55 protein-coding genes and 1 pseudogene (2 of these 56 only partly in view) are annotated in these 56,755 nt (G+C 59.6%); 33 read left to right on the forward strand and 23 right to left on the reverse strand.

Features of this window, described 5'->3' with window-relative positions:
- Both fmt and def read right to left on the reverse strand, forming a co-directional pair.
- Positions 1-949: the 5' portion of a methionyl-tRNA formyltransferase gene (gene fmt / locus ASE98_RS05205; protein ID WP_060540296.1), read on the reverse strand. It extends 11 nt beyond the left edge of the window; 949 of the gene's 960 nt are visible here — the first part of the coding sequence; it begins with the start codon at positions 947-949; the stop codon falls past the left edge of the window.
- A gap of 69 nt (positions 950-1,018) precedes the next feature.
- Complete coding sequence (def, locus tag ASE98_RS05210) at positions 1,019-1,525, reverse strand: peptide deformylase (protein WP_060540297.1); 507 nt, start codon at positions 1,523-1,525, stop codon at positions 1,019-1,021.
- A gap of 259 nt (positions 1,526-1,784) precedes the next feature.
- Here def and ASE98_RS05215 point away from each other — a divergent pair.
- From ASE98_RS05215 to ASE98_RS05225, 3 genes and pseudogenes are all read left to right on the forward strand, one after another.
- Positions 1,785-2,531, forward strand: a pseudogene (locus ASE98_RS05215) (LysM peptidoglycan-binding domain-containing protein); the annotation flags it as partial.
- An 80-nt stretch (positions 2,532-2,611) separates the two neighbouring features.
- The gene (gene dprA, locus ASE98_RS05220) at positions 2,612-3,718 is read left to right on the forward strand and encodes a DNA-processing protein DprA (RefSeq protein WP_060540299.1); all 1,107 of its coding nucleotides are present in this window, start codon (positions 2,612-2,614) and stop codon (positions 3,716-3,718) included.
- A 54-nt stretch (positions 3,719-3,772) separates the two neighbouring features.
- Positions 3,773-4,330 (forward strand): L-threonylcarbamoyladenylate synthase, encoded by a 558-nt coding sequence (locus ASE98_RS05225; protein ID WP_060540300.1) that lies wholly within the window; start codon positions 3,773-3,775, stop codon positions 4,328-4,330.
- A gap of 97 nt (positions 4,331-4,427) precedes the next feature.
- Here ASE98_RS05225 and ASE98_RS05230 read toward each other — a convergent pair whose 3' ends face one another.
- On the reverse strand, positions 4,428-5,405 hold the full coding sequence (locus ASE98_RS05230) for an NADPH:quinone reductase (RefSeq protein WP_060540301.1): 978 nt from the start codon (positions 5,403-5,405) through the stop codon (positions 4,428-4,430).
- A 177-nt stretch (positions 5,406-5,582) separates the two neighbouring features.
- Between ASE98_RS05230 and hemF the strand changes: the two genes are divergently transcribed.
- Together hemF and aroE are read left to right on the forward strand one after the other, a co-directional pair.
- Entirely contained in the window at positions 5,583-6,497 is a 915-nt protein-coding gene (gene hemF, locus ASE98_RS05235; RefSeq protein WP_060540302.1) for an oxygen-dependent coproporphyrinogen oxidase, read from the forward strand.
- A gap of 13 nt (positions 6,498-6,510) precedes the next feature.
- Positions 6,511-7,332: a shikimate dehydrogenase gene (aroE, locus tag ASE98_RS05240; RefSeq protein WP_060540303.1), complete on the forward strand. Its 822-nt coding sequence runs from the start codon at positions 6,511-6,513 to the stop codon at positions 7,330-7,332.
- Between the two features lie 187 nt (positions 7,333-7,519).
- Here aroE and ASE98_RS05245 read toward each other — a convergent pair whose 3' ends face one another.
- The 3 genes from ASE98_RS05245 to betC all read right to left on the reverse strand — a co-directional run bounded on the left by ASE98_RS05245 (position 7,520) and on the right by betC (position 12,736).
- Positions 7,520-9,088 (reverse strand): SulP family inorganic anion transporter, encoded by a 1,569-nt coding sequence (locus tag ASE98_RS05245; protein ID WP_060540304.1) that lies wholly within the window; start codon positions 9,086-9,088, stop codon positions 7,520-7,522.
- Between the two features lie 1,196 nt (positions 9,089-10,284).
- On the reverse strand, positions 10,285-11,205 hold the full coding sequence (choX, locus tag ASE98_RS05250) for a choline ABC transporter substrate-binding protein (RefSeq protein ID WP_060540305.1): 921 nt from the start codon (positions 11,203-11,205) through the stop codon (positions 10,285-10,287).
- A 16-nt stretch (positions 11,206-11,221) separates the two neighbouring features.
- Positions 11,222-12,736, reverse strand: coding sequence for a choline-sulfatase (betC, locus tag ASE98_RS05255; RefSeq protein ID WP_060540306.1), 1,515 nt, complete (start codon positions 12,734-12,736; stop codon positions 11,222-11,224).
- A gap of 114 nt (positions 12,737-12,850) precedes the next feature.
- Here betC and ASE98_RS05260 point away from each other — a divergent pair, with 114 nt between their 5' ends.
- On the forward strand, positions 12,851-13,801 hold the full coding sequence (locus ASE98_RS05260) for a choline sulfate utilization transcriptional regulator (RefSeq protein WP_060540307.1): 951 nt from the start codon (positions 12,851-12,853) through the stop codon (positions 13,799-13,801).
- A gap of 7 nt (positions 13,802-13,808) precedes the next feature.
- Here the strand turns inward: ASE98_RS05260 and ASE98_RS05265 are convergent, their stop codons facing one another.
- Positions 13,809-14,474 (reverse strand): NAD(P)H-binding protein, encoded by a 666-nt coding sequence (locus tag ASE98_RS05265; protein WP_060540309.1) that lies wholly within the window; start codon positions 14,472-14,474, stop codon positions 13,809-13,811.
- A gap of 84 nt (positions 14,475-14,558) precedes the next feature.
- On the opposite strand from ASE98_RS05265, the gene ASE98_RS05270 reads away from it, so the two are divergent.
- A complete protein-coding gene (locus tag ASE98_RS05270) occupies positions 14,559-14,885 on the forward strand; it encodes a DOPA 4,5-dioxygenase family protein (protein WP_060540311.1) in 327 nt (108 codons plus the stop codon).
- Here the strand turns inward: ASE98_RS05270 and ASE98_RS05275 are convergent, their stop codons facing one another.
- Entirely contained in the window at positions 14,886-15,287 is a 402-nt protein-coding gene (locus tag ASE98_RS05275) for a GFA family protein (protein WP_060540313.1), read from the reverse strand.
- A gap of 300 nt (positions 15,288-15,587) precedes the next feature.
- Between ASE98_RS05275 and ASE98_RS05280 the strand changes: the two genes are divergently transcribed.
- The 9 genes from ASE98_RS05280 to ASE98_RS05320 all read left to right on the forward strand — a co-directional run bounded on the left by ASE98_RS05280 (position 15,588) and on the right by ASE98_RS05320 (position 26,112).
- On the forward strand, positions 15,588-16,895 hold the full coding sequence (locus ASE98_RS05280; protein WP_060540315.1) for a CitMHS family transporter: 1,308 nt from the start codon (positions 15,588-15,590) through the stop codon (positions 16,893-16,895).
- An 85-nt stretch (positions 16,896-16,980) separates the two neighbouring features.
- Complete coding sequence (locus ASE98_RS05285) at positions 16,981-17,748, forward strand: TerC family protein (protein ID WP_060540317.1); 768 nt, start codon at positions 16,981-16,983, stop codon at positions 17,746-17,748.
- 388 nt (positions 17,749-18,136) lie between these two features.
- The gene (locus ASE98_RS05290; RefSeq protein ID WP_060540319.1) at positions 18,137-19,795 is read left to right on the forward strand and encodes a Na/Pi cotransporter family protein; all 1,659 of its coding nucleotides are present in this window, start codon (positions 18,137-18,139) and stop codon (positions 19,793-19,795) included.
- Positions 19,796-19,908: 113 nt separating this feature from the next.
- A complete protein-coding gene (locus ASE98_RS05295; RefSeq protein WP_060540321.1) occupies positions 19,909-21,285 on the forward strand; it encodes a M16 family metallopeptidase in 1,377 nt (458 codons plus the stop codon).
- 232 nt (positions 21,286-21,517) lie between these two features.
- Positions 21,518-22,546: a DUF5924 family protein gene (locus ASE98_RS05300; protein ID WP_060540323.1), complete on the forward strand. Its 1,029-nt coding sequence runs from the start codon at positions 21,518-21,520 to the stop codon at positions 22,544-22,546.
- Between the two features lie 54 nt (positions 22,547-22,600).
- Positions 22,601-23,749 carry an ABC transporter permease gene (locus ASE98_RS05305; protein ID WP_060540325.1) on the forward strand — a complete coding sequence of 383 codons (1,149 nt, stop codon included), beginning with the start codon at positions 22,601-22,603 and terminating at the stop codon, positions 23,747-23,749.
- The gene (locus tag ASE98_RS05310; protein WP_060540328.1) at positions 23,746-24,549 is read left to right on the forward strand and encodes an ABC transporter ATP-binding protein; all 804 of its coding nucleotides are present in this window, start codon (positions 23,746-23,748) and stop codon (positions 24,547-24,549) included. The genes ASE98_RS05305 and ASE98_RS05310 overlap by 4 nt, the downstream gene beginning before the upstream one ends.
- Position 24,550: 1 nt before the next feature.
- On the forward strand, positions 24,551-25,489 hold the full coding sequence (locus tag ASE98_RS05315; RefSeq protein WP_060540330.1) for an MlaD family protein: 939 nt from the start codon (positions 24,551-24,553) through the stop codon (positions 25,487-25,489).
- The gene (locus ASE98_RS05320) at positions 25,486-26,112 is read left to right on the forward strand and encodes an ABC-type transport auxiliary lipoprotein family protein (RefSeq protein WP_060540332.1); all 627 of its coding nucleotides are present in this window, start codon (positions 25,486-25,488) and stop codon (positions 26,110-26,112) included. The genes ASE98_RS05315 and ASE98_RS05320 overlap by 4 nt, the downstream gene beginning before the upstream one ends.
- Positions 26,113-26,258: 146 nt before the next feature.
- On the opposite strand, the gene ASE98_RS05325 is transcribed toward ASE98_RS05320, so the two are convergent.
- Entirely contained in the window at positions 26,259-26,909 is a 651-nt protein-coding gene (locus ASE98_RS05325) for an HAD family hydrolase (protein ID WP_060540333.1), read from the reverse strand.
- Between the two features lie 28 nt (positions 26,910-26,937).
- The gene (locus tag ASE98_RS05330; protein WP_060540335.1) at positions 26,938-27,483 is read right to left on the reverse strand and encodes a gamma carbonic anhydrase family protein; all 546 of its coding nucleotides are present in this window, start codon (positions 27,481-27,483) and stop codon (positions 26,938-26,940) included.
- A 90-nt stretch (positions 27,484-27,573) separates the two neighbouring features.
- Here ASE98_RS05330 and prlC point away from each other — a divergent pair, with 90 nt between their 5' ends.
- Positions 27,574-29,622 (forward strand): oligopeptidase A, encoded by a 2,049-nt coding sequence (gene prlC / locus ASE98_RS05335; protein WP_162237381.1) that lies wholly within the window; start codon positions 27,574-27,576, stop codon positions 29,620-29,622.
- Complete coding sequence (locus ASE98_RS05340; protein WP_060540339.1) at positions 29,619-29,909, forward strand: YheV family putative zinc ribbon protein; 291 nt, start codon at positions 29,619-29,621, stop codon at positions 29,907-29,909. Before prlC ends, ASE98_RS05340 begins: the two co-directional genes overlap by 4 nt.
- 88 nt (positions 29,910-29,997) lie before the next feature.
- On the opposite strand, the gene ASE98_RS05345 is transcribed toward ASE98_RS05340, so the two are convergent.
- Positions 29,998-30,303, reverse strand: a complete 306-nt coding sequence (locus ASE98_RS05345; RefSeq protein ID WP_060540340.1) for a hypothetical protein — start codon at positions 30,301-30,303, stop codon at positions 29,998-30,000.
- A 193-nt stretch (positions 30,304-30,496) separates the two neighbouring features.
- Positions 30,497-30,796, reverse strand: a complete 300-nt coding sequence (locus ASE98_RS05350) for a hypothetical protein (protein WP_060540341.1) — start codon at positions 30,794-30,796, stop codon at positions 30,497-30,499.
- A 239-nt stretch (positions 30,797-31,035) separates the two neighbouring features.
- On the opposite strand from ASE98_RS05350, the gene ASE98_RS05355 reads away from it, so the two are divergent.
- From ASE98_RS05355 to ASE98_RS05365, 3 genes are all read left to right on the forward strand, one after another.
- Positions 31,036-32,094, forward strand: a complete 1,059-nt coding sequence (locus ASE98_RS05355) for a PA0069 family radical SAM protein (RefSeq protein WP_060540342.1) — start codon at positions 31,036-31,038, stop codon at positions 32,092-32,094.
- Positions 32,095-32,338: 244 nt separating this feature from the next.
- Entirely contained in the window at positions 32,339-33,070 is a 732-nt protein-coding gene (locus ASE98_RS05360) for a carbonic anhydrase (RefSeq protein WP_060540343.1), read from the forward strand.
- A 90-nt stretch (positions 33,071-33,160) separates the two neighbouring features.
- The gene (locus ASE98_RS05365; RefSeq protein WP_060540344.1) at positions 33,161-34,687 is read left to right on the forward strand and encodes a SulP family inorganic anion transporter; all 1,527 of its coding nucleotides are present in this window, start codon (positions 33,161-33,163) and stop codon (positions 34,685-34,687) included.
- A 108-nt stretch (positions 34,688-34,795) separates the two neighbouring features.
- Here the strand turns inward: ASE98_RS05365 and ASE98_RS05370 are convergent, their stop codons facing one another.
- Entirely contained in the window at positions 34,796-35,446 is a 651-nt protein-coding gene (locus ASE98_RS05370; RefSeq protein WP_060540345.1) for a hypothetical protein, read from the reverse strand.
- A 369-nt stretch (positions 35,447-35,815) separates the two neighbouring features.
- On the opposite strand from ASE98_RS05370, the gene coxB reads away from it, so the two are divergent.
- The 4 genes from coxB to ASE98_RS05390 all read left to right on the forward strand — a co-directional run bounded on the left by coxB (position 35,816) and on the right by ASE98_RS05390 (position 40,203).
- The gene (coxB, locus tag ASE98_RS05375; RefSeq protein WP_060540346.1) at positions 35,816-36,943 is read left to right on the forward strand and encodes a cytochrome c oxidase subunit II; all 1,128 of its coding nucleotides are present in this window, start codon (positions 35,816-35,818) and stop codon (positions 36,941-36,943) included.
- Between the two features lie 82 nt (positions 36,944-37,025).
- Positions 37,026-38,612 (forward strand): cytochrome c oxidase subunit I, encoded by a 1,587-nt coding sequence (gene ctaD, locus ASE98_RS05380; protein ID WP_060540347.1) that lies wholly within the window; start codon positions 37,026-37,028, stop codon positions 38,610-38,612.
- Positions 38,613-38,738: 126 nt separating this feature from the next.
- Positions 38,739-39,290 (forward strand): cytochrome c oxidase assembly protein, encoded by a 552-nt coding sequence (locus ASE98_RS05385; RefSeq protein ID WP_060540348.1) that lies wholly within the window; start codon positions 38,739-38,741, stop codon positions 39,288-39,290.
- Between the two features lie 25 nt (positions 39,291-39,315).
- On the forward strand, positions 39,316-40,203 hold the full coding sequence (locus ASE98_RS05390; protein WP_060540349.1) for a cytochrome c oxidase subunit 3: 888 nt from the start codon (positions 39,316-39,318) through the stop codon (positions 40,201-40,203).
- A gap of 60 nt (positions 40,204-40,263) precedes the next feature.
- Here the strand turns inward: ASE98_RS05390 and ASE98_RS05395 are convergent, their stop codons facing one another.
- The gene (locus tag ASE98_RS05395; RefSeq protein WP_060540350.1) at positions 40,264-40,467 is read right to left on the reverse strand and encodes a twin transmembrane helix small protein; all 204 of its coding nucleotides are present in this window, start codon (positions 40,465-40,467) and stop codon (positions 40,264-40,266) included.
- Between the two features lie 71 nt (positions 40,468-40,538).
- Between ASE98_RS05395 and ASE98_RS05400 the strand changes: the two genes are divergently transcribed.
- The 5 genes from ASE98_RS05400 to ASE98_RS05420 are packed head-to-tail and all read left to right on the forward strand — an operon-like array spanning position 40,539 to position 44,441.
- Entirely contained in the window at positions 40,539-41,279 is a 741-nt protein-coding gene (locus tag ASE98_RS05400; protein WP_060540351.1) for an SURF1 family protein, read from the forward strand.
- Positions 41,245-41,838: a hypothetical protein gene (locus ASE98_RS05405; RefSeq protein ID WP_060540352.1), complete on the forward strand. Its 594-nt coding sequence runs from the start codon at positions 41,245-41,247 to the stop codon at positions 41,836-41,838. The genes ASE98_RS05400 and ASE98_RS05405 overlap by 35 nt, the downstream gene beginning before the upstream one ends.
- Before the next feature lie 10 nt (positions 41,839-41,848).
- Positions 41,849-42,922, forward strand: coding sequence for a COX15/CtaA family protein (locus ASE98_RS05410; protein ID WP_060540353.1), 1,074 nt, complete (start codon positions 41,849-41,851; stop codon positions 42,920-42,922).
- The gene (gene cyoE, locus ASE98_RS05415) at positions 42,910-43,809 is read left to right on the forward strand and encodes a heme o synthase (protein ID WP_060540354.1); all 900 of its coding nucleotides are present in this window, start codon (positions 42,910-42,912) and stop codon (positions 43,807-43,809) included. The genes ASE98_RS05410 and cyoE overlap by 13 nt, the downstream gene beginning before the upstream one ends.
- A complete protein-coding gene (locus tag ASE98_RS05420; RefSeq protein WP_060540355.1) occupies positions 43,806-44,441 on the forward strand; it encodes an SCO family protein in 636 nt (211 codons plus the stop codon). The genes cyoE and ASE98_RS05420 overlap by 4 nt, the downstream gene beginning before the upstream one ends.
- Before the next feature lie 194 nt (positions 44,442-44,635).
- On the opposite strand, the gene ASE98_RS05425 is transcribed toward ASE98_RS05420, so the two are convergent.
- The 3 genes from ASE98_RS05425 to ASE98_RS05435 all read right to left on the reverse strand — a co-directional run bounded on the left by ASE98_RS05425 (position 44,636) and on the right by ASE98_RS05435 (position 47,160).
- Positions 44,636-45,406, reverse strand: coding sequence for a MetQ/NlpA family ABC transporter substrate-binding protein (locus ASE98_RS05425; protein ID WP_060540356.1), 771 nt, complete (start codon positions 45,404-45,406; stop codon positions 44,636-44,638).
- 72 nt (positions 45,407-45,478) lie between these two features.
- A complete protein-coding gene (locus ASE98_RS05430) occupies positions 45,479-46,153 on the reverse strand; it encodes a methionine ABC transporter permease (protein ID WP_057712603.1) in 675 nt (224 codons plus the stop codon).
- On the reverse strand, positions 46,153-47,160 hold the full coding sequence (locus ASE98_RS05435) for a methionine ABC transporter ATP-binding protein (protein ID WP_060540357.1): 1,008 nt from the start codon (positions 47,158-47,160) through the stop codon (positions 46,153-46,155). Before ASE98_RS05435 ends, ASE98_RS05430 begins: the two co-directional genes overlap by 1 nt.
- A 210-nt stretch (positions 47,161-47,370) precedes the next feature.
- Here ASE98_RS05435 and katE point away from each other — a divergent pair, with 210 nt between their 5' ends.
- Complete coding sequence (gene katE / locus ASE98_RS05440) at positions 47,371-49,509, forward strand: catalase HPII (protein ID WP_060540358.1); 2,139 nt, start codon at positions 47,371-47,373, stop codon at positions 49,507-49,509.
- Positions 49,510-49,614: 105 nt separating this feature from the next.
- Here the strand turns inward: katE and ASE98_RS05445 are convergent, their stop codons facing one another.
- From ASE98_RS05445 to ASE98_RS05460, 4 genes are read right to left on the reverse strand one after another with little or no spacing between them, the layout of a single operon-like run.
- On the reverse strand, positions 49,615-50,331 hold the full coding sequence (locus ASE98_RS05445; RefSeq protein WP_060540359.1) for a PA5502 family lipoprotein: 717 nt from the start codon (positions 50,329-50,331) through the stop codon (positions 49,615-49,617).
- Between the two features lie 37 nt (positions 50,332-50,368).
- Entirely contained in the window at positions 50,369-51,157 is a 789-nt protein-coding gene (gene znuB, locus ASE98_RS05450; RefSeq protein WP_060540360.1) for a zinc ABC transporter permease subunit ZnuB, read from the reverse strand.
- Positions 51,150-51,935 carry a zinc ABC transporter ATP-binding protein ZnuC gene (znuC, locus tag ASE98_RS05455; RefSeq protein WP_060540361.1) on the reverse strand — a complete coding sequence of 262 codons (786 nt, stop codon included), beginning with the start codon at positions 51,933-51,935 and terminating at the stop codon, positions 51,150-51,152. The genes znuB and znuC overlap by 8 nt, the downstream gene beginning before the upstream one ends.
- Positions 51,935-52,417 carry a Fur family transcriptional regulator gene (locus ASE98_RS05460; RefSeq protein ID WP_060540362.1) on the reverse strand — a complete coding sequence of 161 codons (483 nt, stop codon included), beginning with the start codon at positions 52,415-52,417 and terminating at the stop codon, positions 51,935-51,937. Before ASE98_RS05460 ends, znuC begins: the two co-directional genes overlap by 1 nt.
- Before the next feature lie 66 nt (positions 52,418-52,483).
- On the opposite strand from ASE98_RS05460, the gene znuA reads away from it, so the two are divergent.
- Positions 52,484-53,404, forward strand: coding sequence for a zinc ABC transporter substrate-binding protein ZnuA (gene znuA / locus ASE98_RS05465; protein ID WP_060540363.1), 921 nt, complete (start codon positions 52,484-52,486; stop codon positions 53,402-53,404).
- 275 nt (positions 53,405-53,679) lie between these two features.
- Here the strand turns inward: znuA and ASE98_RS05470 are convergent, their stop codons facing one another.
- Positions 53,680-54,630 carry a homoserine kinase gene (locus ASE98_RS05470; protein ID WP_060540364.1) on the reverse strand — a complete coding sequence of 317 codons (951 nt, stop codon included), beginning with the start codon at positions 54,628-54,630 and terminating at the stop codon, positions 53,680-53,682.
- Positions 54,631-54,687: 57 nt separating this feature from the next.
- Positions 54,688-54,978, reverse strand: coding sequence for a DUF2782 domain-containing protein (locus ASE98_RS05475; protein WP_060540365.1), 291 nt, complete (start codon positions 54,976-54,978; stop codon positions 54,688-54,690).
- 74 nt (positions 54,979-55,052) lie between these two features.
- Between ASE98_RS05475 and polA the strand changes: the two genes are divergently transcribed.
- Positions 55,053-56,755: the 5' portion of a DNA polymerase I gene (polA, locus tag ASE98_RS05480; protein WP_060540366.1), read on the forward strand. It continues 1,069 nt past the right edge of the window; only the first 1,703 of its 2,772 coding nucleotides appear in the window; it begins with the start codon at positions 55,053-55,055; the stop codon falls past the right edge of the window.

A 56,755-nucleotide genomic window follows, 5' to 3' on the forward strand; every position in this document is an offset into this window, starting at 1 on the left:
CCGCCGCTTGACCGAGGACAGTGCCGATGGCGAATTTCTCACGACGGCTGTTGAACAGGTCGCTGAAATTCAGCGCCTTGCCGCCCGGCAATTGCAGGCGGGTCAGACATAGGGCGTGCTCGCCGCAAGCGACAATTAGGCCCTCCTTGCTGGCGCCGAGGACTTCACCCGGCGCGCCTTTGCCTTCAGCGAGATTCGCCGCCAGCACTTTCAGCGCTTCGCCGTTCAGCGTGCTGTGGGTGATCGGCCATGGATTGAAGGCGCGAACCAGGCGCTCAAGTTCAACTGCCGGACGGGTCCAGTCGATGCGCGCTTCGTCTTTGTTCAGTTTGTGCGCGTAGGTGGCCAGGCTATCGTCCTGCACTTCGCCTTCCAGGGTACCGGCGGCGAGTCCGGCAATTGCCTGAACCACGGCCGGTGGGCCCATTTCGGCCAACCGATCGTGCAAGCTGCCGCCAGTGTCGTCGGCGCCGATCGGCGTGGTGACTTTGAGCAGCATCGGCCCGGTGTCGAGACCGGCTTCCATGCGCATCACGGTCACGCCACTTTCGGCGTCACCCGCTTGCACGGCGCGCTGGATCGGCGCGGCACCGCGCCAGCGTGGCAGCAACGAAGCATGGCTGTTGATGCAACCCAGACGCGGAATATCCAGCACCACTTGCGGCAGGATCAGGCCGTAGGCGACCACTACCATCAAATCCGGCTTCAAGGCGGCCAGTTCGGCCTGCGCCTCTTCGTTGCGCAACGTTGGCGGTTGCAGCACGGGGATGTTGTTTTCCAGCGCCAGTTGCTTGACCGGGCTCGGCATCAGTTTTTGCCCACGACCGGCCGGACGATCCGGTTGGGTGTAGACCGCGACGATCTCGTAAGGGCTGGCGAGCAGGGCCTTGAGGTGTTCGGCGGCGAATTCCGGGGTGCCGGCAAAGACGATGCGCAGTGGCTCAGTCATGGAAACTCTCGATTGCAAAGCATCTTGAAAAGAAAAAGGCTTGCCGCAGCAAGCCTTTGAAGGAGGGCATCAAGCGTTTTGGCGATGCTGTTTTTCCAGCTTCTTCTTGATGCGGTCGCGTTTGAGCGTTGACAGGTAATCGACGAACAATTTGCCGTTGAGGTGGTCGCATTCGTGCTGGATGCACACTGCGAGCAGGCCATCGGCGATCAGCTCGTAAGGCTTGCCGTCACGGTCCAGAGCCTTGACCTTGACCCTTTGCGGGCGATCGACGTTTTCATAGAAGCCCGGTACCGAAAGGCAGCCTTCCTGGTATTGCTCCATTTCGTCAGTCAGGGGTTCGAACTCGGGGTTGATGAACACTCGCGGTTCGGTGCGGTCTTCGGAGAGGTCCATCACGACGATACGTTTGTGCACGTTGACCTGGGTAGCGGCGAGGCCGATGCCTGGCGCTTCATACATTGTTTCAAACATATCGTCGACCAACTGACGCACTTCGTCGTCCACTACGGCCACAGGTTTGGCGATAGTGCGCAGGCGCGAGTCGGGGAATTCGAGGATGTCTAAAATGGCCATAAGCTTGATTGATGCACGTGTGAAGTAGGTCGGATCGATGGCCTGGCGGTCCGAAGATGCAGGCTACCTATGTAAAACGTAGCTCCCTTCTTTCCATTAGCAAGCCGGGAGCGAGCCGCCGAGGGCTCTGGCGTTTCACGCGAACGCACATAATAAAGGGATTCACCGCATGAGGAAATCACTACTCGCCCTGCTGCTTCTGGTCCCGGCCGGTTTGGCGTTCGGGCAGGTGCAAATCGGGGGAAGTTCTCCTGCGCCCCAAGGCACCATCAAGCTGTCGCCACAGGTGCGCAGCAGCCCGATGACCGAGGCCATTCCCGGCATTGCGCTGAAATCGATCAACAGTTTTTTACTGAACAACCATATCGTCGACAAGGCCGAGGATTTCGATAAGGCACCTTATATAGTTGCCGGCGATGCCGAGCGTGTGCTGGCCGGCACCGGTGACCGGGTTTTCGCCCGGGGCAAATTCGATCCGGCCAATCATCGATATGACGTCTTTCGCCAGGGCAAGGTCTACACCGATCCGCAGAGCAAGGAATTTTTGGGGATCAACGCCGATGACATTGGCGGCGGCGAAGTGGTGGCCACTGAAGGCGAAGTCGCCACGCTGCTGTTGCAACGCACGACACAGGAAGTGCGCCTGGGCGACCGTTTGTTTCGCAGCGAAGAGCGCTCGATCAACTCGACGTTCATACCCAGCGTGCCCGGTACCGAGGTCAATGGCCTGATCATCGACGTGCCGCGGGGTGTTACGCAGGTTGGTGCGCTGGACGTGGTCACGCTGAACAAGGGGCAACGTGACGGTCTGGTTGCCGGCAATGTGTTGGCGGTGATGAAAACCGGTGAAACCGTACGCGACCGGATCAGCGGCCAACCCCTGAAAATTCCTGATGAGCGTGCGGGACTGCTGATGGTTTTTCGCACCTACGACAAGCTCAGCTACGGGCTGGTACTGAACGCATCACGGTCGTTGGCGGTGATGGACAAGGTGCGAAATCCTTAGCTGGCTTCACAAGTTACCAACAGAGTTATCCACAGCTTGTTCCGCTCTGACTGAGCCCTCACAACGATCAAGGATGATCCATGCCGCCGTCTGCTGCCATACCCGTTTCGCCTGCGGAACTTGAAGCTCGTTTGCGCTTGCATCGTTTGCCGGAGCTAGGTCCGGCACGTTTCAGGAAATTGCTCGAGGCCTTCGGCTCTGCGTCCAAAGCCATCAGCGCACCGGCCAGTGCCTGGCGAGCGCTGGGGTTGCCACTGGCCTGTGCGCAGGCCAGACGCACAGCTGAAGTACGTGACGGTGCCAACTACGCATTGGCCTGGCTGGAGCGTCCGAACCAGCATTTACTGATGTGGGACCAACCTGATTACCCGGCGTTGCTCGCTCAAATCAGCGATGCACCGCCGTTGTTGTTCGTTGCGGGCAATCCGGAAATACTGGAAAAACCGCAACTGGCGATGGTCGGCAGCCGTCGGGCCTCTCGACCCGGCATGGACACCGCTGCTGCGTTTTCCCGCAGTCTGGCCGGTGCCGGTTTTGTCATTACCAGCGGTCTGGCCCTGGGCATTGATGCTGCCGCCCACCAGGCCGCTCTGGATGTTGGCGGGCAAACGGTCGGGGTACTTGGTACCGGTCTTGAAAAGTTTTATCCACAGCGCAATCGAAGGTTGGCGGACGCCATGATCGCGTCCGGCAGCGCGGTAGTTTCGGAGTTTCCGCTGGATGCAGCTCCCAGCGCCGCAAACTTTCCCCGACGCAACCGGATCATCAGCGGCATGTCCCTCGGCGTGCTGGTGGTCGAGGCCAGTGTTGCCAGCGGATCGTTGATCACCGCGAGGCTGGCGGCGGAGCAAGGCCGCGAGGTATTCGCGATTCCCGGATCGATCCATCATCCCGGAGCGCGCGGTTGTCATCAATTGATCCGCGATGGCGCAGCCCTGGTGGAAACCATCGAACATATCCTTGAAGCCTTGCGCGGCTGGCAACAACTGCCCTTCCCCACGGAATCGAGCGTGGTAGCGACCACTCATCCACTTTTGCAGTTGCTGCTTGCCGCACCGCACACCAGTGAAGCGTTGGCCGGAGCGAGCGGCTGGACCCTGCCCAAAGTGCTGGTGGCATTGACTGAGCTGGAAATGGACGGCCGTGCGGTCTGTGAAAGTGGACGCTGGTTTGCACGGGTGAGCTAGGTTTTATAAACAAGATCGGTAAACTGCACAGAGCCTTATTCTGGAGAGTTTTTCATGGTCAACAGTTGGCGTGTGCAACAAGCCGCGCAAGCAATTCGTGCCGGAGCGGTGATTGCCTACCCAACCGAAGCAGTCTGGGGGCTGGGTTGCGACCCGTGGGACGAAGAAGCAGTGGATCGTCTGCTGCTGATCAAGGGCCGGTCTGTGGATAAAGGGCTGATTCTGGTTGCCGACAACATCCGCCAGTTCGACTTCCTGTTCGAGGATTTCCCCGAATTGTGGATGGACCGCATGGCCAGTACCTGGCCCGGTCCCAATACCTGGCTGGTGCCGCATCAGAATATGCTGCCGGAATGGATTACCGGGGTGCACGAAACGGTGGCGTTGCGAGTCAGTGATCACCCGCAAGTGCGGGAGTTGTGTGCGCTGGTTGGGCCGCTGGTGTCAACGTCGGCCAACCCACAGGGCCGTCCGGCAGCACGCACGCGGATTCGCGTGGAGCAGTATTTCCGTGGCCAGGTTGATCTGGTACTCGGCGGCAATCTGGGCGGGCGCAAGAATCCCAGCGTGATCCGCGATCTGGCGACAGGGCAGGTTGTGCGCCCGGATTGATGTGGCGAGGGGGCTTGCCCCCGTTGGACTACGGAGCAGGCCCCAGTTGAGGGCGGGTGCTGCGCACCCGAACGGGGGCGAGCCCCCTCGCCACAGGTTAAGGCAACAACACCACCGACCCTGTTGTACGGCGCGCCGACAACTCGGTCTGCGCCTTCGCCGCATCAGCCAGTGGATAACGCTGGCTGATGTCCACGTGCAGCTTGCCGCTGATAATCATCTCGAACAGTTCGTCGGCCATCCGCTGCAGGTTCTCGGCGTTGTTGGCATAGGTCGCCAGGGTCGGCCGTGTCACGTACAGCGAACCCTTCCCCGCCAGAATTCCCAGGTTGACCCCGTCTACCGCCCCGGATGCATTACCGAAGCTCACCACCAGACCACGCGGCGCGACGCTGTCGAGGGAGGTCAGCCAGGTGTCTTTGCCGACGCCGTCGTAAACTACCGGGACCTTTTGGCCGTCAGTCAACTCCAGCACGCGTTGTGCGACGTTTTCATGGCTGTAGTCGATGGTTGCCCAGGCGCCATTGGCTTTCGCCAGTGCGGCTTTCTCTGCCGAGCTCACCGTGCCGATCAACTTCACACCCAGGGCCTTGGCCCATTGGCACGCCAGCGAACCGACGCCACCGGCCGCGGCGTGAAACAGAATGGTTTCGCCACCCTTGAGTTCATAGGTCTGACGCAGCAGGTACTGCACGGTCAGGCCCTTGAGCATCACGCCAGCCGCCTGTTCGAAGCTGATGGCGTCCGGCAGGTGCACCAGATTGGCTTCGGGCAACACGTGAACCTCGCTGTACGCGCCCAGCGGGCCACTGCCATAGGCCACGCGATCACCGACCTTGAAACGGCTCACTTCACTGCCCACCGCCTCGACCACCCCCGCCCCTTCGGAACCAACGCCCGATGGCAGGGACGGCGGCGGATAGAGGCCGCTGCGGTAATAGGTATCAATGAAGTTCAGGCCGATGGCCTTGTTGCTCACGCGGACCTGCTGCGGGCCGGGTTCGGCGGGCTGGTAATCGACATATTCGAGCACTTCGGGGCCGCCATGGGCGCGGAACTGAATACGCTTTGCCATCTCACTCTCCTTGGGACTCAGCTACTTGAGTTGTAGCGCGAAGCGCCCTATCGAACTCCCAAGCTTGATCTTCGTCAACTGCGGCAGGTGTATCTGCAGTGTTATGCTACGCGCCCATTTGCGCAGGCTGAGCTCCAATGGAGCAGCGCGTAGTTTTGCCCGATACAAGGTGATGACATGACGACCCGCACCGAGGCCGTAAAAGCCTACCTGCTCGACCTGCAAGACCGTATCTGTGCTGCCCTGGAAGCCGAAGACGGCGGTAAGCGCTTCGTTGAAGACGCCTGGACCCGGCCTGCCGGCGGTGGCGGGCGTACCCGGGTGATCGAAAACGGCACGGTGATTGAAAAGGGCGGCGTCAACTTTTCCCATGTGTTCGGCAGCGGTCTGCCACCTTCCGCCAGCGCGCACCGACCGGAACTGGCCGGCCGGGGCTTCGAAGCGCTGGGCGTGTCGCTGGTGATCCATCCGCATAACCCGCATGTGCCGACTTCCCACGCCAACGTACGCTTTTTCATCGCCGAAAAAGAAGGCGAGGAACCGGTCTGGTGGTTCGGCGGCGGCTTCGACCTGACCCCCTACTACGGTAACGTCGATGACTGCGTGCACTGGCACCGCATCGCCGAGCAAGCCTGCGCACCGTTCGGACCGGAGGTTTACCCGCGCTACAAGGCCTGGTGCGACAGCTATTTCCACATCAAGCACCGTCACGAGCCACGAGGCATCGGCGGGTTGTTTTTCGACGACTTGAACGAGTGGGATTTCGACACCAGCTTCGCCTTCATGCGCGCCATTGGCGATGCCTACATCGACGCGTATCTGCCAATCGTGCAGCGCCGCAAGGACGATGCCTTTACTGCCGAGCAACGCGAGTTCCAGGAATTCCGTCGTGGGCGCTACGTTGAATTCAACCTGGTCTACGACCGTGGCACGCTGTTCGGCCTGCAATCGGGCGGGCGCACCGAGTCGATCCTGATGTCCCTGCCGCCGCAGGTGCGCTGGGGTTACGACTGGAAAGCCGAGCCCGGCAGCGAAGAAGCGCGCCTGACCGAGTACTTCCTGCAAGATCGCGATTGGTTGGCCGAGGCCTGAACGAGGATTCCTGATGGACCGTTACGTCGTATTCGGCAACCCGATTGGCCATAGCAAGTCGCCGCTGATCCATCGTCTGTTCGCCGAGCAGACGGCACAGAAGCTGGACTACAGCACCTTGCTGGCGCCACTGGACGACTTTTCCACCTGTGCCCGGACGTTTTTTCTGGAAGGTCGCGGCGCGAATGTGACGGTGCCGTTCAAAGAGGAAGCCTATCGGTTGGCGAACAACCTGACGGCGCGGGCGCAGCGAGCCGGTGCGGTTAATACGTTGAGCAAGCTGGCGGATGGCAGCCTGCTGGGCGACAACACCGACGGTGCCGGACTGGTGCGGGACCTGACGGTCAACGCCGGTTTCAGCCTCAAGGGTAAACGCATCCTGCTGCTGGGTGCCGGTGGTGCGGTGCGTGGTGCGCTGGAGCCCTTGTTGGCCGAGCAACCGGCATCCCTGATCATCGCCAACCGTACCGTGGAAAAAGCCGAGCTGTTGGCCGAATTGTTCTGCGATCTGGGGCCCGTATCGGCCAGTGGGTATGACTGGTTGCAGGAGTCGGTGGACCTGATCATCAATGCGACGTCGGCGAGCCTCTCAGGTGATGTTCCGCCGATTGCCAGCAGCCTCATTGAACCGGGCAAGACGGTTTGCTACGACATGATGTATGGCAAGGAGCCGACCTCGTTCTGCCGCTGGGCCAGCGAACACGGCGCGGCGGTGGCGATGGATGGCTTGGGCATGCTCGCTGAACAGGCGGCGGAAGCGTTTTTCCTGTGGCGCGGTGTGCGGCCGGATACGGCTCCAGTGCTGGCCGAACTTCGCCGCCAACTGGCGCTGTAGTATTTTTTGTGGCGAGGGAGCTTGCTGAGGCGAGAAGGCTTGCTGTGGCGAGGGGGTTTGCTGTGGCGAGGGGGCTTGCCCCCGTTGGACGGCGAAGCCGTCCCCCAAAAAATCCACGACCGCTTCGCGGCCGAACGGGGGCAAGCCCCCTCGCCACAGTTTATGCGTTCGTCATCGCCGTGGTGTTTCAATCCTCAAACCGGATCGGGCATTTCTCCGCGCCTTCCAGCTTTCTCAACTCTTCCACCACCTGCGGCCGTGCCTGGCGCAAGGTCAGGCTGCGATCCTGGCGCAGCAGTCGCCGGGCTTCCTGGTGCAGCATTTCAACGCCGGAATAGTCGATGAAGTTGATCTGCTGTGCTTCGATCACCACGCGTACGCCGTGCATCCGTTGCAGGCGCGTTTGCAGGTAGTGGCTGGCGCCGAAGAAGATTGAGCCGCCGACCCGCAGAATGTCTTCCTCACCGTCCCGCCAATGCTGGACCCGCGGGCGCGAAGTACGTTTGAGATAGAAAAACAACGACGCCAGTACTCCGGCGTAGATGGCAGTCTGCAGTTCCAGAAGCAATGTGGCCAGGCAGGTCAGCGCCATGACTGCGAACTCGGAGTGGCTGACTCGCCACAATGCGCGAACGCCGCGATGGTCTATCAACCCCCAGGCGATCAGGAGAATGCTGCCGGCCATGGCCGGGATCGGGATGTGGGCGATCAGCCCCGCAGCGAAAATGGCGAACAACGCCACCCACATTGCCGAAAAAATCCCCGCCAGAGGCGAACAGGCGCCGGCCTCATAGCTAAGAGCCGAGCGGGTGAAGGAGCCGGCGGACAGTGAACCGGAAAAAAACGCACCGACCATGTTGGATAGACCCTGAGCGCGGACTTCCTGATTGGCGTCGAGCATCTGCTGGGAGCGCGCGGAAATCGAGCGGGCAATCGACAGGCTGGTGACCAGCCCGAGCATACCCACCGCCACCGCACTGGGCAGCAGCCGCAGAATAAGGTCCAGATCCAGCGGTAGTGCGCTGAACGGCGGCAGCCGGCCGACAAATGCACTGACCAACTGTACGTGACCAAACATCGCTGGCCACAACCACACCAACAGGCCGCCCAGTACCAGGGTCATGAGCAGCGTCGGCCAGCGTGGCAACAGCTGTTTGAGCAGCATGCCGACCAGTACGGTGGCCAGGCCCAGCACCAGCGAAGGTTTATCCACAGCCTCCAGATGCTGGAGCAAACTCATCAGGCTGGCCAACGCCGTCGCTTCGCCCGGCAGATCCAGCCCCAGCAGATTCGGCAGTTGGCCGATGGCGATCACCACTGCTGCGCCGAGGGTAAAACCGAGCACCACCGAATGCGAGACGAAGTTCACCAGCGCGCCAAAGCGCAACAGGCCCAAAAGCCATTGGAAAATTCCCGCGAGAAAGGTCAGCAACAGAATCAGGGTGACGTAGTCCTGTGAGGCAGGGACGGCCAGTGGACTGACACTGGCATACAGGACAATGGAGATGGCGGCCGTGGGACCGCAGATCAAATGCCACGACGAACCCCAGAGGCAGGCAATCAGCACCGGGATGATTGCCGCGTACAGGCCATATTCAGGTGGCAGGCCGGCAATCAGTGCATAGGCAATGGATTGCGGCAACGCCAGAATCGCACCACTGAGGCCGACAATCAGGTCACGTCCGACACTTGCCCGGGTTTGCTTGGGCAACCAGGCGAGGAAGGGGAACAGTGAATGGCGACTGGGAAGGGCCATGGATCCTCTCGGGTGGGATTTTGTGCAAGGGTATCAGGGTGAGGTTTTTAAGTGGTGTGTCAGTTGGAACGCCCCCTCACCCTAACCCTCTCCCCAAAGGGGCGAGGGGACTGACCGAGTAGACTATGGAGCTACATCGACCTGAAATACCGAGTTGAACTCAGGACTGAGGCCCGTGAAGATCGGCGTCCATACTCTCTCCCGGCAGGGATGGGGACTGACCGGGTTGCCTATTTAGCTACATCGACCTGAAATACCGAGTTGAACTCAGGACTGAGGCCCGTGAAGATCGGTGTCCATACCCTCTCCCGGCAGGGAGGGGGACTGACCGGGTTGCCTATGTAGCTACATCGACCTGAAATACCGAGTTGAACTCAGGACTGAGGCCCGTGAAGATCGGYGTCCATGTAGACTATGGAGCTACATCGACCTGAAATACCGAGTTGAACTCAGGACTGAGGCCCGTGAAGATCGGTGTCCATACCCTCTCCCGGCAGGGAGGGGGACTGACCGGGTTGCTTATGTAGCTACATCGACCTGAAATACCGAGTTGAACTCAGGACTGAGGCCCGTGAAGATCGGTGTCCATACCCTCTCCCGGCAGGGAGGGGGACTGACCGGGTTGCAAGCTACATCGACCTGAAATACCGAGTTGAACTCAGGACTGAGGCCCGTGAAGATCGGTGTCCATACCCTCTCCCGGCAGGGAGGGGGACTGACCGGGTTGCCTATGTAGCTACATCGACCTGAAATACCGAGTTGAACTCAGGACTGAGGCCCGTGAAGATCGGCGTCCATACTCTCTCCCGGCAGGGATGGGGACTGACCGGGTTAAGCTACATCGACCTGAAATACCGAGTTGAACTCAGGACTGAGGCCCGTGAAGATCGGCGTCCATACTCTCTCCCGGCAGGGATGGGGACTGACCGGGTTGCCTATGTAGCTACATCGACCTGAAATACCGAGTTGAACTCAGGACTGAGGCCCGTGAAGATCGGCGTCCATACCCTCTCCCGGCAGGGATGAGGGGACTGACGGAGTTCCATGGAGTTACATCACCCGGGAATCTCACGTGGAACTCAGGATTTGAAGGACACGAAGATCGGCTCCCTTTCCCCCTCGCCCCCCCGAGGGGGGAGAGGGCTGGGGTGAGGGGGGAAATCTCAAGCCCGCCACTTTCCTCAAAATTCACCCGATCAAAGCTTCGCCTTCACCGCCGGCAACGCATCCTTGCCATCCACGGTCTTCACGCCATCGAGCCATTTATCCAGCACCGCCGGGTTTGCCTTGATCCACGCCCTGGCCGCATCGGCGTTGCTGACTTTCTTGTTCGCCACCTCGGCCATGATGCTGCTCTCCATCTCCTGGGTGAAGCTCAGGTTCGTAAGCAGTTTGCCGACGTTCGGACAGGCCTGTGCATAACCTTTGCGGGTCAGGGTATGCACGCTGCCGGTGTCGCCGAAGTACTTCTCGCCGCCCTTGAGATAATGCATTTTCAGCTGCACGTTCATCGGGTGCGGCGTCCAGCCGAGGAAAGTCACGAATTTCTGTTTCTTCACTGCACGAGACACTTCCGCCAGCATCGCCTGCTCGCTGGACTCGACCAGTTTCCACTGGCCCATGTCGAAATCGTTTTTCTTGATGATCTCTTGCAGGGAGATATTCGCCGGTGCTCCGGAGCCTATGCCGTAGATCTTGTGGTCGAACTTGTCCGCGAATTTGTTCAGGTCGGCAAAATCATGCACACCCGCATCCCACACATAGTCGGGGACGGCGAGGGTGAACTCGGTGCCGTCGAGGTTTTTAGCCAATTGCGTGACATCGCCGGTGGCGACGAACTTGTCGTAGAAGCCTTGCTGCGCCGGCATCCAGTTACCCAGAAAAACATCGACCTGGCCATCCTTGAGCCCGCCAAAGGTAATCGGCACCGCGAGGGTATCGACCTTGGCCTTGTAGCCCATGCCATCGAGCAGGAAACCGGTGATGGCGTTGGTCGCAGCGATGTCGCTCCAGCCAGGGTCGGCCATCCTTACCGTTTCGCAACTCTGATCTGCAAACGTCGATGCACTTCCCAGTGCCATGAGCCCGACCGTCAGTACTGTGGATAACCTTTGCATGGACTTCCCCTTAACATTATTGGTTTTGGCAGGGTTGTGGATAACGTGCTTTGCGTTCCAGATCATCAAGGTCGATGTGGTTGCGCATGTACTGCTGACTGGCATCCACCAGCGGCTGGTGATCCCAGCTCTTCAGCTTGCCGAAGGTCAGGGCCTGGGCGACGAAACGCCGGCGCCGCTGGCTGGCGAGCACCTGTTGGTGAATCGCCGGGACATCCCACTTGGCTCGCGCTTCGGCGATAAAATCGTCGAACAGCTGGCGATGTTGCGGCGAATGGCTGAGATCTTCCAGTTCGAGGGGGTCATTGTGTACATCGAACAGCAGACAAGGGTCGTCTTCGCTGTAAATGAATTTATAAGCGCTGCGGCGAATCATCATCAGCGGGCCGACGGTACCTTCGGCCATGTATTCGCCGAACACCTCGTCGTGACCGCCCAGCCCTTGCAGGTGCGCAACCAGCGAGCGGCCATCCAGCGGCAACCCCGGTTCCAGCGAGCCACCGGCCAATTCAACGAAGGTCGGCAGCAGGTCGGCGGTGGAGACGCTGGCGCTGACCCGCCTGGCACCAAAATGCCCCGGGGCGCTGATCAGCAGCGGCACCCGCGCCGCCATTTCATACCAATGCATTTTGTACCAGAGGCCACGCTCGCCCAGCATGTCGCCATGATCGCCGGAGAAAACGATGATGGTGTCATCGATGAGACCCGTATCCTCGAGTGTTTGCAGGAGTTTGCCGACGTTGCTGTCAATATAGCTGCAGGCTCCGAAATAGGCGCGACGCGCGTCACGGATCTTATCCACAGGCAGCGGCTTGTCCCACAGGTCATAGACCTTGAGCAAGCGTTGGGAGTGCGGATCGAGTTCGTGCTGATCCGGCGTTGCAGGCAGCGGGATGTCGGTATCGTCATACAGATTCCAGAATTGCTTGGGAATCGTGTACGGATCGTGTGGGTGAGTCATCGAAACGGTCAGGCAAAACGGCTGGTCGCCATCCTCACGGATGTGGTCGAACAGATACTGCTGGGCCTTGAACACGACCTCTTCGTCGAAATCCAGTTGATTGGTACGCACGCACGGCCCGGCCTGCAGCACGGACGACATGTTGTGATACCAGGTCGGCCGCACATCCGGCTCGTCCCAGTTCACAGCCCAGCCGTAGTCGGCCGGGTAAATATCGCTGGTCAGGCGTTCTTCGTAGCCGTGCAACTGGTCCGGGCCACAGAAGTGCATCTTGCCCGAGAGTGCGGTGCGGTAGCCGAGGCGACGCAGATAGTGGGCGTAAGTCGGCACATCGGCAGGGAAATCCGCAGCGTTGTCGTAGGCGCCGATCTTGCTCGGCAACTGACCACTGACCAAGGTAAAGCGCGACGGCGCGCAAAGGGGACTGTTGCAATAAGCCGAGTCGAACACCACGCCTTGTGCGGCGAGGCGGCTGAGATGGGGCATCTTGATTGGCGAAGGACCGTAGAACGGCAACATTGGCGCGGCCATTTGATCGGCCATGATGAAAAGAATGTTCTTGCGCTTCATGTGATCGCGGCATTCCATAGTGGATATTTATGCGAGAGTGCTTGGGTCGAGGATGTAACCCATGAACTCTGCGGTAAAGCCCACGTGCGGCAATGACTAGGATAAGCACATCTTATGTATGAGTCTCTTGGTGACCTGTCTCTGGATTTACTCCGCACCTTCGAAACGGCAGCCCGTCAACGCAGCTTCACCGCCGCTGCCGTGGAGCTTGGCACCACACAACCGGCCATCAGCCAGCAAATCAAGCGTTTAGAAGAGCAACTGGCGGTTCGACTGTTCGACCGTATTTATCGAGGCATCGAGCTGACGGAGGCGGGAACGCTGCTTTTTCAGCAAGTTCAGCTCGGTTTGCAGCATATCGACGCAGGATTGGGCGCAATCAGTGCGCAACAGCAGCATGAGGTGCTGCAAGTCGCTACGGATTTTGCCTTCGCCGCTTATTGGCTGATGCCGCGTCTGCACAGGTTTCATGCGGCCAATCCGCAGGTGGATGTCAGCCTTGTCACCAGTGAGCGCAGCCACAACATGCTGCGTACCGATATCGACGTGGCAGTGCTGTTCGGTGACGGGCGTTTCAAACAAGGTGAAAGCCATTGGCTGTTCAGCGAAGAAGTGTTCCCGGTGTGCAGCCCGCAGTTGCTCAACGACCGCCCACTGCCTTTACCGGCCAAGGCTCTCCTGGAGTTTCCGCTACTGCACCTGCGCGGCGAAAACAGTAGCAACTGGTTCGACTGGAGCGGTGTATTCCGTGAATTGGGGATTACATCACCTCCGGCGCCGGGTCAGGTGCGCTTCGACAATTACACTTTACTGATTCAGGCGGCGATTGGCGGTCAGGGCGTAGCCATCGGCTGGCGCCACCTTGTGGATAACTTGCTGGCGCAGGGTTTGTTGTGTCGACCGATCGCCGAAACAGTGATGTCCCGGCTCGGTTATTACGTGGTACTGCCCCAACGCAAACGACGCGGGGTGTTGATTCAGCAATTTGTCGACTGGTTGATGGCCGAGCAGTCCAGCAGCGCGCAATCATTGTCTGGCTTGGCGTTGCCTTCGATTGCGGTGTGAAGATCTTTTACGGGTTTGAAGCAGCAACGAAATTCACATGTTCACCCACATGCAAATTCAGCCGCATCTCATCGGCAATACCGGTTGCCACTCGGGTCAATCGTTCCAGGCTCTCACCCAGCCCGGGTTCCAGACTACTGCTGACCTGGCTGAAATGCTCGATGGTGAGCCCCGCCACCGCCCTTGGTGCATTCACCATCGTCCAGTGCAAGGGGCAGCTTTGCAGCGCTTCGCGGATTTCTTCAGCGGCATGCAGTTGAAGGCGGTCCGCGATGTCCGGTTCGTCCAGGACGTCGAAATCACCCACGAGAAACAAGCGGCTTATGCCTGCCCCTTGCAGACCTTCTATCAGCGCATCCACCGCCAGCACCTGTTCGACCGGGCCCGGCACGATGGTTTTTTCCACGTGATCACTATTGAATGGCAGCCCTGGTGCGTCCAGTAGACAGATGACCGTCGAGCTCCCCGCCACACTTTGTTTGACCCGCTCGGCTTCGAACAGGTCGCCGCTCTTGGTGCGCAACCCCGGGCGCGGCGCGAGCGCCGTAAGGTCATCCAGTATCGCGATCACTTCATGCTGACGCCGCAGCATTTCAGCCATCAGCGCACTGCCCAGGCTACTCATGGCACCATAAAGCACCACTTTCACGACGGGGGTTTCGGCATTTTTCATGGCTGGATTCTCTGTTTTCCTGTCTATATGGCGTGTGACCCGCAGGAAACGGTGAGGGTTCGAACAGCTTTCAGAGGGATTCAAATGCAGCAGATCAAGGGTTATCACGCCCACGTCTATTTCGATGCCACAACCATTGATCAGGCGCGGGCCCTGTGTGAGCACGCAGCACAGTTATTTCCACTGAAAATGGGTCGCGTGCATGAGCGCCCGGTCGGCCCGCACCCGGACTGGAGCTGCCAGCTGGCCTTCGGACCTGAATTGATCGGCGACCTGCTGCCGTGGCTGGCGCTCAATCGCAAGGGCTTGGTGGTATTCCTGCACCCGGACACGGGCAACGATTTATTGGACCACACCGACCATGCGATCTGGATGGGCGCAATCCGTCCGCTGGATCTGTCTAATTTTTGATCAGATGCTTTCTTCGGCCTCGCCGGGCAGCTGTTCGTCCAGGTGCAACCACGGTAAACGGCTGCTGGTCCAGATGTGACGCTCGGCGGGTGCCTGTTCGGGATGATCGAGGGTGGCAGTGGTCACATCGATGGTTTGCGGGCTCAGGTGCGTCACCAGCGCCAGGTGTGCACCACAGTGGCCGCAGAAATATCGTGCGCAGGTTGATGAGGAGTCGTACCGCGCCGGCGTTCCTGCCAGCCATCGAAACGCTGACGCGGGCACGGTGATCCAAGTGGTCACAATGCCACCGCTGACCTTTCGGCAAATCGAGCAGTGGCAGTGGGCAATATCGTGAAGCGGCCCGCTGAATTGGTAACGCAATTGCCCGCAGTGGCAGCCGCCGTTGTGAAATTCACTCATGACATTTCCTCTGTGTCCCGTCCGACGACCGGTTGCACAACCGCTCAATGCTTTCATTCTCGAAAGCTGGCTGAAAGCTTCCCCGATTAGGATCGCCGTCACTACCGGCAAAAGACCGGTTGGCCAATGCGAGTGTTCAAGTGCTCGCCAGGTCCATTTAACAACAACAATGGTGATTCTGATGTCCTCTCCTACCCGCCGCTTCGCTGTCACTCCGCCCGTACGCCTCGTGCTTCCCGTTCTGCGCTGATCCCGCCCGATCCGCCCATTCACTAGCCGCGCTATGCCTGGAGTATTCCCATGCTGACTTTCCTTGGCTTCGCCATGGTCATCACGTTCATGTTCCTGATCATGACCAAGCGCCTGTCCGCGCTGATCGCCCTGATCATCATTCCGATCGTCTTCGCCCTGTTCGGCGGTTTTGCGCCGAAGATCGGCCCGATGATGCTCGAAGGCATCACCAAGCTTGCGCCGACCGGCGTGATGCTGATGTTTGCCATTTTGTACTTCGCCCTGATGATCGACTCCGGCCTGTTCGACCCGGCCGTGCGCAAGATCCTCAAACTGGTCAAGGGCGACCCGTTGAAGGTTTCAGTCGGCACTGCCGTCCTGGCGCTGGTCGTTTCCCTCGATGGTGACGGCGCGACCACCTACATGATCTGCGTGGCCGCCATGCTGCCGCTCTACAGCCGTATCGGCATGAGTCCGCGGATCATGGCCGGCTTGATCATCCTTGCCGGTGGCGTGATGAACATGACCCCATGGGGTGGCCCGACCGCCCGTGCGGCCAGTGCGCTTCACGTCGACCCGTCCGACATCTTTGTGCCGATGATCCCGGCGATGGCGGCCGGTGTGGTGGCGATCCTGTTGATTGCCTACTTCTACGGCAAGCGTGAGCGTGCGCGTCTGGGTGAGTTGCACCTGGTGGGCGATGAAATCGACCACAGTGAAATCAGCGTTTCGCAGTTCCCGGATGCCCGTCGTCCCAAGCTGATCTGGTTCAACGGTGCCCTGACCCTGGGCCTGATGTGCACCCTGATTGCCGGTCTGCTGCCGTTGCCTGTGCTGTTCATGGTGGCGTTCAGTATTGCGATGATCGTCAACTACCCTTGTCTGCAAATGCAGAAGGATCGCGTCGCGGCCCACGCCGGCAGCGTGCTGGCGGTGGTCGGTTTGATCTTCGCGGCAGGTATTTTCACCGGTATCCTGTCGGGCACCGGTATGGTCGATGCCATGTCAAAAAGCCTGCTGGCGGTGATTCCGGACTTCCTCGGCCCGTATCTGGCGGTGATTACTGCGCTGGTGAGCATGCCGTTCACGTTTTTCATGTCGAACGATGCATTTTATTACGGCGTGTTACCGGTACTTGCCGAAGCCGCTAGTCATTACGGTATAACCGCGGTGGAAATGGCACGTGCCTCGATCGTAGGTCAGCCCGTCCACTTGTTGAGCCCGCTGGTGCCATCGACTTACTTGTTGGTAGCTCTGGCCGGTATCGACTTCGGTGATCATCAGCGTTTCACGCTGAAGTGGGCTGTATTGGTTTGTATCTGCATACTGGTTGCTGCACTGGTGCTGGGGACTTTTCCGATGTTCAGCACTCTATAAGCCCAAGACTCACCACTTCGGGTCCAGGCTTCGTTGTTTGAAGCCCGGGCCCTTCGTGGTTTAACGCATCCTCAAAGGAATACACATGGAATGGCTGACCAACCCTGAAATCTGGGTTGCCTTCTTTACCCTGACCGCTCTGGAAATCGTCCTGGGCATCGATAACATCATCATGATCTCGATCCTGGTCAGCCGCATGCCCAAGCACTTGCAGGCGCGCACCCGGATTTTCGGTCTGGCACTGGCCATGATCACGCGAATCCTGTTGCTGCTGTCGATCACCTGGGTCATGCGTCTCACCACCGATCTGTTCGAAGTGTTTGGCCAAGGCATTTCCGGGCGCGATCTGATCCTGTTCTTCGGTGGTCTGTTCCTGCTGTGGAAGAGCTCGCAAGAGATGTACCACGCGCTGGAAGGCGAAGACGAAACCAACGAGGAACCCAAGGGCGCTGGCGGCAGTTTCATCTACACCATCATCCAGATCGCGATCATCGACATTGTGTTCTCGCTGGACTCGGTAATTACCGCTGTCGGCATGGTCTCCCACGTACCGGTCATGGTTGCGGCGATCATCGTTGCAGTGCTGGTGATGATGCTGGCCTCGGGCAAAATCAGCGAATTCATCGACAAGCACCCGTCGCTGAAGATGCTGGCGCTGTCGTTCCTGTTGATCGTCGGTACCGTGCTGATTGCCGAATCCCTGGACGTGCACGTACCAAAAGGCTACGTCTACTTCGCCATGGCCTTCTCGCTGGCGGTGGAAGCGATCAATATCAAGATGCGCACTGCTATTGCGAAGAAGCGCAAGCAGCAGGATCCGGTGAAGCTGCGCAAGGACATTCCGGGCCAGTAACCCGGATGTAGTGACAACGCAAAAACCTGTGGGAGCAAGCCTTTGTGGTGAGGGGGCTTGTTGTGGCGAGGGGGCTTGCCCCCGTTCGGCTGCGTAGCAGTCGCAAAACCATTGCATGCGGCGTACTTGGTACACCGCGATAGCAGGTTTTGGGGCCGCTGCGCGACCCGACGGGGGCAAGCCCCCTCGCCACAAAAGCCCGCTCCCACATTGTTTTTGTGGGATTGTCTGAATTTGTGTTCATGACAGTTTTGTTTCAATCACTTCTTTAGCTATGCGATGCTGGCGCTCAGACCGTTAGCCAACTACAGCTTAAGTATCAGAACGTAGAACGTCGCGCGGCACCGTCAACTTGCTCCTTTGGAGCGCTGCACCACAGGGGGTCTGTATGCTCACCCTGCTCAATTTGCTCTCCGCCGTGGCCCTGCTGATCTGGGGCACGCACATCGTCCGTACCGGCATCCTGCGGGTCTACGGCTCCAATCTGCGCCATGTCATCGGCCGGAACATGTCCAAGCGCGGGCTGGCTTTCGTCGCCGGGATCGTCGTGACGGCCATGGTCCAGAGCAGCAACGCCACCGCCATGCTCGTCACTTCCTTTGTCGGCCAGGGCCTGATGGCGCTGACCCCGGCGCTGTCGACCATGCTCGGTGCCGATGTCGGTACGGCGCTGATGGCGCGAGTGCTGACCCTCGATTTGTCGTGGTTGTCGCCGCTGCTGATCTTTATCGGGGTGATCTTCTTCCTGTCGCGCAAGCAGACACGGGTGGGGCAGATGGGCCGCGTCGCTATCGGACTGGGGCTGATCATTCTGGCGTTGCAACTGATTGTCGAGGCGGCGGCGCCGATCACCCACGCCCAAGGGGTCAAGGTGATATTCGCCTCGCTGACCGGCGACATTCTCCTGGACGCCTTGATTGGCGCGCTGTTCGCGATGATTTCCTACTCCAGCCTGGCGGCTGTGCTGCTCACGGCAACCCTGGCCGGCGCCAATGTGATCAGCCTGCCGGTGGCCATCGGCCTGGTCATCGGCGCCAATATCGGCAGCGGCATTCTTGCGTTCCTCAGCACCAGTATGCAGAACGCCGCCGGACGGCAGGTGGCGTTGGGCAGCCTGTTGTACAAACTGATCGGCCTGATGCTGATGATTCCGGTGCTCGACCCGTTGGTGCACTGGCTGGACAGCCTGGATTTCAGCCCGCAGGAGATGGTCATCAGCTTCCACCTGCTCTACAACACCACGCGCTGCCTGATATTGCTGCCGAGCGTCGGGCCGATGGCGCGTTTTTGTGCCTGGGTACTGCCCGAACGCCTGCAAGCCAACGGTACAGCCAAACCCCGGCATCTGGACCTCACAGCATTGGCCACCCCCGGCCTGGCGCTGGCCAACGCAGCCCGGGAAACCCTGCGCATAGGCGATCTGATCGACAGCATGCTTGAAGCCATGCTCGACGTATTGCGCGGCCAACATACCGCGGTGACTCAGGAAATGCGCCGCCTGACCGATGATGTGGAAGCCCTGTACAGCGCGATCAAGCTGTATCTGGCGCAGATGCCCCGCGAGGATCTCAGCGATCAGGACAGCCGGCGCTGGGCGGAAATCATCGAGTTGGCGATCAACCTGAAACTTGCCAGCGACCTCATCGAACGCATGCTGCGCAAGGTGCAGCAGCAGAAAACCTCACAGCGTCGGTCATTTTCCGACGTGGGGCTGGATGAACTGGCCGGGCTTCACAGTCAGTTGATTTCCAACCTGCGCCTGGGGATGTCGGTGTTTCTCAGTGCCGACCCGGAAAGCGCCCGGCAACTGGTGCGTGAGAAACGTCGTTTTCGTGCACAGGAACGCCGCCTGGCCCATGCACATGTCAGCCGGCTACAACGTAAGATCGTGCAGAGTATCGAAACCAGTTCGTTGCACCTGGAGCTGATCGCCGACATGAAACGTTTGAACTCGCTGTTTTGCAGCAGTGCCTATGTGGTGCTGGAAACTTCCGACACAGGTGCTCTGGTGGTCGACGATTTGGCTGACACCACACATTCACCTTGAACGTATGGCATGGTGATCAGTCAGTAGTATTGATTCAGTCTTGAGGCCGCTTTCGCGGGCAAGTCGGCATGACTGACGACACGGATCTCCAATCAGCCGCCTGGAAGCTTTTTATGCGTTGTCTGCTACTCGCCTGCCTGTTGCTTGGCTCATTCCCCACGCTTGCCCTGGATCGTTTCCAGGTCGAGGGTTATACGCTGCGCAACGGTTTGCAGTTGCTGCTCAAGCCCGGCACCGAGCGCGGGCATGTGGCGATTCGCCTGGTGATCGGGGTTGGCCTGGATGATTTCAGCTGCGAAGAAAAAGAACTGCCGCATCTGCTCGAACACTTGCTGTTCAGCGGTATCGACGCCAGTGGCGAAGGCGGCCTGGAGGAGCGCATGCAGGCCTTGGGGGGTGAGTGGAATGCGTTCACCAGCAACGCCGATACCACGTTCGTCATCGAGGCCCCGGCGAAAAACCAGCGCAAGGTGCTCGACCTGCTGCTGGCGCTGCTGACCCAGACCCGGTTCGACGACAATGCCATCAACGCTGCCAAGCAAGTGGTCGAGCGCGAAGATGGCGGGCATTACTCACATCTGCAACGCTGGCTGGATCGCCAGGACCTGGGCCACACCGCCAGCAGTCAACTGGCGGTGGAATTAGGCCTCAAATGCCCCGAGCGGGCGCAAGTCGACAGTCTGACCCGCGAACAACTGGAGCGCGTGCGCAACGGCTGGTATGCGCCGAACAACATGACCCTGATCGTGGTCGGTGACCTGGACAAGTTGCTGCCGGCCTATCTGGAGCGGGCGTATGGCGCGCTTGAAGCGATCAACCCCAGCGAACATCCACCGCTGCCGCAAATCCAGGCCAGTGCCGCCCATGAGCGCAGCCTGATCCGCGGTTTTGTCGGCGACGGGGCCAAGCTGCACTGGCTGGTGCCGGAGCCGGTGCTGGAGGACCAGCACGACCAAACCTTCGACCTGCTCAAGGACTATCTGGACTGGGCGTTGTATCGCCAGCTGCGACTGGCCCACAGTTTGTCCTATGGCCCGTGGGCGGAGCGCGAGGTGTTCGGCGGTGTAGGTTTCATGAGCCTCAATGCCGACCTCGAGCGCGGCGATGTTGCCGAAGCTGAGCAGGTGCTGGAAGAGTTGAAGGCCGAGTTGCTCAAGGACGGCCTCAATGCCGACACCTTCAACCGCCTCAAACAGGCTGCCATCGCCCGCCAGGCCTGGGCCGTGCAAGGTAACAGTGCACTGGCCGATTACTACTGGAGCGCCATTGGCGATTACGAGGATGGCCGCTTCGTCAATCCGGCCCGGGAGCTGCAAGCGGTGTCTCTGGAAGAGGCGAACAAGGCCATGCGCGAGTTGCTTCTGCAGCCTGGTTATCTGCGGATCGAAAAGCCATTGGTGAGTGACGACCAATTGGTGTGGGGGATTGCCGGGATCATGGGGTTGATCGTGCTTGGGTTGTTGGGGTGGCGCATCAGCCGCAGAAATTAACCACGCGCTGTGGCACAGGCTTTTGTGGCGAGGGGGCTTGGCGGACCGCGGCACCGCCCCGTTGGGTCGCGAAGCGGCCCCAAATTAACGATCACGGTCAATTCAGATAATCGCTCTACGACTGCTTGGCCGCCGAACGGCGGTGCGGCGTTCCGACGAGCCCCCTCGCCACACCGCCGTCCCAGCGGTACCCTGTCGAGGATTTTTCCTACTACTACTGTGAAAAGCCCGAATGCCGAACCTGACCCTTTTCGTTCAGCGCATCCTTGAATTGATCAAGCGCTATCCCGGGGTCATCGCGGCTGGTGGTTTTATCTCCGGGGTGGGCAGTTTCATCCTGGTTGATCGTCAGCAAGGCCTGGCGAGCTGGATCACCACCATCATGCTGATCAGCTGGATCTGGCTGATGCTGGAAAACAGTCTGACCAAGCTGTTCGCGCGCATTTTCAAGCGCGAGATTCCGCAACCTTTGTTGCGTTACGCGACGCAGATGATTCACCAGGAAAGCCTTTTCTTCGTCCTGCCGTTCTTTTTCATCACCACGACCTGGAACAGCGGCCAGTTGTTTTTCACCGGGCTACTGAGCATCGCGGCGCTGATATCCATCGTCGATCCGCTCTACTACAAATGGCTGGCGCCACGGCGCTGGGCGTTTCTGGCGTTGCATACCCTGACGCTGTTCGCGGCCCTGCTCACGGCACTGCCGGTGATCATGCACCTGACCACTTCGCAGAGCTTCAAGTGGGCGCTGGGCATTGCGGTGCTGCTGTCGTTCCCGAGCCTGGCATCGATCTTCCCGATCCGCACCCTGCGCAACGCGCTGGCAATCCTGAGCATCACCCTGGGAATCGGCGCGGTCGGCTGGGAACTGCGCTCATGGGTACCGCCCGCGACACTGTGGATGACCGATGTGGCCATCAGCACGCAAATGCAGGACCGCACTCCGGGTGCCAGCCTCGACGAGGTCAGCACCGAGCAGATTCGCGGTGGCGGCCTCTATGCCTATACGGCGATCAACGCCCCGCGGGGTCTGGACGAGCGGATTTATCACGTCTGGCAGTTCAACGGCAAAGAGGTCGACCGCATCCCGCTGGATATTCACGGCGGCCGCAAGGAAGGCTATCGCGCCTGGACCCATAAACAGAATTTCCCCGGCAATCCGGCTGGCAAGTGGCAAGTCCGGGTGCTGACCGAAGACGGACAGCTCATCGGGGTGCTGCGCTTCGTCGTCAGGGACAGCACAGCGGTTCAAGAAAAGTAATCCGGTTCGTGCTATTACGAAGGATTGCGTAACCAGCAGACAAGCACGGAGCTTATGATCAGCAGCGCGATGGCCGGCAATGCCCAATTAGATACTTCGCTGACCCCCGCGCAGTTGCGGGTGACGGGCGACTGGACGCTTGCCCACTACGCCGACCTCAAGCTACTGAGTGAAACGCTCCTCGGTCAGTACGACGCTGATACCGCCATCGACCTCAATGGCCTCGGCGCACTCGACACCGCCGGTGCGTCGTTATTGGTCGAGCTGCTGGGCTCTGAACGTCTCGGCCAGTCCGCCGAGCACCCCGACTGCACCATCAGCGCCGCCGATCGCGCCTTGCTGCAAACGGTCTACCGCTCTTTGACCGATTTCTGTGTGCCGATCAAAGAGCCGGAGGTCAGCGTCAGCATTCAACTGCTGACCCGTATTGGCCGGGCGGTGGACACCGTCTGGCAGGATACCCTGCAATTGCTGGGCTTTGTCGGGCTGATCCTGGAAACCATCGCCCGTGGCATTTTCCGCCCAAAGCGCTGGCGCATCACGCCAATGGTGGCGCACATCGAACAGACTGGCCTTGATGCCGCCCCCATCGTCGCTCTGCTGACCTTTCTGGTGGGCGCGGTGGTGGCGTTTCTCGGGGCGACGGTGCTGGCCACTTTCGGCGCCAGTGTCTTCACTGTGGATCTGGTCGGGTTTGCCTTCCTGCGTGAGTTCGGTGTGTTGCTGACCGCGATCCTGATGGCCGGGCGCACGGCCAGCGCGTTCACCGCGCAGATCGGCTCGATGAAGGCCAATGAAGAAATCGATGCCATTCGCACCTTGGGCCTCGACCCCATGGAGCTGCTGGTAGTGCCACGGGTCCTTGCCCTGTTGATCGCATTGCCGATGCTGACCTTCCTGGCGATGCTGTCGGGGATTATCGGCGGTGCCGTGGTCTGTGCGGTGTCGCTGGATATCTCGCCGGCGATGTTCCTGTCGCTGCTGCAATCGGACATCGGCGTTCAGCATTTTCTGGTGGGCATCGTCAAAGCACCGATTTTCGCTTTCCTGATCGCCGCGATCGGTTGCCTCGAAGGCTTCAAGGTCAGCGGCAGTGCCGAGTCTGTCGGCGCTCATACTACGTCCAGTGTGGTGCAGTCGATTTTTGTAGTGATCGTGCTCGACGCGGTGGCCGCGCTGTTTTTCATGGAGATGGGCTGGTGAGTCGTTTACCCAGGGCGCCCGCCGAGGCGGTGATAGAGGTGCGTGGCCTGTGCAATCGCTTCGGTCGCCAGAGCGTGCACGAGAACCTTGACCTGGATTTGTATAAAGGCGAAATCCTTGCCGTGGTCGGTGGTTCTGGCAGTGGCAAGTCGGTATTGCTGCGCAGCATTATCGGGCTGCGCCAACCGAGCGAAGGCGTGGTGAAGGTTTTCGGCCAAAACCTGCCGACCCTGGCCGAGCACGAGCGCTCACTGATTGAACGGCGCTTCGGCGTGCTGTTCCAGAAAGGTGCGCTGTTCTCGTCGCTGACGGTGACCGAGAATGTCGCCCTACCGCTGATCGAGCACGCCGGCCTGAGCCGCAACGACGCCGAACACCTGGCGGCGGTGAAAATGGCCTTGGCCGGGTTGCCGTTGTCGGCGGCAGACAAATACCCAGCGTCACTGTCCGGTGGCATGATCAAGCGCGCCGCGCTGGCCCGGGCGCTGGCCCTGGACCCGGACATACTGTTTCTCGACGAGCCCACCGCCGGTCTCGACCCGATTGGCGCTGCCGCGTTTGATCAATTGATTCTGACCCTGCGTGACGCCTTGGGCCTGAGTGTTTTTCTGGTGACCCACGACCTCGACACGCTCTACACCATTACCGACCGGGTTGCGGTACTGGCGCAGAAAAAAGTGCTGGTGGCGGACGCGATCGACAAGGTTTCGGAAACCGACGACCCATGGATTCACGAATACTTCCACGGCCCTCGCGGCCGCGCGGCGCTGACAGCCGCCCAACAGCTCAACGAGGTCTGACATGGAAACCCGCGCCCATCATGTGTTGATCGGCCTGCTCAGCGTCATTGTGGTGACGGCCGCGCTGTTGTTCGGTCTCTGGCTGGCCAAGTCCAGCGTCGACACCGAATTCAAGGATTACGAGGTCGTGTTCAACGAGGCGGTCAGTGGTTTGTCCAAGGGCAGTTCCGTGCAGTACAGCGGGATCAAGGTCGGCGATGTGGTGTCGCTACGCCTCGATCCGAAAGATCCGCGCCGAGTGCTGGCACGGATTCGCCTGGGCGGTGAAACCCCGGTCAAGGAAGACACCGAGGCCAAACTGGCGCTGACCGGTGTCACCGGCACCTCGATCATCCAGCTCAGCGGCGGTACACCCCAGAGCCCGACGCTCAAGGGCAAGGATGGCAAGCTGCCAACCATCATTGCAGCGCCCTCGCCCATCGCTCGACTGCTCAATGACAGCAACGACCTGATGGCCGGGGTGAACGCGCTGATGCAAAACGCGAACTCGATGTTTTCAACGGCAAACATCGAGCGCATCAGCAAGATCCTGGAGCACCTGGAACAGACCACCGGGACCATTGCCGAGCAGCGTGGCGATATCCGTCAGGCCATGCAGCAGTTGGCCTCGGTCGGCAAGCAGGCCAATAACATGCTGGAGCAGACCACGGCGTTGATGCGCAATGCCAACGGCCTGCTCAACGATCATGGCAAGCAGGCACTGGGCAGTGCCGAGCAGGCGATGAAATCCCTGGAACAGAGCACTGCCACCATCAACACGTTGCTGGTGAGCAATCAGGATTCGCTGAACAACGGTATGCAAGGCCTCAATGGCCTGGCCCCGGCGGTGCGGGAGCTGCGCGAAACCCTGACTTCGTTGCGGGCCATTTCTCAACGCCTGGAGGCCAACCCCAGCGGTTACCTGCTGGGCAGCGACAAGAACAAGGAGTTCACCCCATGAAGCTGATTCGTACTGCCCTGCTCGCCGGCTTCACGCTGATCAGTGCGTGCTCGATCCTGCCCAAGCCGGAACCTTTCGATGTCTATCGCCTGCCTTCGGCCCAAAGTGCTGGGCCTGCCAGCCGTGGCACAGCGCAGCACTGGTCGTTGCGCCTGACCAAACTGCAAACCAGCGAGGCGTTGAACAGCCCGAACATTGCGGTGGTTCCCCAGGGCGATGTGATCAGCAGCTACAAAGGTGCGCGCTGGAGCGACCCGGCGCCGGTGCTGCTGCGCAATCGGCTGCTGGACGGCTTCCAGCGCGACGGCCGGGTGCCGCTGCTGAGCACCGATGACAGTCTTTTCCAGACCGACCTGGAGCTGGGCGGCACGCTGCAGGCGTTCCAGACTGAATACCAAGGCGCCAGTGCGAGCGTTGTCGTGCGCCTGGATGCGTTGCTGGTGCGCAGTTATGACCAGCGCATCCTCGCCAGCCGGCGCTTTGAAGTGCGCCAGCCGTTGAGCGATGTGCAGGTGCCGGCGGTGGTCGCCGGGTTTGGGCGGGCGAATGACCAGTTGACGGTGCAGGTGGTGAATTGGACGGTTGAGCAGGGGCAGAGGCTAGCGCCGTCGCCACGGCCTTGAGTCCGATCAGATTCCTTGCAGCCAACCAGGGCTCAAAGTGGGAGCGGGCTTGCTCGCGAAGGCAGTGTGTCACTCGACATCAATGGTGACTGACACACCGCCTTCGCGAGCAAGCCCGCTCCCACATTTTGATCGAGTTGATTCAATTAACGCTGCAAGAACGCCTGATGCATCTGCTCCAGCGTTTCAAAGTGATACGCCGGCGCTTCGGCACTCAGCTCTTCGTAACTGCCAAACCCGTAACCCACCGCTGCCGCGTCCAGCCCATTGCTGCGTGCGCCGATCAGGTCGTGCTTGCGGTCGCCGATCATCAAGGTGGTGGCCGGGTCCAGTTTCTCTTCAGCCACCAGATGGGCGATCAACTCGACCTTGTTGGTTCGGGTACCGTCCAGTTCGCTGCCGTAAATCACCTTGAAGTGTTTGGCGAAGTCGAAGTGCCGGGCGATTTCCCGGGCGAACACCCAGGGTTTCGACGTGGCGATGTACAGCTGTCGTCCTTGTCCGCCGAGGGTTTCCAGCAGTGGCGTGACGCCGTCGAACACGCGGTTTTCGTACAGGCCGGTGACCTTGAAACGTTCCCGGTAGAAATTCACCGCCTCCCAGGCCCTGGCCTCGTCGAAGTCGTAGAACTGCATGAACGCCTGGAGCAGCGGCGGGCCGATGAAGTGCTCGAGCTTGCTCAGGTCGGGCTCATCGATGCCCAGTTTGCTCAAGGCGAACTGGATCGATCGGGTGATACCCTCGCGCGGGTCGGTCAGGGTGCCATCAAGGTCGAACAAAACGGTCTGGTAATGCATGAAATTTCCTGGGCTATAGCATGACGGTTTACAGCTGATCGTAGCCTTCGGCCAGATGCAGGTCCTTGAGCTTCACGTAGTTCGCCGCGCTGTAGGTGAAAAAGGCACGCTCCTTGTCGGTCAGAGGGCGGATCTGCTTCACCGGACTGCCGACGTACAGGAAACCGCTTTGCAGATGCTTGCCCGGTGGCACCAGGCTGCCGGCACCAATGATCACGTCATCGTCGATCACGGCACCGTCCATGACGATGCTGCCCATGCCGATCAGCACCCGGCTGCCTACCGAGCAGCCATGCAGCATGACTTTGTGGGCGATGGTCACGTCATCGCCGATCAGCAGCGCAAAACCATCGGGGTTGAACGGGCCGGCGTGGGTGATGTGCAGCACGCAGCCGTCTTGCACGCTGGTGCGCGCACCGATACGGATGCGGTGCATGTCGCCACGGATCACCGTCAACGGCCAGACGGAACTGTCCGGGCCGATTTCAACGTCGCCGATCACTACCGCCGAGCCGTCGACAAAAGCGCCTTTGCCGAGCAGCGGCGTATGGTTCTGATACTTGCGAAGGGACACGATAGGTTCTCTCTCTGTCGCTGATAGCTGCGGTGAGTGTCGATTGTAATTAAGATGGCTGCATGTTTCTTCCAGCCAAGGTGTCAAACCGTGAGCGTGAACCCTCTTTTACAGCCGTACGACCTGCCGCCGTTCTCCACAATCCGTGCCGAACACGTACAACCGGCCATTGAACAGATACTGGCTGACAACCGTGCCGCCATCGTCGAGATCCTCAAGACCCAGGGCACACAACCGACCTGGGCCGGTCTGGTGCTGGCGATGGACGAACTCAATGATCGTCTCGGCGCAGCCTGGAGCCCGGTCAGCCACCTGAATGCCGTGTGCAACAGCGCCGAACTGCGCGAAGCCTACGAGGCTTGTCTGCCTGCCCTGAGCGCCTATTCCACTGAATTGGGCCAGAACCGCGAACTGTTCCAGGCCTTCGAGGCCTTGGCCAACAGCCCGGAAGCGGCCGGCTTTGACGTGGCGCAGAAAACTATTCTGGAACACTCCCTGCGTGACTTCCGTCTGTCGGGTATCGACCTGCCGGAAGCCGAGCAGAAACGCTATGCCGAAGTGCAGAGCAAACTGTCCGAGCTGGGCAGTCGCTTTTCCAACCAGCTGCTCGACGCCACCCAGGCCTGGACCAAGCACATCACCGACGAGTCGGCGCTGGCCGGCCTGACCGATTCGGCCAAGGCACAAATGGCCGCCGCCGCTCAGGCTAAAGGCCTTGATGGCTGGCTGATTACTCTGGAATTCCCGAGCTACTACGCGGTGATGACCTACGCCCAGGACCGCGCCCTGCGCGAAGAAGTCTATGCGGCCTACTGCACCCGCGCGTCGGATCAGGGCCCGAACGCCGGTCAGAACGATAACGGACCGGTCATGGAAGAGATCCTCGACCTGCGCCAGGAGCTGGCCAGACTGTTGGGCTTCGCCAGTTTCTCCGAGCTGAGCCTGGCCACCAAGATGGCCGAGTCCAGCGATCAGGTGCTGGGTTTCCTGCGTGACCTGGCCAAGCGCAGCAAGCCATTCGCTGCCCAGGACCTTGAGCAGCTCAAGGCCTACGCCGCTGAACAAGGCTGCGCCGACCTGCAGAGCTGGGACAGTGGTTTCTACGGCGAAAAACTCCGTGAACAACGCTACAGCGTGGCCCAGGAAACCCTGCGCGCCTACTTCCCGATCGACAAGGTGCTGGGCGGCCTGTTCGCCATCGTCCAGCGCCTGTACGGCATCGAGATCGCCGAACTCAAAGGTTTCGATACCTGGCACCCGGACGTGCGCCTGTTTGAAATCAAGGAAAACGGCCAGCACGTCGGTCGCTTCTTCTTCGACCTGTATGCCCGCGCCAACAAGCGCGGCGGTGCCTGGATGGACGGTGCCCGTGACCGTCGACGTACTGCTGGCGACGTGTTGCAAAGCCCGGTGGCCAACCTGGTGTGCAACTTTACTCCGGCTGACAGCGGCAAGCCTGCGCTGTTGACCCATGATGAAGTCACCACCCTGTTCCACGAATTCGGTCACGGTTTGCATCACTTGCTGACCCGCGTGGAGCACGCTGGCGTATCCGGTATCAACGGCGTGGCTTGGGATGCGGTCGAACTGCCGAGTCAGTTCATGGAAAACTGGTGCTGGGAGCCGGAAGGCCTGGCATTGATCTCCGGTCACTATGAAACCGGCGAACCGCTGCCGCAGGACCTGCTCGAAAAAATGCTCGCGGCGAAAAACTTCCAGTCCGGCCTGATGATGGTCCGCCAGTTGGAGTTCTCGCTGTTCGACTTCGAACTGCACGCCACCCATGGTGACGGTCGCAGCGTGGCACAGGTGCTCGAAGGCGTGCGCGACGAGGTTTCGGTCATGCGACCACCTGCCTATAACCGTTTCCCCAACAGTTTTGCGCACATTTTTGCCGGCGGTTATGCGGCTGGTTACTACAGCTACAAATGGGCTGAAGTTCTCTCGGCCGATGCCTTCTCGAAATTCGAGGAAGAAGGCGTGCTGAATGCCGAAACCGGTCGCGCGTTCCGGGAAGCGATCCTGGCGCGCGGCGGATCCCAGGAGCCAATGGTGCTGTTCGTCGACTTCCGTGGTCGTGAGCCGTCGATTGACGCACTCTTGCGCCATAGCGGCCTGAGTGAGGGCGCGGCAGCATGAGTGAGGGACCTGTGATTACTAAAAAACGCTTTATCGCCGGGGCGGTCTGCCCGGCATGCAGCGAGCCGGACAAGTTGATGATGTGGAACGAGGACCAGGTCCCGCACCGTGAGTGCGTGGCCTGCGGTTACTCCGACACACTCAACGAACAAGGGCTGTCGGTGCCCAAGGAGTTGGGTACACGGGTCAACACCAGCGCACTCAAGCCTGCGCCGGACAAGACCGTGCAGGCGGTACAGTTTTTTCCGAATCCGAAACTGCAGAAAAAGCCTGACGAGCAACACTGATTCGGTGCCGATCTCTTTGTTGTAGCTCCAGTGACTGCCGTGGATTGACCAGGCGAGTCACTGGAGGTTACATGCCAGTCTTTATCAATCAGAGCTCAATAGGTGGTAATACGATTCGATCAAAACTTTTTATTGCTGCATAGGCTTTCGCTAAGGCCAAAAGTTGTGCGTTTTCTTCATCATTGGCGTATCCATCGACGAGTCCACCGGTTTTACTGAGGCTGTAAGTTTTACCGCCATCATAAGAAGATGCAGTCATGATCTTAGAGTCCAGCGCTACGCTTCCATCATCCTCTTTGGATGCAAAGCGTATCGAAACAATTACTTCGTTCGGCTTGACAGAGCCTGGTACGTGTTTATGCAAAAAAATGCCATGATCATTCAAAAGTGACATAGATAAATTCCTTTTTAGTATCAATAATTGAAGTTGCAGCGAGAAAAATATTAGTCGCATTTCCTGAGTGGTCGCCAGGCTTTGTTTGTTTCTCTTGGTTGCCTTGCGCGCACTTGAAATAATAAGCATAAAGGTGCCGAACGGCGCTGGCCGTTGACAGCAACAATATTCCAGCTTGAGCGCCAGTTATCCATTATGGGTTAACGATACTCGCATAGGCCTTGGCCAGCGCCAGTAATTTTTCTTTGTCAGCATGATCGATGTCGCCATCTCCATCCACGTCTCTGGCGTTGTTTAGTTTGAACGTCTGGCCGCCATCGTAAGACGACGCAATGAACTCACTGGAATCCAAAAGCTTGTCGGTGGGTGCTCCATGTTCATCATGATCCGTTTCTTTCAACGCGAACTGCATGGAAACAAGTACCTCGCGCGGATCAACAATGGTGGGGCCCAGTTTTTGAAGAAATATTCCACGACGATTGAAATACGACATTACCAAATCCTTTTTAAGTAAATTCGAAGTTGTATTTGCTGCGAACAAAATATACTGAGCGTTTTAGTTATTATTCCATTATTTTTGTGTGACATTCGATGATCCCTGCTACGCGCATCACTTCGTTGTTTGTTCAACCAAGCGCACTCAGGTGGTCATGAAGATCAAGGCGCCAAACGGCACTGGGCAGTGAATCAATTCCCCTATACTGTATGTATATACAGCTTGGAGAATTGATCATGAGCACGCCCTTGCCACCCCGCGGTCGCGGCACCGCCACCAACCCGCATAACCGTTTTGCGCCAAATCGTTCGGTGGGCGAGGATGACGGCTGGTATCAGGAAGTGCCGGTAACCCAAGGTACCGAGGTGCGCATTGAAACCGCGAAAACCATCATCACCCGCAATACCTCGCCGGACCTGCCATTCGATCGCTCGATCAATCCCTATCGTGGCTGCGAGCACGGTTGCATCTATTGTTACGCAAGACCGAGCCACGCCTATTGGGACATGTCACCGGGGCTGGATTTCGAAACCCGGCTGATCGCAAAAACCAATGCAGCGGACGTCCTTGAGGAGCAGTTGTCCAAACGTGGCTATCAGTGCGCGCCGATCAACCTCGGCTCCAACACCGACCCTTACCAGCCGATCGAGCGCGAATACCAGATCACCCGCAAGACCCTCGAAGTGCTGCTGCGCTACCGGCATCCGGTGACTATCGTCACCAAGGGCTCGCTGATTCTTCGCGACCTGGACCTGTTGGCCGAGCTCGCCGGGCAGCGGCTGGTAGCGGTGATGATCAGCCTGACCACCCTGGACGACGAACTCAAACGCATCCTCGAACCCCGCGCTGCGGCGCCCAAGGCGCGATTGCGGGCCATCCGGGTGATGCGTGAAGCAGGTATCCCGGTCGGCGTCCTGTGTTCACCGATGATTCCGATGATCAACGACAGCGAACTCGAAAGCTTGCTCACCGAGGCCCATGCGGCTGGGGCGCAGAGCGCGGCCTATATGATGTTGCGCCTGCCGCTGGAGGTGGCACCGCTGTTCGAAGAGTGGTTGGCTGCCCACTATCCGCAGCGCGCCGCGCATGTGTTGAGCCTGATTCGCCAGAGTCGAGGTGGCGAGTTGTACGACAGCCGTTTTGGCGCCCGTATGCGGGGTGAAGGTCCGTTTGCCGACCTGCTGGCGCAACGCTTTGCCAAGACCATCAAACGGTTGGGGCTCAATCACCGGGAGGGTTTTAACCTGGACTGCGAAGCCTTTTGTCCGCCGGGTCGCCAAATGTCATTGATTTGAGGACAATTGGCCTATGGTTGAGACTGGTAAACGCTCACGGACATTAGGCGGGTCACGTTTTTTGTGACCTGGAACACGCGTTCTAGAGCGCTTGATTCAGTTTGAGTTAAGATTCGGCGGCTACCTTGTTCATCGAGTGACTGACCGGTCGAGATTTTCGATCTGGATGTTTTTTAACCAGCCACTGGCTTCACGCCGGACAAAACGGGAAGATTCCCTGGCTCCGTCAAATGAGGATGAATTCATGAGTGACAAGGATAAACAGCCGTTGGCTGCGTCGGCTTCCGCCCAGCCCGAGGCCGAAACCGCCGATGCAGCGTTGCAGCATATCGTTGACGGCTTTTTGCATTTTCATCATGAGGTCTTTCCCCAGCAGGAAGAACTCTTCAAGAAACTCGCCACGGCCCAGCGGCCACGAGCGATGTTTATCGCCTGCGCCGATTCACGCATCGTTCCCGAACTGATCACCCAAAGCTCCCCCGGCGACCTCTTCGTAACCCGTAACGTCGGTAACGTCGTGCCGCCCTACGGACAAATGAACGGTGGTGTTTCCACTGCCATCGAGTACGCGGTGCTGGCCCTCGGCGTGCATCACATCATCATTTGCGGGCACTCCGATTGTGGCGCCATGCGCGCGGTACTCAACCCGCAAAGCCTGGAAAAAATGCCGACGGTCAAAGCCTGGTTGCGCCATGCCGAAGTGGCAAAAACCATGGTGCAGGAAAACTGCAACTGCTCCAATGAAAGCGAAAGCATGCACATCCTCACCGAGGAAAACGTGATTGCCCAGTTGCAGCATTTGCGCACCCATCCATCGGTGGCCTCGCGCATGGCCAATGGTCAGCTGTTTATCCACGGTTGGGTCTACAACATCGAGACCAGCCAGATCAAAGCCTACGATGCTGATCAAGGCTGTTTCCTGCCGCTCGATGGCAGCCATCCGATTCCGGTGGCAACGCCCAAAGCGCGCTTCTAAACACTCCTAAATCCCGGTGTGGTTCAGCCGAGGCTGCCGATCAGGCAGCCTGGCTTTGCCATGCCTGAAGAAAAGCTCGGGAGAGACCTCATGCGTGCTGCGCAACTCAAAACTGTTCTGCCACGGGAGCTGCTGGCTTCAGTGGTGGTGTTTCTGGTCGCCCTGCCCTTGTGCATGGGCATTGCCATCGCTTCAGGGCTGCCGCCCGCCAAAGGCTTGATCACCGGTATCATCGGCGGGCTGGTAGTCGGCTGGCTGGCCGGTTCGCCGCTGCAAGTCAGCGGTCCAGCGGCGGGGCTGGCTGTTCTGGTATTTGAATTGGTACGCCAACACGGCGTCGTCATGCTCGGGCCGATCCTGTTGCTGGCGGGATTTCTACAATTGCTGGCCGGGCGTTTGAAACTGGGCTGCTGGTTTCGGGTGACGGCACCGGCGGTGGTTTACGGCATGCTGGCCGGGATCGGTGTACTGATCGTGCTTTCCCAGGTGCATGTGATGCTCGATGCCGTGCCCAAGCCTTCGGGGCTGGATAATCTGGCAGCCTTCCCGGGCGCGTTGGTTCAAGCGATGCCGACCTTCGGCTGGCAGGCCGGTTTGCTCGGGCTGTCGACGATTGCCGTCATGTGGCTTTGGGAAAAATTGCGCCCGCAATCCCTGCGCTTTATTCCTGGTGCGTTGCTCGGAGTCGGGCTGGCCACCTTCGCCAGCCTGGCGCTGGCGTTGCAGGTCAAGCGGGTAGAGGTGCCAGCCAACCTGAGTGAGGCGATCGACTGGCTCAAGCCTGCGGACCTGCTCAACCTGGCTGATCCGGCACTGCTGATTGCCGCGTTTGCCGTGGCCTTTATCGCCAGCGCCGAAACCTTGCTCTCGGCCGCGGCGGTCGACCGCATGCACAGCGGTCAGCGATCCGATTTCGACCGGGAATTGTCCGCCCAAGGGGTCGGTAACATGCTTTGTGGCCTGCTCGGAGCGCTGCCAATGACCGGGGTGATCGTGCGCAGTTCGGCCAACGTCCAGGCAGGCGCAACCACACGTTTCTCGAGCATTTTCCATGGCCTGTGGCTATTGGGTTTTGTCTTGCTGTTGTCCAGTGTCCTGCAAAGCATTCCGGTGGCGAGTCTGGCGGGTGTGCTGGTCTACACAGGTTTCAAACTGGTCGACCTCAAGGCTTTTCGCGGTTTGGGCCGATATGGCCGGATGCCGATGTTTACCTACGCGGCGACGGCCTTGGCCATTGTCTTCACGGACCTGCTGACCGGCGTGCTGATCGGTTTCGGCCTGACCCTGGTGAAGCTGGCGCTGAAAGCTTCGCGCTTGAAAATCAGCCTGATCGATTTACCGCAGGAAGGGGAAATGGAGTTGCGCCTGGTGGGCGCGGCGACGTTCCTCAAAGTGCCGGCACTGACCCGGGTACTGGGTAGCATTGCACCGGACACGACGCTGCATGTACCGCTCAATAATCTGACCTATATCGATCATTCGTGTCTGGAGTTGCTGGAAGAATGGGGCCGGGCGAACGCCACCAAGGGCGCGAAGCTGCTTATCGAGTCGCGCGGCTTGAAACGCAGGCTCGAAGGCAGGGTTCGTACCAACACGGGCATAGGTGCGGCTGGCTGAGTGTCCTTGTGCGAGCGGGCTTGCTCGCCAAAGCGGTGTATCAGTCGATATCAACGTTGAATGATTGACCGCATTCGCGAGTAAGCCCGATCCCACAGGTATTGAGGATCAGGCTGCAGGCTGATCCAGCTCCAGGCCTACACCCAGACGGCGGGACATGCACGGCCAGCGTTTCCAGGCGGCACCGGTGTCCGGGCTATTGAGCTTGTCGCGGTAGGCTTCCACCGATTCCAGGGCGAAGCTTTCGTCGTTCAGCATCTCGTCGATGGTGTGATGCACCACTTCATCCAGTTGGTTGGCGAACGACTCACCGATCAATTGGTGAGCAATCAGGTTGGCAACAGTCATGTCCAGGGGGATCAGCGGCTGGCCAAAATGCTTGATGTACAGGTCATTGACCTCTTCTACGAAACGGTGCGCCAGATAGGCTTCGTCCAGCAGGCTGTCGAGCCCGACGTGCCCGGCCATGATCGCCGGCGGCTGGAGGAAATACTGCTCGGCGATTTTCAGCACCGGTTTGATCTGCGACTCAATGCCCGCTTCCCTGGCGACTTCATTGGCTGCGTCCAGCAGGTCAGGCACTTCTTCGATGTAGGTGGTAACGAAACGCGCCAGCACGCCGTTGGCATCGGCCTCGGGTAGCTGGATGGCAGGGTGCAGGTGAGGCAGTTGGGTTTGCAGCTGACGTGTCAGCAGGCCGGTCTCTTTCTCGTGTTGTTGGGCTTTTTGGATCTGCTCGCGCAATGCGGCGGTGTTCATGAAAACTCCAGGAAACAAGGCAATGAAATAGGGAAGACATAACTTAGCTGGCTTACGAAAAATGCTAAGACGCATTTGTCATAATTATTTCATCCTTGAGACGCCTCCGTTATATCCATTTGCCACCACTCGTCCACATCCTTCTCCATTCGTGACCTGCAATGCAAGTGAATGCTGTTTCAGATCATTTACGCCTTCACATTGCGAGGTGAGAGTCGCTGTCTATACTCGGGGTGGAATGGAGTTAGCTGATGACGCCCGACTGCATATGCAGCAAGGCCCGGTGCTCAAGTTCGTAGTCTGATGCAGCCGCTCCCTTGCCGCAGGTGAAAGCCGGCGGGATAACAAGAACGATAAGGGGAACCCGCAATGATGCGACATCCACATGTCTGGATGGGCCTCCTGTTGTGGTCGATTTTCGGTCAGGCACAAGCAGCCTGGACTGTGAATATGGCGCCTGGAGCGACTGAGATCAGTCACGCAGTATTCGACCTGCACATGACCATTTTCTGGATATGTGTGGTGATAGGCATCATCGTCTTTGGTGCCATGTTCTGGTCGATGATTCTCCACCGCCGCTCGACCGGGCAGGTGGCTGCTAAATTTCATGAAAGCACCACCGTTGAAATCCTCTGGACCATCGTGCCCTTCCTGATCCTGGTGGCGATGGCGATTCCCGCTACCGCGACCCTGATCAAGATGTACGACGCCAGTGAGCCGGAGATCGATATCCAGGTCACCGGGTACCAGTGGAAGTGGCACTACAAATACCTGGGTCAGGATGTCGAGTTCTTCAGCAACCTGGCCACTCCCGCCGATCAGATCCACAACAAGGAAGCCAAGGGCGAGCATTATCTGCTCGAGGTCGACAAGCCATTGGTCTTGCCGGTCGGTGCCAAGGTGCGCTTCCTGGTGACCTCCGCCGACGTTATCCACTCCTGGTGGGTGCCGGCCTTCGCAGTCAAGCGCGATGCGATCCCGGGGTTCGTCAACGAAGCCTGGACCCGCGTCGACAAGCCCGGCATCTACCGTGGCCAGTGCGCCGAACTGTGCGGCAAGGATCACGGCTTCATGCCGACCGTGGTCGAGGTCAAGGAGAAAGCCGACTACGAGAAGTGGCTGGCCGAGCGCAAGGCCGAGGCTGCGCAGCTCAAAGAACTGACCAGCAAGGAATGGACCCTCGACGAGCTCAAGGAGCGCGGCGACAAGGTCTATCACACCGCTTGCGTGGCCTGCCACCAGGCCGAAGGCCAGGGCTTGCCGCCGATGTTCCCGGCGCTCAAGGGCTCGAAAATTGCCACCGGACCGATCAAGGATCACTTGGGCATAGTCTTCCACGGCAAGCCCGGCACCGCCATGGCGGCGTTCGGCAAGCAACTGTCGGAAGTCGATATCGCAGCGGTCGTGACCTACGAACGCAATGCCTGGGGCAACAACAAAGGCGACATGGTCACGCCAAAAGAAGTGCTGGAGCTGAAACAGGCGGAAAGCAAATGACCCGGTCTATTGCGCATGTACGGAACCGGTCGGGGCAGCACGCCCCGGCCATCCCAGCCCATCTGCTTGCAGGAGACAAACCATGAGCGCCGTCATTGATGACCATGGTCACGCCGACCACGCCCACGGCCCCGCCAAAGGCCTGATGCGCTGGGTGCTGACCACCAACCACAAGGATATCGGCACGCTGTACCTGTGGTTTGCATTCTCCATGTTCCTGCTTGGCGGCTCGTTCGCGATGGTGATTCGCGCCGAGCTGTTCCAGCCGGGCCTGCAAATCGTCCAGCCGGAATTCTTCAACCAGATGACCACCATGCATGGCCTGGTGATGGTCTTCGGCGCGGTGATGCCAGCCTTCGTCGGCCTCGCCAACTGGATGATCCCGCTGATGATCGGCGCGCCGGACATGGCGCTGCCGCGGATGAACAACTTCAGCTTCTGGCTGTTGCCGGCGGCGTTCATCCTGCTGGTATCGACCCTGTTCACGCCGGGAGGCGGACCGAACTTCGGCTGGACGTTCTACGCCCCGCTGTCGACGACCTATGCGCCGGAAAGCGTGACCTTCTTCATTTTCGCCATCCACCTGATGGGCATCAGTTCGATCATGGGCGCGATCAACGTGATCGCCACCATCCTTAACCTGCGTGCCCCCGGCATGACCTTGATGAAAATGCCGTTGTTCGTCTGGACCTGGCTGATCACCGCATTCCTGCTAATCGCGGTGATGCCGGTACTGGCCGGGTGCGTGACGATGATGCTGATGGATATCCACTTCGGCACCAGCTTCTTCAGTGCCGCCGGTGGCGGTGACCCTGTTCTGTTCCAGCATGTGTTCTGGTTCTTCGGTCACCCCGAGGTGTACATCATGATCCTGCCGGCCTTCGGTGCCGTCAGCTCGATCATCCCGACCTTCTCGCGCAAGCCGCTGTTCGGCTATACCTCGATGGTCTACGCCACGGCGAGCATCGCGTTCCTTTCATTCATCGTCTGGGCCCACCACATGTTCGTGGTCGGCATTCCGCTGGTGGGCGAATTGTTCTTCATGTACGCCACGCTGCTGATTGCCGTACCCACCGGAGTGAAAGTGTTCAACTGGGCCAGCACCATGTGGCAGGGCTCGCTGACCTTCGAGACGCCGATGCTGTTTGCCGTGGCCTTTGTGATCCTGTTTTCCATTGGCGGTTTCTCCGGGTTGATGCTGGCCATCGCCCCGGCGGACTTCCAGTACCAGGACACCTATTTCGTGGTCGCGCACTTCCACTATGTGCTGGTGCCGGGGGCGATCTTCGGGATCTTCGCTTCGGCCTATTACTGGTTGCCGAAATGGACCGGCCACATGTACGACGAGACCCTCGGCAAGCTGCATTTCTGGCTGTCGTTCATCGGCATGAACATGGCCTTCTTCCCCATGCACTTCGTAGGGCTGGCGGGCATGCCGCGGCGGATTCCGGACTACAACCTGCAATTCGCCGACTTCAACATGGTGTCGTCGATCGGCGCATTCATGTTTGGCGCCACGCAGATTTTCTTCCTGTTCATCGTGATCAAGACCATTCGCGGCGGTGCACCGGCACCGGCCAAGCCGTGGGATGGTGCTGAAGGCCTGGAGTGGAGCATTCCGTCACCGGCGCCGTATCACACCTTTACCACGCCGCCGGAAGTGAAATGAACACGCAACCCTATGTGGGAGCGGGCTTGCTCGCGAAGAACGATAACGCAGTTTATCTGACGGACTGCGGCGTCTGCTTCGCGAGCAAGCCCGCTCCCACAGGGTTCTCGGTGGGGGCTGGAAACCATGGCTGACTCGATTTCCATGAAGAAACTGGTCACCCGCCTGTTACTGGTGGTGGTAGCAATGTTTGTGTTCGGGTTCGCCCTGGTGCCGATCTACGACGTGATGTGCAAGGCCTTCGGCATCAACGGCAAGACCGCCGGGCAATACGAGGGAGAACAGACGGTCGACACCTCGCGGCAGGTCCGCGTGCAGTTCCTGTCGACCAACACCGCCGACATGCCTTGGGATTTCTATCCCAAGGGCGCAGAACTGGTAGCCAATCCGGGGGCTGTGAACGAGATGATCTTCATCGCCCACAACCCCACCGACCGGCCCATGAGCGCCCAGGCCGTGCCGAGCATTGCGCCGAGCACGGCGGCGGCCTATTTCCACAAGACCGAATGTTTCTGCTTTACCCAGCAAGTGCTGCAGCCCGGTCAGCGGATCGAGATGCCGGTACGTTTCATCGTTGACCGTGACATGCCCAAGGATGTGAAGCACCTGACGCTGTCCTACACGCTGTTCGATATCACCGCCCGACATCCACCGGTAGCTGTAAACACTGGCGGCTGAGCGTGCCCGATAAGGAGAACAATAAATGCCAACTCATGAACACTATTACGTACCGGCCCAGAGCAAGTGGCCGATCATTGCCACGGTCGGTATGTTCGTTACGGTATTGGGCCTGGCCACCTGGTTTAACGACCTGAAGGCCGCGCGCCCGGAATCCCACGGGCCGCTGATCTTTTTCGTCGGGGGCCTGCTGCTGGCCTACATGTTGTTCGGCTGGTTCGGCACGGTGATCAAGGAAAGCCGCGGCGGCCTGTACAGCGCGCAAATGGATCGTTCGTTTCGCTGGGGCATGAGCTGGTTCATTTTCTCGGAAGTGATGTTCTTCATCGCTTTTTTCGGCGCGCTGTTTTATGTGCGCCATGTGTCCGGCCCGGCGCTTGGCGGTGACGGTGCGAAAGGCATCGCGCACATGCTGTGGCCGAACTTCCAGTTCACCTGGCCGCTGCTGAACAATCCGGATTCTAAACTTTTCCCGCCACCCAAGGACGTCATCAGCCCCTGGGGCCTGCCGCTGCTCAACACCGTGCTGCTGGTGAGTTCCAGCGTCACCGTGACCATCGCCCACCATGCCCTGAAAAAAGGCCATCGCGGCGCGTTGAAACTCTGGCTGGCAATTACCGTGCTTCTCGGTTGCGCATTCCTCGGCTTTCAGGCTGAAGAGTACATACACGCCTATCGTGAACTGGGTCTGACCCTCGGTTCGGGCATTTATGGCGCCACGTTCTTCATGCTCACCGGTTTTCACGGTGCTCACGTGACCATCGGCACCATCATCCTGTTCGTGATGCTGATGCGGGTCATGCGTGGGCATTTCGACAACGAGCATCAGTTCGGCTTTGAAGCGGCGAGCTGGTACTGGCACTTCGTTGATGTGGTGTGGATCGGGTTGTTTGTTTTCGTCTATGTGCTGTAGGTGCGAGCCTGCTCGCGATGGTGTGTCAGGCAACGCTTGCCTCGCTGACACACCACCCAACTACCAGGGAGCATGAGACACCAACTGGCCGCTGAAAAAACCCCAAGCGATCAAAGCCACGGTAATGGCGGCCAGAGCAACACGAACACTCAAGGCAATGACGAGGCGGTTAGAGCTGCTGTCGTCCTTGACCAGAAAAAACAGGCCGCTGAACAGGCTGACAACCGTGGCAATCAGCATCAGGACGATGGCTGCTTTGAGCATGGTGAGACTCCGGGGGAACAAGCGATGCATTTGAGTATAGCTATCGCGATGACCGACTTTCTGGCGATGCCATGAAGCGTTTTCGGCCGGGTATCGTGCCAACACTGGTGGTCGCGCTGTTGCTGCCGCTGCTGGTATACCTGGGGTTCTGGCAATTGAGCCGGGGCGCGGAGAAAAGCGCGCTGCTGCAAAGCTACGCCGAGCGCCGGGCAGCCGAGCCGATGGCCAGTACCGAGCTGCCACATACCGAAGATCCAGCCTTTCGCCGGGTTCGTCTGCAGGGCGAGTTCGATGCCGAGCACAGCCTGCTGCTGGATAACCGACAGCATGACGGCAAGGTCGGGGTCGAGCTACTGCAGCCATTCCAGGACCGGGCCAGTGGACTCTGGCTGCTGGTCAATCGCGGCTGGTTGCCATGGCCGGACCGCCGTACTGCGCCGCAATTCACCACTCCCACTCAAACCTTGAGCTTCGATGCCTGGGTGTATGTCTCGCCCGGCGCCACTTTCCAGTTGCACGCCGACCCGGACAGCACCACCTGGCCGCAAGTGGTGACGGCGGTTGACCCGAACAAACTCTGGGCTGCGCTCAATCGTGAAGGGTTCGCCTACCAATTGCGCGCCGAAAACGGCCCGGCGATCTATCGGGCCGATTGGCCGGTGGTGGCCATGGGGCCGGAAAAACACATCGCTTATGCCGTTCAGTGGTTCGCCATGGCGCTCGCTCTGTTCGGTCTTTATCTCTACCTCGGTTGGCATAACGCAAAGGAGAAACACCATGGGAGCGGCCATGAATCCACCCAGCATGTCTGAAGCGAAACCGTCGGCAAGCCGGCGCAAGGGGCGCTTGCAGCTGCTGCTGATTCTGCTTGGGGTGATCGGTCCGATGATCCTCGCCACCGGCATGTACAAGCTGAATTTCTGGGTGCCCGAGGGCCGCAGTTATCACGGTGAACTGATAGGCAACGGCCAGACCCGCGCCGATATCGGCGTGCAGGCTCAGGAAGATCGCTGGCAGCTGCTGGTGACGGCGCCCAGCGACTGCGCGGTGGACTGCCAGCAATTGGTGTACCTGGTGCGACAAATCCAGATCGGTCTGGGTCGTGATGCGTCCCGCGCCAGCCACGCCCTGGCCGCTGCGCAACCCTTGAACGCCGATTACGACGCCAAGCTGCAACGCGAATATCCGCAGTTGCAACGTTATCCCCTGGACCTGACCATCTTTAGCCGAACCACCGGCGACAAGACCGCACCGCAGCTGTGGATCATCGACCCCCACGGCAATCTGGTGCTGCGCTACGACCCGTCGGTGAAAGGCAAGGACCTGCTGAACGATCTGCGCCACCTGTTGAAACTGTCGAACATCGGATAAGGGCATCGTCATGGCCAAACCTGGATTTCGCCTCGCGCTGTTTGCCACACTGCTGGCACTGATTGTGGTGTTGCTCGGGGCCTACACCCGCCTGACTCATGCCGGCCTCGGCTGCCCGGACTGGCCTGGCTGCTATGGGTTCATCAGCGTGCCGAAAAGCGAAGCCCAGCTGGCCCATGCCGAATTGCACTTTCCGGAAGCGCCGGTCGAGGCCCACAAGGGCTGGAACGAAATGATCCACCGTTACTTCGCCGGCACGTTGGGGATGTTGATCGCGGTGCTGGCCGGCCGTGCCTGGGTGCATCGTCGTCATCCCGGACAACCGGTGAAGCTGCCGTTGTTTTTGTTGGCGGTGGTCGTCGCCCAAGCCGCGTTCGGCATGTGGACGGTTACGCTCAAGCTCTGGCCGCAGGTGGTCACCGGGCATCTGCTCGGCGGTTTTGCGACGTTGAGCCTTCTTTTTCTGCTGACCTTGCGCCTGTCCGGCGTACTGCCGGCGCTGACGGTGCCACGACGTCTGCAGTATTGGGCGACTGCGGGGCTGTTGCTGGTGATCGGGCAAATCGCCCTTGGTGGCTGGGTCAGCTCCAACTATGCCGCTGTCGCCTGTATCGACTTCCCTACCTGCCACGGCCAGTGGTTGCCGGCGGCTGACTTCGCCAATGGCTTCCACCTGACCCAGCACATCGGCCCGAACTACCTCGGCGGACAACTGGACAGCGATGCCCGCACGGCGATTCACCTGACCCACCGTATCGGTGCCTTGCTGGTGACCCTGGTGCTGCTGGGCCTGGCCTGGCAATTGAAAAGAGTCGGCATGACACGTCTGGCAGGCCTGGTGCTGGTCGCCCTCGCCGCTCAAATCACCCTGGGCATCAGCAATGTGCTTTTTCACCTGCCGTTGCCGGTAGCCGTCGCCCATAACGCAGGGGGCGCGGCACTGTTGCTGACAATGGTGCTGGTCAATTACCACGCCCGGACCAGTCTGGTCCGGGTCAAGCAGCCGTCACGCTGGCGCTTCAGCCTGCGTAAACATTCAGCCGGACCCATAACAATAAAAGGAGAGATGCCATGGCGACTTTGATCGGCGCACATCCTGGACAGGCGCTTTGGCGTGACTACCTGGAGCTGACCAAGCCAAAAGTGGTGGTGCTGATGCTCATCACTTCACTGGTCGGGATGTTCCTCGCGACCCGCGCCGGGGTGCCATGGACCGTGCTGGTGTTCGGCAATTTGGGGATCGCCCTGTGCGCGGGTGGCGCGGCGGTGGTCAACCATGTGGTGGACCGGCGTATTGACGCGATCATGGCGCGCACCCGCAAGCGGCCATTGGCTGAAGGCCGGGTCTCACCGACCGCAGCGCTGACCTTCGCCCTGATCCTGGCGGCCCTCGGACAAGCCTTGCTGCTGGCCTTTACCAACCCGCTCACCGCTTGGCTGACCCTTGCCTCCCTGCTCGGCTACGCGGTGGTTTATACCGGCTTCCTCAAACGCGCGACGCCGCAGAACATTGTGATCGGTGGCCTGGCTGGTGCTGCGCCGCCACTGCTCGGCTGGACTGCGGCCACCGGTCACGTCAGCGCCGAACCATTGCTACTGGTGCTGATCATCTTCGCCTGGACCCCTCCGCATTTCTGGGCGCTGGCGATTCACCGCAAAGAGGAGTACGCCAAGGCCGACATCCCGATGCTGCCGGTGACCCACGGCGAGCATTACACCAAGATTCACATCCTGCTCTACACCTTCGCGTTGCTGGCCGTCAGCCTGTTGCCCTATGTGATCCACATGAGCGGCACGCTCTACCTGGTTTGCGCTCTCGGCCTGGGCGCGCGATTTCTGCAATGGGCCGTGGTGTTGTACCGTGGCACTCGACCGCACGCCGCGATCAACACCTTCAAGTACTCTATCTACTACTTGTTCCTGTTGTTTATCGCGCTCCTCGTTGACCATTACTTGTTGTTGAACCTATGACCCGAACCCAGAAAACCGTCTTCATCCTCGTCGCCCTGATAGCGCTGGTATTGGGCCTGACCATCAACAAAGTGCTCTCCGGCAAGGGCCAGGGCGATCCGACGGCACTGATCGACGCCGGTATCATTTTGCTGCCGCAAAGCCGCAACCTGCCGGACGTGAAAATGACCAACCAGGATGGCCAGCCGGTCACGATCAACGAGTTGAAAGGCAAGTGGAGCCTGCTGTTCTTCGGCTACACCTTCTGCCCGGACATCTGCCCAACCACCCTCGCCCAGCTGCGGCAGATCAAGAGCGAGTTGCCCAAGGATGTCGTGGACAAGCTGCAGATCGTTTTGGTCAGCGTCGACCCGCACCGAGACACCCCGCAGCAGCTGAAGCAGTACCTGGGTTACTTCGACCCGCAATTCATAGGCTTGACCCCGGCCTCGACAGACGAGCTGGAGAAAGTCGCCAACGCGGTGAGCATTCCGTTCATCCCGGCTGACACCAGCAAGCCCAACTACACCGTCGACCACAGCGGCAACCTCGCGGTGATCGGGCCGGACGGGACCCAGCGTGGGTTTATCCGGGCGCCGTTGAACAATGTGAAGCTGGTGGCGCAGTTGCCGGTGATGCTCAAACGCAAATAACACCGCAAACCCCTTGTAGGAGCCGGCTTGCTGGCGATGGCGATCTCACGTACGCCATCGCCAGCAAGCCGGCTCCTACAAGGGGTGGTGTTTCAGGCATAAAAAATGGGGCGCATTCAATGCGCCCCATTTTTTGATCCTTCCCACACTCTGCGTGGGAATGCAGTCAGGGACGCTCTGCGTCCCCGTTAAAGTCAGAACGCCGGCACGACCGCGCCTTTGTACTTCTCGAGGATGAAGGCCTTCACTTCCGGGCTGTGCAATGCAGCAACCAGCTTCTGCATCGCGGCGCTGTCCTTGTCGTCTGGACGGGCGACCAGGATGTTCACGTATGGCGAGTCGCTGCCTTCGATGAACAGCGCGTCCTTGGCCGGATCGAGCTTGGCTTCCAGCGCGTAGTTGGTGTTGATCAACGCCAGGTCGACCTGGGTCAGCACGCGTGGGATGGTGGCGGCTTCCAGTTCGCGGATTTTCAGGTCTTTGGTGTTTTCGGTGATGTCCTTCACGGTCGACAGGATGTTGTTGGAATCCTTCAACTTGATCAGGCCTGCCTTGGCCATCAGCAACAGCGCGCGGCCGCCGTTGGTGGCGTCGTTAGGGATCACCACGTTGGCGCCGCCCGGCAGTTCGGCGACGGTCTTGTACTTGCTGGAGTATGCGCCCAAGGGTTCCAGGTGCACGCCTGCCACGGACACCAGGTTGGTGCCTTTGGCCTTGTTGAATTCATTCAGGTACGGCTGGTGCTGGAAGAAGTTGGCGTCCAGACGTTTTTCCGCAACCTGTACGTTTGGCTGGATGTAGTCGGTGAAGACCTTGACCTTCAGGTCCACGCCTTCCTTGGCCAGGGCCGGTTTGACGAATTCGAGGATTTCCGCGTGCGGGACCGGGCTGGCCGCGACGGTCAGGGTATCGGCATGGGCGGAAAAGGCTGCAACGGCAGCGAAGGCGACGAGTAGTTTTTTCATTCAGCTAACTCCTTGTGGGTGCCCGCTTGCGGCGCCCGTTCGGCGCCTGCCAGCGAATGGCCTGCTCATGTCTTATTTACGGGAAAAGTGGACAACCAGTTTGTCGCCGACGGTCTGTAGCACCTGCACCAGCACCAGCAGCAACACCACCGTCACAACCATCACGTCCGTCTGGAAACGCTGGTAACCGAAACGGATCGCCAGGTCACCCAGGCCACCGGCGCCGACCACACCGGCCATCGCCGTGTAGGAAACCAGTGTAATAGCCGTCACGGTAATTGCCGCGAAGATGCCCGGGCGGGCTTCCGGCAGCAGCGCATTGGTGATGATCTGGCGCGTGGTTGCGCCCATGGCCTGGGTCGCTTCGATGATGCCGCGATCGACTTCGCGCAAGGCGGTTTCCACCAGTCGCGCGAAGAACGGCGTGGCACCTACCACCAGCGGCGGAATTGCACCGGCGACACCGAGGGAGGTACCGGTGATCAACACGGTGAACGGAATCATGACGATCAGCAGGATGATGAACGGCAGCGAACGCAGGATGTTCACCACCAGCGACAGCATCGCGTAGATGCCTTTGGCTTCCAGCAACTGGCGCGGGCTGCACAGGAACAGCAGTACACCCAGCGGCAGACCGAGCAATACGGTGAACAGCAGCGAACCACCCAGCATCAGCAGGGTGTCGCCGGTGGCCAGCCAGATTTCGAACCAGTCGATATTGGCGAAGAAACTAGTCAGGGCTTCCATCAGCGCAGGACCTCCATGTGGACGTCGGCCGCGGTGAAGCGGGCGAAGGCTGCTTCCATGTCACCGCCGGTCACGGCCAGGGTCAGTTGCCCGTAGGGGATATCTTTGATGCGGTCGATACGACCGGCCAGGATGCTGTAGTCCACACCGGTTTCCCGGGCGACGGTACCCAGCAACGGCGCGTAGGTCGCGTCGCCCTGGAAGGTCAGACGCACGATGCGGCCTGGCACGTGGGCGAAATCGTCACGCTGCTCGCTTTCATCGATCTGCTCGTCTTCCTGCACGAAGCGCTTGGTAGTCGGATGTTTCGGATGCAGGAAGACTTCGGCCACCGAGCCTTGTTCGACGATCACGCCGGCGTCCATCACCGCCACCTGATCGCAGACCCGACGGATCACGTCCATCTCGTGAGTGATCAGGACGATGGTCAGCTTCAACTCGCGATTGATCTCGGCCAGCAATTGCAGGACCGATGCCGTGGTCTGCGGGTCGAGGGCGCTGGTGGCTTCATCGCAAAGCAGGATTTTTGGCTTGGTCGCCAAGGCGCGGGCAATGCCCACACGCTGCTTTTGCCCGCCAGACAGTTGCGCCGGGTATTTTTTCGCATGGTCGGACAAGCCAACCCGGGCGAGCAACTCGGCTACGCGCGAGTCGATCTCGCTGCGCGACAGTTCGCCGGCCAGGGTCAGCGGCAGCGCGACGTTGTCGGCCACGGTCTTGGAGGCCAGCAGGTTGAAGTGCTGGAAGATCATCCCGACCTGCTGGCGGAAGCGCCGCAGGCCATTGGCGTCGAGGGCGGTGACTTCTTCACCGTCGACGGTGATCTTGCCGCCACTGGCGTTTTCCAGGCGATTGATCAGACGCAGCAGGGTACTTTTTCCTGCGCCGGAATGACCAATCAAGCCGAAAACCTGACCGTTCTCAATCGTCAGACTGGTCGGATGCAGGGCGGGGATTTCCTTACCGGCGACGCGGTAGGTTTTGTGGACGTTTTGAAACTCGATCACGTAGCGAACCTTGTGGGGCGCGTTGAAAAAGGATCAGCGGTTAGCCGGGCGCGCATTTTAGCCTGTCCGTATAGAGGTTCTTAGCATTTATTTCGCATTTGTCCTGTCTTTTGGCAATAACGCGATCAAAGGTTAGAAAAAAGGAACGGCCAAAGAGGCTCATCAGTCACTACTTAAGTAACTCGAAACCGCCCAAGGAGTTCATGCCTGATGAGTATCAAGAAGCCTAATACCACCAAGAGCACGATGGCCGGGACCGATACCCCGGACCGCAGTAACACCAATGCCAAGCTCGACAGCCTGGAAACCTTCCGCTCCGACGCCACTGCACAGGCCTTGCGCACTAATCAGGGCGTGAAAGTGGCGGACAACCAGAACACCCTCAAAGCCGGGGCCCGCGGCCCATCGTTACTGGAAGATTTCATCATGCGTGAAAAAATCACGCATTTTGACCATGAGCGCATTCCCGAGCGCATCGTGCATGCTCGCGGGACCGGTGCCCACGGCTATTTCCAGAGCTACGAAAATCACTCGGTGCTGACCAAGGCCGGCTTCCTTCAGGACCCGGCGAAAAAAACCCCGGTATTCGTGCGCTTTTCCACGGTGCAAGGACCGCGTGGTTCGGGTGATACCGTGCGCGACGTTAGGGGTTTCGCCGTGAAGTTTTTCACCGACGAAGGCAATTTCGACCTGGTCGGCAACAACATGCCGGTGTTCTTCATCCAGGATGCGATCAAGTTCCCCGACTTTGTGCACGCGGTAAAACCCGAGCCGCACAATGAGATCCCAACGGGCGGTTCGGCCCACGACACCTTCTGGGACTTTGTCTCGCTGGTACCGGAGTCGGCGCACATGGTGATGTGGGCGATGTCCGACCGGGCGATCCCGAAAAGCCTGCGCAGCATGCAGGGTTTTGGCGTGCACACCTTTCGCCTGATCAATGCCGAGGGCAAATCGCGCTTCGTCAAATTCCACTGGCGCCCAACGGCAGGTACTTGCTCGCTGGTGTGGGATGAGGCACAGAAGCTTGCGGGAAAAGACACCGACTACCACCGCCGTGATCTGTGGGAGTCGATCGAGACCGGCGACTATCCTGAGTGGGAATTCGGCGTGCAGGTCGTGGAAGAAGAAAACGAACACGACTTCGATTTCGACATTCTCGACCCGACCAAAATCATTCCCGAAGAAATCGTGCCCATCACGCCGCTGGGCAAAATGGTGTTGAACCGTAACCCGGACAACTTTTTCGCCGAAACCGAGCAGGTCGCTTTCTGCCCGGGGCATATCGTGCCGGGGATCGATTTTTCCAATGACCCCCTGCTCCAGGGGCGGTTGTTTTCTTACACCGATACACAAATCAGCCGACTCGGTGGGCCGAATTTTCACGAAATCCCGATCAATCGTCCGGTAGCGCCGTTCCACAACGGTCAGCGGGACGCCCTGCACCGCACGACTATCGATAAGGGCCGGGCTTCCTACGAGCCGAATTCCATCGATGGCGGCTGGCCCAAAGAAACTCCACCGGCAGCACAGGATGGTGGTTTCGAGAGCTACCCGGAGCGAATCGACGCCAACAAGATCCGCCAGCGCAGCGAGTCGTTCAGCGATCACTTCTCCCAGGCGCGGCTGTTTTTCCACAGCATGAGCAAGCACGAGCAGGAGCACATCATCTCGGCCTACAGCTTTGAGCTGGGTAAGGTCGAGCGTGAGGCCATACGCGCTCGTGAAGTGAATGAGATCCTCGCCAATATTGATCTGGAACTGGCCAAGCGTGTGGCGCAGAACCTCGGCTTGCCTGCGCCCAAGGCCGGGACGGTCGAAGTACGTAAAACCTCACTGGATCGCTCGCCAGCCTTGAGCCAGGCCAATTTGCTGCCGGCCGATATCAAGACCCGCAAGGTGGCGATACTGGCAGCCAATGGTGTGGATGGCGCAGCGATTGATGCAATGAAGAAGGCGTTGGCGGCAGAAGGGGCGCATGCCAAGTTGCTGGGTCCGACTTCCGCTCCGGTGACGAGCGCCGATGGCAAGGCATTGCCCGTGGACGCATCGATGGAAGGCATGCCTTCGGTGGCGTTCGATGCGGTGTTCGTGCCTGGCGGGGCGGCTTCGATCAAGGCGCTGAGCGCTGACGGCGTGGCGTTGCATTACTTGCTGGAGGCCTACAAGCATCTGAAAGCCATTGCCTTGCACGGTGAGGCGAAGCAGTTGCTGGATGTATTGAAGCTGGAGGTAGATGCAGGGTTGGTCGTTGGGGTTGATACCAAACTGATCAAGCCGTTTTTTGCCGCGATCGGGCAGCATCGGGTTTGGGATAGGGAGGCGAAGGCCAAGGCGATTCCGGCCTGAGGATCTTGGTTGAGAGGTAGGGCGCCTTCGCGGGCAAGCCCGCTCCCACACAGGTTCTGTGAACGATGCAGTTCCAATGCAGGAGCGGGCTTGCCCGCGATGCTTTTAAGGTTTGCGAGGGGTCAGAACCATCTGCGCGGGAACACTGCGCAGAATCTGTCGCTCCAGTTTCAGATCGAAATCAGGATCGAGTTTCGTCACCCGCTTGGTCAGCAGGTTCGCCAGCCACGGATAGTCATCGGTTCTCGGCGCCTGAATGCTCACGTCGCACTGATAATTCACCACATCGGCGGCAATGGCATCCAGTTGGCGACGCAGTTTGCCCATATCGCTGATATTCAGCGCCACTGTGGTGCTTTCAGCTGAGGGGTCGATAACTTTTGCCTTGGGCATGGCTTCCGCAGCCTTGAGGGCGGCCTCAGCCTTGTCCAGCTCGGCCTTGCGAGCCTCGGCAATGGCGCCATTGACTCCACCAGTCAGGGCCGGAGCCTTGGGCATCAGGACGCGGGCCCTGCTGAGGGCGGTAGCGGCGGCGTTGACGTCACCTTTTTGCAGCACTATCTGGCTGCGGCGCAGATAGGCTTCGGCCAGTTGACGCTGGTATTGCTCCAGGGACTGATCATTGGGCGATTCGGCTTGCAGTGCCGCCAATTGACCTTCGGCCGTAGCCAGTTCATCGCTGGCCAGGCTTTGTTCAAGCTGTGTGATGGCCGTGGCCCGCGCATCGATGGCCTGGGTGGCCGCCGGTGGCGTGCTTTGGCAGGCGCCCAGCAGCAAGGAAAATGCAACCAGGAGCAGATAACGGGAAGCGGACGACTTCATTCCTGCGACTCTCTATTTGCGCAAAAAACGAGCAAGTCTACACCCCTCGACGGGGCAGAACAAAACTCAGCAGAAACAGCGCAGCGGCCGCCACCACAATCGAGGGGCCGGCAGGGGTGTCCTTGAACCAGGACAACGCCAGCCCGCCACACACGGCGAGTATGCCCAGCAGGCTCGCGCCCAGTGCCATCTGCTCCGGTGAGCGAGCATGACGCTGTGCCGCAGCCGCCGGAATGATCAGCAACGAAGTGATCAGCAGCACACCGACGATTTTCATCGCCACTGCAATGACTACTGCAATCAACAGCATCAGGGCCAGGCGCAATGCCGCGACCGGCAAACCTTCGACCCTGGCCAGCTCTTCGTGCACCGTAATCGCCAGCAATGGCCGCCACAAGGTAACCAGCAACGCCAGAACGGCTGCGCTGCCGCCGAGAATCCAGGCCAGGTCAGTCGGACTGATCGCCAGCAAATCGCCGAACAGGTAGGCCATCAGGTCGATCCGCACTTCGTGCATGAAGCTTAGTACCACCAGGCCCAAAGAGAGCGTGCTGGGTGCGAGAATTCCCAAGAGCGTGTCGGACGCCAGCGGTTGACGCTGTTGCAGGGTCACCAGCAAGACGGCCAGCAGCAGGCAGCCTACGGTGACCGCGACGGTCGGGCTGACATCCAGCAGGAAACCCAGTGCCACACCGAGCAGCGCGGCATGGGACAGTGTATCGCCGAAATAGGCCATGCGTCGCCAGACCACAAAGGAACCCAGGGGACCTGCGACAACCGCCAGAGCCAGGCCTGCAAGCAGGGCGTACAGCAGAAAATCAGCCATGCTTGCAGCTATCTCCGTGAACATGGGTATGGCCCGACGCGGGCGCCTTGACCACCGAGCCGTGCAGGTCGTGGGCGTGGTCGTGGTGGTGGTGATAGATCGCCAGGCTTTGCGCGTTCTTGCCGAACAGCTCGACGAAAGCCGGGTCACCGCTGACTTGCTCGGGATGCCCGGAGCAGCAGACGTGACGATTCAGGCACACCACCTGGTCTGTGGTGCTCATGACCAGGTGCAGGTCATGGGAAACCATCAACACACCGCAACCGTGACGGTCTCGAAGACGGGTGATCAGGCTGTACAGCTCGGCCTGCCCTGCAACGTCGACACCTTGTACCGGCTCGTCGAGCACCAGCAGTTGCGGCTCGCGCAACAAGGCGCGGGCCAGCAACACCCGCTGCATTTCGCCACCGGAGACGCTCTGCACCGGGCTGTCGATGACCTGCTCGGCGCCGACCTCGTTGAGTGCCGCCAGGGCCATTGCTCGGTCCACGCCGGGTACCAGGCGCAGGAAGCGCAGTACAGACAGTGGCAGGGTCGGATCGACGTGGAGTTTTTGCGGCATGTAGCCAACCCGCAGTTTCGGCTTGCGCCAGACACTGCCACTGTCGGGTTTCAGCAGGCCGAGCACGGCGCGCACCAGGGTGGTCTTGCCGGCGCCATTGGGGCCGATCAGGGTCACGATCTGCCCTGGCTCGACACTCAGCTCGATGTTGTCCAGCACATTTTGCCCGGCGAACGTGACAGTAACCTGCTCAAGGCGGATCAAAGTGTTGCTCATCAAACCCCCTGGCAACCCGAGCAGAGCCCGACCACTTCGACGGTCTGGCGTTCGACGATGAACCCGACATCCTGGGCGCTGATGATGATCGTGTCGCTGATCGACTTCTGTTCGAGCTCGATAGCGGCATGGCATTCGCGGCAAATCAGGAACTGGCCCTGATGGGCGTGTCCCGGGTGATTGCAGCCGACGAAAGCGTTAAGTGAGGAAATCCGGTGCACAAGGCCGTTCTCCAGGAGGAAATCCAGAGCTCGATACACCGTCGGCGGCGCGGCGCGACGACCATCTTGCTCGCTGAGGACTGCGAGAATGTCGTACGCCCCCAAGGGCTTGTGGCTCTGCCACACGAGCTCCAGCACCCGCCGACGCAAGGCAGTCAGACGCAACCCTTGCCGTAAGCACAGGGCATCGGCCTCGGACAAAGCGCTGTGAACGCAATGAGAGTGGTCGTGGGGACGGCTGGCAATCGGTGTTTTAGGCATGAGCGGCGACGGGATTTGTGAGAGACGTTATTATGTTACTCGTTCTCGCCTCATCGAGTGGTCATCGTGTCCCGACTTTTTTCAGTTTTTGTCGCATTTATCGCCAGTTTTCTGTTGATCGGCACGGTCCAGGCCGAAGTCAAAGTGCTCACCAGCATCAAACCCCTGCAATTGATTGCAGCAGCGGTGCAGGACGGAGTGGTCACTCCGGAAGTATTGCTGCCGCCCGGTGCTTCGCCGCATAACTATGCCTTGCGCCCTTCCGACGTACGCAAAGTGCAGTCGGTGGATCTGTTGTACTGGATCGGTCCGGACATGGAAGGTTTCCTGCCCCGTGTACTTAATGGTCGAACCTTGCCCAGCGTCGCCGTGCAGGACCTGCCGGGCCTGCAATTGCGCCATTTCACCGAAGATAACCACTCCCATGCCGAAGAAGCCGATGAACATGATCACGATCATCGCCCGGGCAGTCTGGATGCGCATTTGTGGTTGTCACCAACCAACGCCAGGGTCATCGCTGCCAAAATGGCTGCGGACCTGAGTGCCGCCGATCCTGACAACGCCGGGCGTTATCAAAGCAACCTGAAGGCATTCGACGAGCGCCTCGATGCCCTGGATCAGCGCTTGAAGAAGCGTCTGGCACGTATTCAAGGCAAGCCCTACTTCGTCTTCCACGAAGCCTTCGATTACTTCGAAGATGCCTATGGCCTCAAGCACGCGGGCGTATTCAGCGTTGCAGCGGAAGTGCAGCCCGGCGCCCAACATGTCGCGGCGATGCGCACGCGATTGCAGGAAGTCGGCAAAACCTGCGTGTTCAGCGAACCGCCGCTGCGCCCACGCCTGGCGCAAACCCTGGTGGCGGGGTTGCCGGTAAAACTGGCGGAACTGGATGCGTTGGGTGGGTACACACCGGCGACTGCTCAGGGCTATGAGCAGGTGCTGGAGAAGCTGGGGAATGATTTGGCGGGGTGCCTGGAGTCGTTGTAACTGGCTCAATACCTGTGGCAAGGGGGTTGCCTGTGGCCAAGGCGCATGCCTGTGGCGAGGCGGGCTTGCCTGTGGCTAGGGGGCTTGCCTGTGGCGAGGGGGCTTGCCCCCCGTTGGAGTGCGAAGCGCTCCCCATGCGATGTACCTGACTGGTAAATTGGGGGGGCTGCTGCGCAGCCCAACGGGGGCAAGCCCCCTCGCCACAGATGAACTTTGGCACAAATGAACTTGGCACAGGCAAGCCCCTCACCACAGGCAGCCCCCCTCGCTTCAATCTAGAGGGCGAACGGCAACGGAGTGTTAACTGTCTGCCGCTGCGCCAACCGCAGCTGAAACTCCATCGGATCGTGAATCAGCACGTCCTGGCCGGCAAAAGACTCCGCTGCGATCAGCCGTGACAACCAGAACCGCACGCAAGCCACCCGCAACATCGTCGGCCACAACTCGGCTTCAGCAGCGGTAAACGGGCGCAATGCCGCATAAGCGCCGAGCAAGGCACGCGCTCGCGGCCCGTCGATCAACCCGTCGTCGTCCGAGCACCAGTCGTTCAAGGCAATTGCCACGTCGTAGAGCATCGGTCCTGAACAGGCGTTGTAGAAGTCGATCAACCCGGTCAGGTGGGTGCCTTCGAACATGGCGTTGTCGCGGAACAGGTCTGCGTGGATATTGGCTCGCGGCAGTGCCAGAATTTTTTCCTTCTGCTGTGCGATCTCGTCCAGTGCCCGTTTCAGCAAATCACTTTGCCCGGCCTCCAGATGCGACAAGAACTGCGTGCCCTCTTCGAGCATCCAGTCCAGGCCGCGATCGGTCTTGCGCTTGATCATGTTCGCCCGGGTTGCCAGGTGCAGGTGAGCAAGCAGTTCACCGACCTGGACACAATGTTGCGCGTTCGCTTGCTTGATGTGCTTGCCGGCCAGGCGCGGCTGCAATAGCGCAGGCTTGCCGGCCAGTTCGCGCAAGGCCACGCCGTCTGTAGTGCGCAAGGCATAAGGCACCGGCAGGTCGGCGTCGTGCAGCACATCGAGCAGTTCGATGAAGAACGGCATTTCCTGGACCGGGCCACGCTCGACCAGGGTCAGGACGAATTCGCCCTGCTCCAGGCTGATGAAGAAATTGGTGTTTTCGCTACCGGCGGCAATCCCCTGGAAATCAAGCAGGCGGCCGAGGCCATAAGGGGCGAGAAAAGCTTCCAGCTCGGGCCGAGCCAGGGGGGTGAACACAGACATGTTTTAACTGCCAGTACGGGCGCCGCTCTTGAGCAGGCGCCAATTGAAATTAAGAAACTACTTCCACTCAAAGATTTTCCACGACGGAATCAGCATATCCGGCTGATCCGAGCGGATGAAGTTACCGTCCGATCCATCGGCGCGCACCAGAAAGTACGGCTTGCCGCCCTTCGGTGTGACCTGAATGGCATACAGGAAGCCATTCTGGCGGTATTCCTTGATCGTTTTGTCGCCTTCGGTGCGAATGGTTACATCCGGCTCCGGTGACGGCGCGTCATCCGCCGCGATCGCAGCCAATGGTGCAACCGCAATCAAACTGACCAGCAGGAAGCGATTTAGTGTACGCATGATAACCTTGTCCCTTTGTCGTCAACGGTCCCGCTATTCTAGCGCCGGACCCGCCGAAAAGGTTGATCCTGCTCATGAGCCAAGCCCCCCTCGTCCTGGTGGACGGTTCGTCTTACCTGTACCGCGCCTTTCACGCGCTGCCACCGCTGACCACCTCCAAAGGCCTGCCGACCGGTGCGGTCAAGGGCGTACTGAACATGCTCAAGAGTCTGCGCAAGCAGTACCCGGACAGTCCGTTCGCCGTGGTGTTCGACGCCAAGGGCGGGACTTTCCGCGACGAGATGTTCGCCGAATACAAAGCCAACCGCCCGAGCATGCCGGACGACATGCGTGTGCAGATCGAGCCGTTGCACCAGAGCGTGATCGCCTTGGGTTTCCCGCTGCTGTGCGTCGAAGGCGTGGAGGCTGATGACGTGATCGGCACCCTGGCCCGCAGCAGCGCCGCGGCCGATCGCCCTGTAATCATCTCCACCGGCGACAAGGACATGGCGCAACTGGTCGATCGCCACATTACTTTGGTCAATACCATGACCGGTAGCAGCATGGACGTAGAGGGCGTGAAGGAGAAATTCGGCGTCGCTCCCGAGCAGATCATCGATTATCTGGCACTCATGGGCGACTCTTCCGACAACATTCCGGGCGTTCCGGGTATCGGCCCGAAAACCGCTTCCGGCCTGCTGGTTGGCGTGAACGGCGGTCTGACCGAGCTTTACGCGCAGCTCGACATCGTGCCGACCCTGCCTATTCGTGGTGCCAAGACCCTGCCGGCCAAGCTCGAAGAGCACAGAGAGATGGCGTTTCTCTCCTATCAGCTGGCGACCATCAAGGTCGACGTGCCGCTGGAAGTCGGCCTCGACGACCTGCAAATGGGCAAGCCAGACCACGACAAGCTGGCCGAGCTGTATACCCTGCTGGAGTTCAAGAGCTGGTTCGACGAGAACCAGCGCGATGCCAAGCGCTCCGGCCAGGAGGTCATTGCACCCGTGGTCGAAGAAACAGTCGCCGAGACCGAGCTCAAATACAGCACCATCCTGACCCAGGCGGATTTCGACCTGTGGCTGAAGAAACTCAACGACGCCAAGTTGTTTGCCTTCGATACCGAGACCACCGGCATCGACGCACAGCAGGCGCAACTGGTCGGGCTGTCCTTTGCGGTACAGGCCAATGAAGCGGCCTACATCCCGTTGACCCATTCCTACATGGGCGTGCCGGAGCAGCTGGATCGCGACACTGTGCTGCGTGCACTCAAACCGATCCTGGAAGACCCGAACAAGCTAAAGGTCGGCCAGCACGCCAAGTTCGACATGAACATCCTGGCCAACTGCGCCATTGGTGGCGACCAGAGCTGCGGGATCACGGTGCAAGGCATCGCCTTCGACACCATGCTTGAATCCTATGTGCTGGATTCCACGGCGACCCGCCATGACATGGACAGCCTGGCGCTCAAGTACCTGAATCACACCACCACCAGCTTTCAGGACATCGCCGGTAAAGGCGCCAAGCAGTTGACCTTCGACCAGATCTCTCTGGAACTGGCCGGACCCTACGCTGCCGAAGACGCTGATGTAACGCTGCGTCTGCATCAGACCCTGCAGGAGAAGCTCAACGCCATCCCGAGCCTGAGCAAGGTATTGAACGAAATCGAAATGCCGCTGGTGCCGGTGCTGGCGCGCATCGAACGCCAGGGTGCGCTGGTCGACGCCAACCTGCTGGGCATTCAAAGCGTTGAGCTGGGCGACAAGTTGGTCGCACTGGAGCGTGAGGCGTTCGCCATTGC

The organism is Pseudomonas sp. Leaf48, from assembly GCF_001421885.1.
In the GTDB taxonomy this organism is placed as follows: Bacteria; Pseudomonadota; Gammaproteobacteria; order Pseudomonadales; family Pseudomonadaceae; genus Aquipseudomonas.

Coding starts and splice junctions, on each gene's coding strand:
- def (WP_060540297.1), bottom strand. CDS start 1,525: ATGGCCATTTTAGACATCCTCGAATTCCCCGACTCGCGCCTGCGCACT.
- dprA (WP_060540299.1), top strand. CDS start 2,612: ATGCCGCCGTCTGCTGCCATACCCGTTTCGCCTGCGGAACTTGAAGCT.
- ASE98_RS05225 (WP_060540300.1), top strand. CDS start 3,773: ATGGTCAACAGTTGGCGTGTGCAACAAGCCGCGCAAGCAATTCGTGCC.
- ASE98_RS05230 (WP_060540301.1), bottom strand. CDS start 5,405: ATGGCAAAGCGTATTCAGTTCCGCGCCCATGGCGGCCCCGAAGTGCTC.
- hemF (WP_060540302.1), top strand. CDS start 5,583: ATGACGACCCGCACCGAGGCCGTAAAAGCCTACCTGCTCGACCTGCAA.
- aroE (WP_060540303.1), top strand. CDS start 6,511: ATGGACCGTTACGTCGTATTCGGCAACCCGATTGGCCATAGCAAGTCG.
- ASE98_RS05245 (WP_060540304.1), bottom strand. CDS start 9,088: ATGGCCCTTCCCAGTCGCCATTCACTGTTCCCCTTCCTCGCCTGGTTG.
- choX (WP_060540305.1), bottom strand. CDS start 11,205: ATGCAAAGGTTATCCACAGTACTGACGGTCGGGCTCATGGCACTGGGA.
- betC (WP_060540306.1), bottom strand. CDS start 12,736: ATGAAGCGCAAGAACATTCTTTTCATCATGGCCGATCAAATGGCCGCG.
- ASE98_RS05260 (WP_060540307.1), top strand. CDS start 12,851: ATGTATGAGTCTCTTGGTGACCTGTCTCTGGATTTACTCCGCACCTTC.
- ASE98_RS05265 (WP_060540309.1), bottom strand. CDS start 14,474: ATGAAAAATGCCGAAACCCCCGTCGTGAAAGTGGTGCTTTATGGTGCC.
- ASE98_RS05270 (WP_060540311.1), top strand. CDS start 14,559: ATGCAGCAGATCAAGGGTTATCACGCCCACGTCTATTTCGATGCCACA.
- ASE98_RS05275 (WP_060540313.1), bottom strand. CDS start 15,287: ATGAGTGAATTTCACAACGGCGGCTGCCACTGCGGGCAATTGCGTTAC.
- ASE98_RS05280 (WP_060540315.1), top strand. CDS start 15,588: ATGCTGACTTTCCTTGGCTTCGCCATGGTCATCACGTTCATGTTCCTG.
- ASE98_RS05285 (WP_060540317.1), top strand. CDS start 16,981: ATGGAATGGCTGACCAACCCTGAAATCTGGGTTGCCTTCTTTACCCTG.
- ASE98_RS05290 (WP_060540319.1), top strand. CDS start 18,137: ATGCTCACCCTGCTCAATTTGCTCTCCGCCGTGGCCCTGCTGATCTGG.
- ASE98_RS05295 (WP_060540321.1), top strand. CDS start 19,909: ATGCGTTGTCTGCTACTCGCCTGCCTGTTGCTTGGCTCATTCCCCACG.
- ASE98_RS05300 (WP_060540323.1), top strand. CDS start 21,518: ATGCCGAACCTGACCCTTTTCGTTCAGCGCATCCTTGAATTGATCAAG.
- ASE98_RS05305 (WP_060540325.1), top strand. CDS start 22,601: ATGATCAGCAGCGCGATGGCCGGCAATGCCCAATTAGATACTTCGCTG.
- ASE98_RS05315 (WP_060540330.1), top strand. CDS start 24,551: ATGGAAACCCGCGCCCATCATGTGTTGATCGGCCTGCTCAGCGTCATT.
- ASE98_RS05320 (WP_060540332.1), top strand. CDS start 25,486: ATGAAGCTGATTCGTACTGCCCTGCTCGCCGGCTTCACGCTGATCAGT.
- ASE98_RS05325 (WP_060540333.1), bottom strand. CDS start 26,909: ATGCATTACCAGACCGTTTTGTTCGACCTTGATGGCACCCTGACCGAC.
- ASE98_RS05340 (WP_060540339.1), top strand. CDS start 29,619: ATGAGTGAGGGACCTGTGATTACTAAAAAACGCTTTATCGCCGGGGCG.
- ASE98_RS05345 (WP_060540340.1), bottom strand. CDS start 30,303: ATGTCACTTTTGAATGATCATGGCATTTTTTTGCATAAACACGTACCA.
- ASE98_RS05350 (WP_060540341.1), bottom strand. CDS start 30,796: ATGTCGTATTTCAATCGTCGTGGAATATTTCTTCAAAAACTGGGCCCC.
- ASE98_RS05355 (WP_060540342.1), top strand. CDS start 31,036: ATGAGCACGCCCTTGCCACCCCGCGGTCGCGGCACCGCCACCAACCCG.
- ASE98_RS05360 (WP_060540343.1), top strand. CDS start 32,339: ATGAGTGACAAGGATAAACAGCCGTTGGCTGCGTCGGCTTCCGCCCAG.
- ASE98_RS05365 (WP_060540344.1), top strand. CDS start 33,161: ATGCGTGCTGCGCAACTCAAAACTGTTCTGCCACGGGAGCTGCTGGCT.
- ASE98_RS05370 (WP_060540345.1), bottom strand. CDS start 35,446: ATGAACACCGCCGCATTGCGCGAGCAGATCCAAAAAGCCCAACAACAC.
- coxB (WP_060540346.1), top strand. CDS start 35,816: ATGATGCGACATCCACATGTCTGGATGGGCCTCCTGTTGTGGTCGATT.
- ctaD (WP_060540347.1), top strand. CDS start 37,026: ATGAGCGCCGTCATTGATGACCATGGTCACGCCGACCACGCCCACGGC.
- ASE98_RS05385 (WP_060540348.1), top strand. CDS start 38,739: ATGGCTGACTCGATTTCCATGAAGAAACTGGTCACCCGCCTGTTACTG.
- ASE98_RS05390 (WP_060540349.1), top strand. CDS start 39,316: ATGCCAACTCATGAACACTATTACGTACCGGCCCAGAGCAAGTGGCCG.
- ASE98_RS05395 (WP_060540350.1), bottom strand. CDS start 40,467: ATGCTCAAAGCAGCCATCGTCCTGATGCTGATTGCCACGGTTGTCAGC.
- ASE98_RS05400 (WP_060540351.1), top strand. CDS start 40,539: ATGAAGCGTTTTCGGCCGGGTATCGTGCCAACACTGGTGGTCGCGCTG.
- ASE98_RS05405 (WP_060540352.1), top strand. CDS start 41,245: ATGGGAGCGGCCATGAATCCACCCAGCATGTCTGAAGCGAAACCGTCG.
- ASE98_RS05410 (WP_060540353.1), top strand. CDS start 41,849: ATGGCCAAACCTGGATTTCGCCTCGCGCTGTTTGCCACACTGCTGGCA.
- cyoE (WP_060540354.1), top strand. CDS start 42,910: ATGGCGACTTTGATCGGCGCACATCCTGGACAGGCGCTTTGGCGTGAC.
- ASE98_RS05420 (WP_060540355.1), top strand. CDS start 43,806: ATGACCCGAACCCAGAAAACCGTCTTCATCCTCGTCGCCCTGATAGCG.
- ASE98_RS05425 (WP_060540356.1), bottom strand. CDS start 45,406: ATGAAAAAACTACTCGTCGCCTTCGCTGCCGTTGCAGCCTTTTCCGCC.
- ASE98_RS05430 (WP_057712603.1), bottom strand. CDS start 46,153: ATGGAAGCCCTGACTAGTTTCTTCGCCAATATCGACTGGTTCGAAATC.
- katE (WP_060540358.1), top strand. CDS start 47,371: ATGAGTATCAAGAAGCCTAATACCACCAAGAGCACGATGGCCGGGACC.
- ASE98_RS05445 (WP_060540359.1), bottom strand. CDS start 50,331: ATGAAGTCGTCCGCTTCCCGTTATCTGCTCCTGGTTGCATTTTCCTTG.
- znuB (WP_060540360.1), bottom strand. CDS start 51,157: ATGGCTGATTTTCTGCTGTACGCCCTGCTTGCAGGCCTGGCTCTGGCG.
- znuC (WP_060540361.1), bottom strand. CDS start 51,935: ATGAGCAACACTTTGATCCGCCTTGAGCAGGTTACTGTCACGTTCGCC.
- ASE98_RS05460 (WP_060540362.1), bottom strand. CDS start 52,417: ATGCCTAAAACACCGATTGCCAGCCGTCCCCACGACCACTCTCATTGC.
- ASE98_RS05470 (WP_060540364.1), bottom strand. CDS start 54,630: ATGTCTGTGTTCACCCCCCTGGCTCGGCCCGAGCTGGAAGCTTTTCTC.
- ASE98_RS05475 (WP_060540365.1), bottom strand. CDS start 54,978: ATGCGTACACTAAATCGCTTCCTGCTGGTCAGTTTGATTGCGGTTGCA.